The organism is Microbacterium aquilitoris, from assembly GCF_031932285.1.
Lineage (GTDB): Bacteria > Actinomycetota > Actinomycetes > Actinomycetales > Microbacteriaceae > Microbacterium > Microbacterium aquilitoris.
In genome coordinates this window covers 1,070,052-1,125,388 of the sequence record NZ_JAUZVT010000002.1, presented here as the reverse complement: position 1 = coordinate 1,125,388, position 55,337 = coordinate 1,070,052, and the positions used below count along the sequence as shown (strand labels likewise).

Sequence of the window (55,337 nt, the reverse complement as noted above, 5' to 3'; positions counted from 1 at the left end):
GGGACGATCTTCTCGATCGTTGCGATGTCCTCCGCGGTGGCTGATCCGGTCCTCCCCTCGGTGGGATCGGGCGCCGGCATCGCATCGAACAGGGCGAGCGGCACCGGCGTTCGTGTCAGGGTGAACGTCGTGCCGTCGTACGAGCCCCAGACTGCGTAGGCTCCCCACGTCGACCCGCCCGTCGATGTCGCATCCAGCTTGCCGTCCCAGGACCATCCGGTGACGGGGATGCCGCTGCACTGCGGCGGTGCGGATTCCGCAACCGCCCCGAGACACAGCTCGACCGCCGAGCCGTCGTCGAGGATCGTTCCCTGGCCCCACACCTCGCCGGTGGGGTTCTCCGGTGTGAGCGCGGCGAGCGCCGATCCCGGGGGTGCTGCCGAGCCACCCGCATCGGCCGCGGCGGCGCAGGAGGTGAGCAGGAGGGCGGCGCCGGCGACGAGGACGGCGAGGGAGCGACGGTGCATCATGCCCGGAGAGTGTCAGGTCCGCGGCATCCGTCTCAGAATGTCGAGCGGCGCGAGCGGGGTGTAACGTGTCGGTATGCGCTTCTGCGGCCTCCTTCTTCGTCGCCGCGACGAGTCCTCGATCTAGGACCAACTCGTCGCGGAGGTTGTCGTGGGTCCGCACCAGTGACGAGAGAAGAAGCCCCATCATGCGAAACCACCAGAAGCCCTCGGGCGCCCCGATCCACAAGTACCGCCCGTACCACGAGCAGATCCGTGTAGACCTGCCCGACCGCACGTGGCCGGGCAACCGCATCGAGGTCGCGCCCCGCTGGTGCGCCGTCGACCTGCGCGACGGCAACCAGGCCCTCATCGACCCGATGAGCCCCGAGCGCAAGCGCGTCATGTTCGAACTGCTCGTGAAGATGGGCTACAAGGAGATCGAGGTCGGCTTCCCCTCCGCGAGCCAGACGGACTTCGACTTCGTCCGCCAGCTCATCGAGGACGACGTCATCCCCGAGGACGTCACGATCCAGGTGCTGACGCAGGCCCGCGAGCACCTCATCAAGCGCACGTACGAGTCGATCGCCGGCGCGAAGCAGGCCATCGTGCACCTCTACAACTCCACGAGCGTTCTGCAGCGCGAGGTCGTGTTCCGCACCGACCAGCAGGGCATCATCGACATCGCTCTCGAGGGTGCGCGCCTGTGCCGCCAGTACGAGAAGACGATCCCCGAGACGGCCGTCTACTACGAGTACTCGCCCGAGAGCTACACGGGCACCGAGCTCGAGTTCGCCGTCGACGTCTGCAACCAGGTGATCGAGGTGTTCGAGCCCACCCCCGACCGCAAGGTCATCATCAACCTGCCGGCGACGGTCGAGATGGCGACGCCGAACGTGTACGCCGACTCGATCGAGTGGATGAGCCGTCACCTGGCGCACCGCGAGAACGTCATCCTGTCGCTGCACCCGCACAACGACCGCGGCACCGCGATCGCCGCGGCGGAGCTCGGCTACATGGCCGGCGCGGACCGCATCGAGGGCTGCCTGTTCGGCAACGGCGAGCGCACCGGCAACGTCGACCTGGTCGCCCTGGGGATCAACCTGCTGACGCAGGGGATCGACCCTCAGATCGACTTCAGCGACATCGACCACGTCAAGCGGACCGCGGAGTACTGCAACCAGCTGCCCGTCCCCGAGCGCAGCCCCTGGGCCGGCGATCTGGTCTTCACCGCCTTCAGCGGGTCGCACCAGGACGCCATCAAGAAGGGCTTCGAGGCGATGGAGGCCCGTGCGAAGGCCGCGGGCGTTTCGGTCGACGAGATCGAGTGGGCGGTCCCGTACCTGCCCATCGACCCGAAGGACCTGGGACGGTCCTACGAGGCCGTCATCCGCGTCAACTCGCAGTCCGGCAAGGGCGGCGTCGCCTACCTGCTGAAGACGGACCACTCCCTCGACCTGCCGCGCAAGCTCCAGATCGAGTTCTCCGGCGTCGTCCAGGCGAAGACGGATGCCGAGGGCGGCGAGGTCTCCAGCGGTCAGATCTGGTCGATCTTCTCGGACGAGTACCTGCCCGCCCGCGCGGCCGACGACAAGTGGGGCCGCTTCGAGCTCCTGTCCACGCGCACCCAGAGCGACATGTCCGGTGATGTCACGCTCGACGTCACCCTCCGCGACGGCGACGAGCATGTCGCGGCGGCCGGGGCGGGGAACGGTCCGATCGCGGCGTTCCTGAAGGTCCTCGGCGAGCGCGGTTTCGAGATCTCGCTCTACGACTACGTCGAGCACACGCTCGGTGCCGGCGGCGACGCCCACGCGGCCGCGTACGTCGAGCTGCAGGTGGAGGATCAGCGCCTGTGGGGCGTCGGCATCGACGGCGACATCTCGACCGCGAGCCTGAAGGCGATCGTGTCGGCCGTGAACCGGGCGATCCGCAGCCGCACCCACGAGGGCGAACTGGCGGGCGTCTGACTCTTGCAGGAGGTCGCCGCCGAGGGGCGCCCGGTCACGGCTTGATGATCGGGATCGTCGAGGTCTCGACGGCGACCTTCCTGCGGTAGAGGGCCCGTTGCTCGGGCAGCGAGATGTCGAAGACCACGGCGAGCACGCGGATGACGGCGGTCACGGCGATGCACGTGATCGCGGCGGGCACCGCCGAGACCCCGAGGGTGTCGAGGACGGCGAGGACGGCGCATCCGACCGCGGCGGCGACGGCGTAGAGCGACCCGACGTGCATCATGGCGACGGGGAGTCCCATGAACACGTCGCGGAGGAGTCCTCCGCCGACGGCGGCACAGGCGCCCACGAAGATCGACGGGATCGGAGGGAGGCCGAGGGCGAGCGCCTTCGTCGTCCCCAGGGCGCCGAACATCCCGATCGCGACGGCGTCGAGGCCCACGATGACGGCGTTGAGGCGCTGGAACACGTTGGCGAGCAGCATCCCGATCAGCGCCGCCGCGGTGACGGTGATCAGGTAGCCGTCGCTCTGGAGGGCGACGGGTGTCGTGCTGAGCAGCAGGTCGCGGATCATGCCGCCGCCCAGCCCCATGACGACGCCGATGATGGCGACTCCGAGCAGATCGAGACGACGCTGCCCCTGGAACCCCGAGGCGAACAGGGCTCCCTGCACGCCGCCGAGGCCGACGGCGGTGAGGTCTGCCCAGAGGGGGATGAGGAACTGCGGCTCGGTCACGCCTTCATTGTGCCTGGTCACGGGATAATCGATGGGTGCCCACCTACCGTGACGAGGTCGTGATCCTGCGCACCCACAAGCTGGGTGAGGCCGACCGCATCCTGACGATGCTCAGCCGTCGTCATGGCAAGGTCCGCGCGGTGGCGAAGGGCGTCCGCCGCACGTCGTCGAAGTTCGGCGCGCGGCTCGAGCCGTTCATGGTGGCCGACGTCCAGATGTACAAGGGCCGCTCGCTCGACATCGTGCAGCAGGCGGAGTCCCTGGGCGCGTACGGCGCCGACATCGCGACCGACTACGACCGGTACACGGCGGCGTCGGCGATGTCCGAGACGGCCGACCGGCTGAACGAGGCCGAGACGACGCCGCAGCAGTACCTGCTCCTCGTCGGGGGGCTCCGCGCGCTGGCGCGAGGCGATCACGCACCGAGATCGGTCCTCGATTCCTACCTCCTCCGCGTCATGTCCCTCTCCGGCTGGGCGCCGTCGCTGCAGGAATGCGCGCGGTGCGGTGCGCCCGGACCGCACGACTGGTTCGTCGCGCAGCTGGGCGGCATCGTCTGCTCCGCGTGCGCGCCGGCGGGGTCGCCTCGGGTGAGCGCCGAGACCTCCGACCTCCTGCGTGCGCTCCTGGCGGGGGAGTGGGATGTGGTGGATGCCGCATCGGGCGGCGCCACCGCGGCATCCTCCGGTCTCATCGCGGCGTATGCGCAGTGGCACACTGAACGAGGCATCCGTTCCCTGTCCCACCTGGAGGCGCCTCGGTGAGTCCCAAGCCGTACACGCATCGCGACGCGGTGCCCTACCGCCCGCTCGACTGGACCGGCGTGTACCCGCCGGAGTTCCCGAAGGGCTCGGTCCCGGCTCACGTCGCGATCGTCATGGACGGCAACGGCCGCTGGGCCAACCGCCGCGGTCTCACGCGGATCGAGGGGCACCGCGCGGGGGAGGAGGTCCTCCTCGACGTCGTGGCCGGTGCGGTCCAGGCCGGGGTGAAGCACCTGAGTGTGTACGCCTTCTCGACCGAGAACTGGGCGCGCTCACCCGAGGAGGTGCGCTTCCTCATGGGGTACAACCGCGATGTGCTGCACCGTCGTCGCGACCAGCTCAACGAGTGGAACGTCCGCATCCGCTGGGCGGGCCGAAAGCCCCGGCTGTGGGGGTCGGTCATCAAGGAGCTCCAGTACGCCGAACAGCTCACGTCCGGCAACACGGGACTGACCCTCACGATGTGCGTGAACTACGGCGGACGTCACGAGATCGTCGATGCGATGCGCGCCATGGGGGAGGAGATCGCCCGGGGGAAGCTAAAGCCGTCGGCGATCACCGAGAAGACGCTCCGCCGGCACCTGTACGTCCCCGACATGCCTGACGTCGACCTGTTCGTACGCTCCAGTGGGGAGCAGCGGACCTCGAACTTCCTGCTGTGGGAGGCGGCCTACGCCGAGATGGTGTTCCTCGACACGCTGTGGCCGGATTTCTCCCGCACGGACCTGTGGGGAGCGATCGAGCTGTATCTCTCCCGCGACCGCCGGTTCGGCGGGGCGAAGGACGCGCCGACCGCGTCCTGACGCTCAGCGGACGTCGGCAGCGGGCCCCGCGAGCCAACGATCCACGTCGCGGGGGTGCGTGAGACGCACGACGGGCAGGTCGTACTCGGCGGCGACCACCGGCATCCGCGTCTGCCATGTGCGGTGGGTGCGCATCTCCCACCGGAGGATGTGACCGGGGTCGCGGAAGACCGTCCACAGCGGCGGCTCGACGTTGCCGTTCCAGAGTCGCTCGCGACGGATGCGGCGGCGCAGGGTGCGGCGGAGCAGCCGCGTGCGGGCGACCCGACGCGGCAGGTCGAGCCATACGGCGAGGTCGGCGCGCTCACCGAGGATCTGGCCGCCGCCGGAACCGAAGTAGTTCCATTCGGACACCCAGCGATCGCCGTCGGCGACGCGGCGGACGTCACTCAGGAACTCGGGTCGCGTCGTCCACCTCGGTCCGTGGAAGAGCGAGTCCAGCTCGGTGTACTCGAGGCCCCACAGCTCGGCCAGCTGCCGTGCCAGAGTCGACTTCCCGACGCCGGTGGTGCCGGCGATCACGACGCGCTGCGGGCGGAACGGGAGCGGGGTGTCGGCCGACAGCATCCCGCCAGCCTAGGAGCGGCGGAGGGAATACCGCGAGGGCCAGGTGGCGTTGCACGGGATGTGACGGAACCCATCAGGATCGACGTGTGGAGCGATATCGCCTGCCCGTGGTGCTACATCGGTAAGCGGAACCTCGAGACCGGGCTGGCGGAGACGGCGACGGACGCCGACGCCCCCCGCGTAGAGGTGACCTTCCACTCGTACGAGCTGTCCCCGGACACCCCCGTCGATTTCGACGGAACCGAGATCGACTTCCTCTCGGAGTACAAGGGGATGCCGGCCGATCAGGTGCAGCAGATGCTCGACCGCGTGACCGGTGTCGCCGCCGACGCCGGACTCGGCTATCGGTTCGACATCCTCAAGCACACCAACACCGTGAAGGCCCACGAGCTGCTGCACTTCGCGAAGGAGCAGGGCCTCCAGAAGGAGGCGACCGAGCGTCTCATGTCGGCCTACTTCACCGAGGGCCGTCACGTCGGCAACATCGACGACCTCGTCGCGCTCGCCGGTGACGTGGGCCTCGACACCGACCAGACGCGCGACGCGCTGGAGTCGGGGCGGTATCTCGAGGCGGTGCGCGCCGACCAGGCTCAGGCCCAGGCCTACGGCATCCAGGGCGTTCCGTTCTTCGTCATCGACGGCAAGTACGGCGTGAGCGGCGCCCAGCCCGCCGCAGCGTTCGCACAGATCGCCCGCCAGGTGTGGGCCGAGCGCGCCGAGGAGCCTGCCGCGAGCTGAGCTCTTCTCCCACGATGAAGGCCGCACCCCGGATCGGGGCTGCGGCCTTCATGGTTCGTGCGAGGTCTCAGGCGAGGGCCTTCTCGATCGCCGAGATCACCTCGGGCTCGTTGGGCTTGGTCTGCGGGCGGAAGCGGTGCAGCTCACCGTCGCGTGTCACGAGGAACTTCTCGAAGTTCCACATGACTGGTCCCTTGGCGCGCTCGGCGTTCGGGGACTTCTTCAGCGCCTTGTAGAGCGGGGCGGCGTGCGATCCGTTGACGCGCACCTTGTCCATGATGGGGAACGTGATGCCCCAGTTGACGGCGCAGTAGTCGAGGATCTCGTCCATCGACCCGGGCTCCTGGCCCATGAACTGGTTGCAGGGGAAGCCGATGACCTGCAGGCCCTGGTCGCCGTACTGCTTCTGCAGCTCCTCGAGCTGCTCGTACTGGGGAGCCAGTCCGCACTTGGATGCGACGTTCACGATGAGGAACGCCTTGTCGCCGAAGTCGCCGAGTGTCGCCTCCTTCCCGTCTGCGGTGGTGAACGGGATCTCTCGCAGCGAGGAGGTTTCGGTCATGTCTCCACGATAGGACTCGCGCAGATGCCCGATGCGCTCGCCGTCTGGGAGAATGTGAAGGATATGTCCACGACCCTCGCTCCGCCCGCGCCACTGCGCATCGGGCCCATCACCCTCGACGCGCCCGTCGTGCTGGCGCCCATGGCGGGCATCACCAACACCGCCTTCCGACGTCTGTGCCGCGAGTACGGTGCCGGCCTCTACGTGAGCGAGATGATCACCACTCGCGCGCTCGTCGAGCGGAACGCCACGACCATGCGCCTGATCCGCCACCACGAGTCCGAGACCCCGCGGTCGATTCAGCTCTACGGCGTCGACCCGGCCACCGTCGAAGCGGCCGTCCGGATCATCGTCGAAGAGGATCACGCCGATCACGTCGACCTGAACTTCGGGTGCCCGGTCCCGAAGGTCACCCGCAAGGGCGGGGGCGCGGCCCTGCCCTGGAAGACGGAGCTGTTCCGCGAGATCGTCGAGCGCGCCGCCAAGGCCGCGGGTTCGGTCCCGCTGACGGTGAAGATGCGCAAGGGCATCGACTCCGACCACCTCACCTACCTCGAGGCCGGCCGGATCGCCGAGGGCGCCGGTGTCGCCGCCGTCGCGTTGCACGCACGGACGGCGTCCGAGTTCTACTCGGGGCACGCCGACTGGTCCGCGATCACGAAGCTGAAGGAGACGGTGACGAGTGTCCCCGTCCTCGGGAACGGCGACATCTGGTCGGCGGAGGACGCCCGCCGCATGATGGCCGAGACCGGCTGCGACGGCGTCGTCGTCGGACGTGGATGCCTCGGCCGCCCCTGGCTCTTCGGTGACCTGGCCCGCGAACTCGGCACCGGCCACGCCGCCGATCCGGTCGACGCGACCCTCGGGTTCGTCGCGGCCGCGTTCCGACGCCACGCGGAACTCCTGGTGGAGTTCTTCGAGAGCGAGGACCGCGGCTGCCGCGACATCCGCAAGCACGTCGCCTGGTACTTCAAGGGGTACCCGGTGGGCGGTGACCTCCGCGCCAAGCTCGCGACGGTCTCGAGCCTCGAGGAGATCGACGAACTGCTCGCGACCCTCGACCTCGAGGCGCCGTACCCCGGCGCGGCCGCCGAGGGGCAGCGCGGGCGTGCGGGAACGCCCAAGCGGCCCGCTCTGCCCGACGGCTGGCTGGACTCGCGCGAGATCGGCCACGCGGCATCCACCGCCCTCGCCGATGCGGAGCTCGACACCAGTGGCGGCTGAGGCGGTGACCGGCGCGAGCGTGGGCATCGCCGCCGGACGTCCCACGGGCTACGACGACCACGACGCCGAGCGGTTCCATCCCGAGAAGCACCGTTCCCTCCGCGACGGGTTCGCGCGCGACCGGGCGCGGGTGCTGCACTCCGCGGGGTTCCGTCGCCTGGCAGCCAAGACCCAGGTGCTGAGCCCCGCGAGTCCCGACGACTTCGCCCGCAACAGGCTGACGCACTCCCTGGAGGTGGCGCAGGTCGGTCGAGAGCTCGCGATCGCGCTCGAGCTCTCGCCCGACGTGGTCGACACGGCCTGCTTGAGCCACGACCTCGGGCATCCGCCCTTCGGGCACAACGGCGAGCGTGCGCTCAACGAGTGGGCCGAGGACATCGGCGGTTTCGAGGGCAACGCGCAGTCGCTGCGCATCCTCGCCCGGCTCGAGCCGAAGGTCGTCGACGACGACGGTGAGAGCTTCGGGCTCAACCTGACCCGGGCGAGCCTCGACGCGACGTGCAAATACCCGTGGACGGCGGATCACGCGATCCCCGACCCGGGTGGGCGGCAGAAGTTCGGCGTGTACGCCGAGGACGAGGCGATCTTCCACTGGATGCGGCAGGGTGCGCCCGGCCGGGTGCGGTGCATCGAGGCCGAGGTCATGGACCTCTCCGACGACATCGCCTACTCGGTCCACGATTTCGAGGACGCGGTGCTCAACGGTTACCTCGACCCCCGGCGCCTCGCGGACAGTCGCGAGCGCGAATCGCTCCTCACGGCGATCCAATCGTGGGTGGGCCTCGGCTTCAGCCGGGACGAGCTGGCGGACGCGATGTACCGGCTGGTGCGGCTGCCCGAGTGGATGACGGAGTTCGACGGGACGCGCGCCTCGGTGGCGCGGCTGAAGAACCTGACGTCGGACTTCATCGGACGCTTCGCGCGCGCGGCGACCGCGGCGACGCGCGAGCACTACGACACCCCGGCGTTGACGCGATACCGGGGACGCATGATCGTGCCGCGCGTCATCGAGGCCGAGATGGCGGTCCTCAAGGGGACGATCGGCGCCTTCGTCGTGTCGATCGACGGCCGGAAGGGTCTCTACAAGGAGCAGCGTCGCGTGCTGAAGCGGCTCGCGTCGGCGCTACTCGAGCGCCCCGAGCACCTCGATCGCGTGCACGCGGTCGATTTCGCCGCAGCGCAGACGGATGCCGAGCGCAAGCGCGTCGTGGTCGACCAGGTCGCGACCTTGACGGACCGCTTCGCGATCGAATGGCATTCCGCCCTCGTGGGGCCCGTCGACCTCCGGGAACTCGGACTGTGGCCGGCGGGATCGCGGGCGGTCGCGAACCCCGGCTTCGCGCTCCCCGAACCGATCGAGGGTCTCTGATGGCCCGCATCCGTCAAGCCGACGTCGACGAGGTGAAGGCCCGCACCAACATCGTCGACATCGTCGGCGAGCGGGTCGCCCTGAAGTCCGCCGGCGTCGGGTCGATGAAGGGGCTCTGTCCGTTCCACGACGAGCGGAGCCCGAGCTTCAACGTCCGTCCGCAGGCGGGGTACTACCACTGCTTCGGATGCGGCGAGTCGGGCGATGTGTACTCGTTCCTGCGGGCGATGGACCACCTGTCGTTCACCGAGGCGGTCGAACGCCTCGCGGGGCGGATCGGCTACCAGCTGCACTACGAGGACGGCGGCGCCGCCCCCGAGACGAGCGGTCGCACGCGGCTCTACCAAGCGAACACCGCCGCCGCGGAGTACTTCCGTGGACAGTTGGCGACGGCCGAAGCGGATGCCGGGCGTCGATTCCTCGGCGAGCGCGGCTTCGACGCCGGTGCTGCGGCGCACTTCGGGGTCGGGTACGCGCCGAAGGGCTGGAACAACATGCGCGACGCACTGCGCGCACAGGGGTTCACGGATGAAGAGCTCGCCACGGCGGGCCTCGTCTCGCAGGGGCAGCGCGGTGTCTACGACCGCTTCCGCGGACGCGTGGTCTGGCCCATCCGTGACCTCACCGGCCAGACGATCGGCTTCGGCGCGCGCAAGCTCTACGACGACGACCAGGGACCGAAGTACCTGAACACCCCCGAGACGCCGATCTACAAGAAGGCGCAGGTCCTGTACGGCCTCGATCTCGCGAAGAAGGACGTGTCGCGGTCTCACCGCGTCGTCGTCGTCGAGGGATACACGGACGTCATGGCATGCCATCTCGCTGGCATCACGACCGCGATCGCCACCTGCGGAACGGCGTTCGGATCCGACCACATCACCGTCCTCCGTCGCGTGATGGGCGACGACAGCGCGGCGGGCGAGGTGATCTTCACCTTCGACCCCGATGCGGCAGGTCAGAAGGCCGCCCTGCGCGCGTTCGCCGATGAGAAGAGGTTCTCCGCCCAGACGTACGTGGCCGTCGCGCCCGATGGTCTCGATCCCTGCGACCTGCGGCTGAATCGCGGCGATGGCGCCGTGCGTGCGCTCATGGACGCCAAGGCCCCCATGTTCGAATTCGTCATCGATCAGAAGTTGGCGGGCTTCGACCTGCGGAGTGTCGAGGGTCGTGTGGGTGCTCTGCGTGCGGCGGCACCGATCGTTGCCGAGATCCGCGACTCGTCGCTGAGGCCGGGGTACACCCGGGTCCTCGCCCGCAAGCTGGGGATGGATCTGGGCGAGGTGACGCCGGCGGTCGAGCGGGCCGCGCGGGGCAATCACGCACCGCGCGAGCGCGGCCCAGCGGCTGCCCAGTCACCGGAGGAGGGTTCCGCGCCGGTGCGGGTGACGATGGCGACGTTGCCGCGGACCGCGAGCGTGACTCTCGAGCGAGACGCGCTCATGGGGGTGCTGCAGTACGGGCACGTCCTGGATGCCGCCGAGGTGGATGCCGCGCTTCAGATCCCGATGGAGCACCCCGCTCTCGAAGCGGTGCGCCAGGCGGTCACCGCTCAGCCGGATCGGTCGCGCGTCGGCTGGTCGACGGCGGCGGTCGACGCGACACGGGAGCCGTACCGCGGGCTCGCTGCTGAGCTCCTGACGTCGTCGTTTCCCGCGCTCACGGAGATCGAGGCGAAGGCGTCCGCACGAGCCATGTGCCAGCGGTTGCGGCTGCGCGCGATGGATCGCGAGAAGGCCGAACTCCTCGGGGCGGTTCAGCGGGTGTCGGCCGAGTCCGAGGAAGGTCGCGCGGTCCGCGTCGCGCTGCGGGACCTCGATCAGCGACGACGGACCCTGGCCGACTCGATCTGATCGGCGCCGATGATCAGCGCATCGACCTCGACGACTGGCATCCCCGGCTCGGAGAGGTGAGGATGGATCGCATGCCTCGAGTGAACGATCCGGATGCCGCGATCTTCTGTTCGGACCTGTCGATCGCTCGCGCGTCAGCCGACACACGCGTCGTCGACGGCGTGTCGATCCGGTTGATGCCAGGTGAGACCCTCGCTGTCATGGGAGCGACGGGCTCCGGGAAGTCGAGTCTGGCGTCCTGCCTGGCGGGGGCCGATCAGCGCGATCTGCGCATCGTGGGGGGCACCGGCGAGGTCGCCGGGATCTCGCTGCGTGCGCGGGGTCGTGCCCGCCGCATCCGCGGGTACCGCACCGGCCATCTCGTGCAGGGCGTCAACGCGTCGCTTCCCTCCCGCCTCACCATCTCCGAGATCGTCGCCGAGCCGATCACGGGGCGCGATCGGAAGGTCAACGAGCGCGCGCTCGCGCTCCGCGTCGCCGCGCTGCTGGACGAGTTGCAGCTGCCCATCGGCGCATCGGAGAAGTACCCGTACGAGCTCAGCTCGGGTATGCGTCAGCGGGTGGCGATCGCGCGGAGCCTCGTCCTCGATCCGCAGGTCCTCATCGCCGACGAGCCCTATGCCAACCTCGACGTGGATGTCCGTCCCGCGGTGCGCGACGCACTCCTACGCAGGATCGAGGACGGCATGGCGCTGCTCGTGGTCACCAACGAGCGCGAGCTCGTGACCGACCTCGCAGCGCAGGTGCTCGTCCTGCGAGCAGGTCACCCGGTCGGTGTCGGCCGGCACCTCGACGACGTGCTGTGGACCCCCGACGAGGCGACACGCATCGGCGGCTGATGTCACGAACACCCCTCGGGCTTTGCTACGATTGTGTGGTTGCCCGGTTCCGGGTGACTGATCCTCGGTAGCTCAATTGGCAGAGCAATCGGCTGTTAACCGATAGGTTCTTGGTTCGAGTCCAAGCCGGGGAGCCACTCTGACCGAAACCCCCGGATACCCGGGGGTTTCGTCATTCCCGAACTTTGCGAGCAACGGATTTCTCTTGCCGCGGCGCCCTCGCGGCCCCATGCTGATCGCATGGACACGGGGAACGCAGGCTGGTCGGCCTGGACCTGGGGTGAGCGTGTGGGAGCGCTGGTCGGCTTCGCCGCGGTCGTCCTGCTGTTCTGGGCGGCGGTCCAGTACGGCGCGGGCAACGACGTCGCCTTCTTCGGGCTCGCACTCGCCCTCGCGCTCGGAGTTTCGGGCCTCGGCATCCACGTCGCGGCGCGCGAGGCGCGCTACCGCCGCCAGGCTCGCGACGAAGGATCGGCTGCCACGCCGCCTCGGTGAGCATCGGGGGTGCTCGGACGCACGGCACGAGCGCGGACCCGATAGTGTGCAGAGCGGATTTCAGAACACGTGGGGGGATCACGATGACGGATCGTACGAGCGCGCCTGCCGGATGGTACCCGGCGCCGCATGCGGGCAACGAGCTGCGCTACTGGGACGGCACGGAGTGGACGGCGCCGCCGCCGGCTGTTGCGGCGTGGCCGGCGCCCGGGGGGGCCGCCCCGGGGCAACCGGCCGGCTACCCGGTGTCCGCACCGCCGGTCATCCGCCCTCTCCGCGGCATCGCCGGAGCCACCCGCATCCTCCTCATCGTCGGGGCGGTCGTCTCGTTCCTCACCGTCCTCGTCGAGGCCTGGGGACTCGTCGCCGTCGACGGCTTCACCCGAGGAGCCGCGCCGCTGTCGGACCTGGAGCTCTACGACACGCTGTCCGCGCCGATCTCCTTGGCGTCGGCGGGGCTGATGCTGGCGACGGGAATCTGCTGGGTCGTCTGGCAGTACCGCGCCGCGGTGCGCGTCCGCGCGATCACCCCGACCGCCACTCGTCGCACACCGGTGTGGCACGTCGTGTCCTGGCTCATCCCCGTGATCGCGTGGTGGTTCCCGTTCCAGAACGTGAAGGACCTCGTGGTGGCTTCGCGTGCGAGCCTGACTCGAGCGATCCTGGGCACCTGGTGGGGCCTCTGGATCGCTTCGACGGCGTTCGTGTCACTCTCCGGCAGGCTGTCGTGGAACGCCGAGACCCTCGCGGACTACCCTGCCGTGATGTCCACGTCGCTGTTGGGGGAGCTCCTCTCCATTGCCGCCGTTCCGCTTGCCATCGTGATCCTCACCCGCGCGACCGACGCCATGGACCCGGCAGGGCGCTGACGCTCACGCGGTGAGCTGAGCCTCCACGTCCGTGTCGTCGGAGCCGCTCGAGGCGACGATCCGGCCTTTGTCGAGCCGGAGGAACCGGAACTCCGCCGCGTTGACGTGGCGACGGGTGGCAGGGATGCCGCGCCACGGTCCGGTATGCGTCCCGCTGCCGCGGAGGTGAGCAGCGATGCGGTCGTCCTCGGCGACGAGTTGGATCGTCTTCCAGCGCCAGTCCGGGAAGCCGTGGAACAGGTCGGCGAGATCGTCGATCCAGGCGTCTGCTCCTGCCGGCAGGTGTGCGCGGCGGACCGCGGGGTCGAGGAACCCGCGGACCTCCGTCAGATCATGTCGGTTGCACGCGTCGAGATACTCCTCGAACCACCCGTGCAGCTCCCACGGTTCCACGCGAAGTGCCTCAGGCGTCGAGGTCGTCGACGCCCGGCATCCAGCTCTGGCCCGGCTTTCCCCAGCCGCGCTTGCGCGCGATCTTCTGCGTCGTCTTCCAATCGGAATCGGACAGCCGGTCGATGTAGAGGATGCCGTTGAGGTGGTCGAACTCGTGCTGCATGATGCGGGCGCGCCAGCCGTCGACACGGATGCGGACGTGGCCGCCGTCGAGGTCGGTGCCGGTGACGAGCACCTCGTCGCCGCGGCGGAGCGGGAAGCGCTCACCGGGGAACGACAGGCATCCCTCCGACTCGTCATCGGGGTCGGGGGAGCCCGGCTCCGGCGGCGACATCCAGAGTTCGGGGTTGATGATCACGCCGCGCCACGGGGCGCCGTCGTCATCCTGATAGGAGTAGGTGTAGATGCGCAGGCCGACGCCCACCTGGGGGGCTGCGAGTCCCACACCGGGAGCGGTGTCCATCGTCTCGAACATGTCCGCGACGAGGGTGCGGATCTCATCCGTCACCTCGGCGACGGGAGCGGCGACGGAGTGAAGGACGGGATCGCCCATGATGCGAATCGGAAGTACGGCCACGTCAGAAGCCTAACGAGGCCTGAGCCCGGTATCGTCGAGGCGTGATTCATGCCGGAACACCGATCAACGACCTCACCGATGAACTGGTGGGCGTGTTCGGGAACCCGGCGATCCTGATCGGCATCCCGCTCGCCGTCGTCGGCGCGGTCTTCATGTCCTTCGGCGCGCAGTACCAGCACCGCGGTGTGCAGAAGGTCGAGCGGCTGACGGCTCAGGCGGGTGTCTCCGGTCTGACCGGCAGTCAGCTGCTCCGTCTGCTGACGCGTCCGTCCTGGGTTCTCGGGACGGTGATGCTCGGCCTCGCGATCGTGTGCCAGCTGGCGGCGCTGTCGTTCGCGCCGCTGATCCTCGTCCAGCCGATCGGCGCGATCTCGCTGGTCATCACGACGCTCCTGAACGCCCGGATCAGCGGCCACAAGCCGACGAGGCGCTCGATCACCTCCATCGCGCTGTGCGTCGGCGGCATCTTCATCTTCGTCACGGTGGCCGCGCTGTACGCGACCGAGCGCCCCATCAGCGACGGGCAGCTCCTGACCGTCCTCGGCATCCTGCTGGGCGTCGTGGTGGTCCTCGGCGTCCTCTGGGGGACGCTGCGCAAGCGGATGCGTGCCCTGTTCTACATCGTGGCGGCCGGCGTGGTCTACGGCTTCGTCGCGACCCTCGCCAAGGTGGTCATCAACCGCATCGCCAACGGCGACTTCGAATGGCTCACCGTCCTGTGCGTCGTCGCCCTGCTCGCGGGCACCGCGATGGGCGCCTACTTCGTCCAGACGGCCTACTCATCGGGTCCGCCGGACCTCGTCATCGCCGGTCTCACGGTCATCGACCCGATCGTCGCCATCGTGATCGGTCTCGCGGTCCTCAACGAGGCTCAGGGCGCACCGCTCGGCGCGTACATCGGCTTCGCGGTCGCGGGCGTCCTGGCCGTCACCGGGGTGTTCCAGCTGGCCCGCTACCACCCGCAGGTGGTGAGCGAGAGCCAGGAGATCCCGATCACGCGGGGGAGTGCGGATGCCGTCGAAGGCAGACGTCCCTCGACGGGGTCGATCCGTCTCACCGAGGCCGTCTCGAAGGTGTGGCCGGAGCCGCCCGTGAAAGACGAAGACCGGCCCGGGCGATAAGCTCGACTCCACAGGGGGCGGTGGCCAAGCTGGTCAAGGCAGCGGGCTCATAACCCGACGATCGTGGGTTCAAGTCCCACCCGCCCTACTTCAGCCTCTGAACTTGTCAGGCGTCGCACGAGGAAGCCCCCGCTCCTTTGCAGAATGCGAGGGCTTCGTCGTATCGCGTAGGTTCAGTCGTCCTGCGCGTCGGACTCCCGTTCGTCGGTGTCTTGCTCGGCGGCCGTGATGTCATCGTCGCGGATGTCGCCTTCGGCCTGGCTCGGCTTGTCGGGGATGGAATCGCTCATCATGTCTCCTTTCGACACGCACATCGAACGCCCTCGCCGCGTTCGACCCGCAGGGGCTTGACAGAGCAACCTCGCTATCGGTTCCGTTGGAGCGCGTGGCCGGGTAGGCAGAGCGAGGCAGATGCGTCAGCGACCGTCGTGGTCCTCGGCGGCGACCCCGCCGCCGGCGCGGGCTGCGTCCTCCTTCACCTCGTCGCTGACGGCGTCGGTCGGGAGTGCGTCATCGGCGTGAGCGTCATCGGCGTCGCGCGTGTGGGGGGTGTTGTCGCTCATGATGGTCCTTTCGTCGAGCGGTCAGCTTGCGCCCATCGTGTCCCGCGGGCCATGGGGTTGACGAACGTCCGACGAACCTCGTGTTACACGGTTGTGATTCGCCGAGGATATGGGCGATAATGGCGGCACAACCGGATATCCGGCCAGCACTCTCCATCAGGTCGTAGGGGAAGACGTACCTGAACGAAACGGAGAGATCGATGGCCACACCTCACGCGCGCGGAGTGATCTTCATCCATTCCGCGCCACGCGCGCTGTGCCCCCACCTCGAGTGGGCTGCTGGTCGTACCCTCGGGCATGCCGTCAGCTTCGACTGGGCGGACCAGCCCGTCCAACCGGGCAGCCGCCGCGCGGAGTTCTACTGGGAGGGACCCGCCGGAAGCGGGGCCGCTCTTGCCTCCGCCATGCGCGGCTGGGAGCACCTGCGGTACGAGGTGACGGAGGATCCGACGCCCCGCACCGACGGCGGTCGCTGGCTCCACACGCCGAGCCTCGGCATCCACTACGCGCAGACGGATGCCTCGGGCAACGTCGTCGTCGGAGAGGACCGCATCCGCTACGCCATGGAGATCGCCGCCGGCGACATGAGCGAGCTGCAGCGGGAGCTCGACGTGGCGCTCGGCGCCTCGTGGGACGAGGAGCTCGAACCCTTCCGCCACGCAAGCGACGACGCTCCGGTCGTGTGGCTGCACAAGGTCGGCTGAGACGACTCCGCTGGAGCGGACACTCCATGGACGGACGGGTTTTCAGGCGGGGTGAGTGGGCCTCGACCGGCTTCGGACGGCTTCCCGGAGACCGGGGCGGCTACCGCCCCGCCTGAACTGAACGACGAACGCCCCCGGTGGCTTCCCGGGGGCGTTCGTCGTGTTCGGGGTCAAACCGAGCGGAACGCCACGACGGCGTTGTGACCGCCGAAGCCGAACGAGTTGCTGATGGCCAACTGGTCGCCGTCGCCGAGCGGGACGGTGTCGCCGGACAGACGGAAGGGAACGGCCGGGTCGGGCTCGGTGATGTTGATGGTCGGGGGAGCGATGCGGTCGCGGAGCGCCAGCACCGTGAACATCGCCTCCAGCGCTCCCGTGCCGCCGAGGAGGTGACCGGTGGACGCCTTCGTGGCCGACACCGGCATCTCGTCGACCCGGTCGCCGAAGACGGACTTCAGGGCGACGTACTCGTTCGGGTCGCCGACGGGGGTCGACGTCGCATGCGCGTTGACGTGGGTGACGTCGTCGGGCGAGGCATCCGCCATCTCGAGCGCGAGGCGGACGGCTCGCGCCGCACCGGTGCCCTCGGGGTCGTTGGCGGTGATGTGGTACGAGTCGGCGGTGACGCCGCCGCCCACGAGCTCGGCGTAGATCTTCGCGCCGCGGGCCTTCGCGTGCTCCTCGGTCTCGAGGATGAGGACCGCGGCGCCCTCTCCCATGACGAATCCGTCACGGTCGATGCTGCCCGGACGGGATGCCGTCTCGGGGGAGTCGTTGCGACGCGACAGCGCCTGCATCGAGGCGAACGACGCGATCGTGATGGGGTGGATCGCCGACTCGGTGCCGCCCGCGATGACGATGTCGGCGAGGCCGGCCCGCATGTGCTCGATCGCGTTGACGATCGACTCGGTGCTCGATGCGCACGCGCTCGCGAACGTGCGAGCGTAGGCGCGAGCGCCGAAGTGCAGCGAGAGGTTGCCCGCTGCAGCGTTGGGCATGAGCATCGGCACGGTCATGGGCATGACGCGCCGCGGGCCCTTCTCGCGCAGGGTGTCCCATGCGTCGAGGAGCGTCCATACCCCGCCGATGCCGGTGGCGAACTCGACGCCGAGGCGCTCGGGGTCGACCTCGGGCGCGCCGGCATCCTCCCAGGCCTCCTTCGCCGCCACCATCGCGAGCTGCGAGGACGGGTCGAGGCGCTTGGCGACGGGACGGTCGAGGACCGTCTCGGGTCGCACCTTCGCCTCGGCGGCGAACGTGACGGGCAGCTGGTACTGCTCCACCCAGTCGTGCTCGAGCGTGCGGGTACCGGACGCTCCGGCGAGGAGCGCCTCCCAGCTCTCGCTGGCGGTGCCGCCGATGGGGGAGGTCGCACCGATGCCGGTGACGAAGATTCGCGTGTTGCTCATGATTCCCTCGTGCTGCTCCGGTGGGGGCGGACCCCCACCGGACGCGCGGATCAGGCCTGGTTGGACGTGATGTAGGTGACGGCGTCGCCGACGGTCTTGAGGTTCTTGACCTCGTCGTCGGGGATGGTGACGCCGAACTTCTCCTCGGCGTTGACGACGATCGTCATCATCGAGATCGAGTCGATGTCGAGGTCGTCCGTGAACGACTTCTCGAGGGCGACCTCGTCGGACGAGATACCGGTCTCGTCGGTGATGAGCTCAGCCAGGCCGGCGAGGACCTCGTCGTTGGTGAATGCCATGGGATTTCTCCTTCTGTGGGGGTCGGCCCAGCCGGGCCGGTAGTCAGTTTAGGTGGGGGACGGCCGTCGTCACGGGAGGACGACGACCTGTGCGCCGAACACGAGCCCGGCGCCGAAACCGATCTGCAGGGCGAGGCCGCCGCTGAGCTCGGGGTGCTCGTCGAGAAGACGGTGGGTGGCCAGCGGGATGGATGCCGCCGAGGTGTTGCCCGTCGTCTCGATATCGCGACCGATCACGACGGTGTCGGGCAGCTTCAGCTGCTTGGCGAACTCGTCGATGATGCGCATGTTGGCCTGGTGGGGCACGAAGGCCGCGAGGTCGTCGGGCGTGATCCCCGCGGCCTCGATCGCCTGCCGGGCGACCTTGACCATCTCCCAGACGGCCCAGCGGAACACGGTGGGCCCTTCCTGACGGAGCGTCGGCCAGGGGGCGACACCGTCGCGGAACTCGGTCAGCGTGTGGTTCATGCCCACGGCATCCGCTTTCGAGCCGTCCGATCCCCAAATGGTCGGGCCGATGCCGGGCTTGTCGCTGGGGCCGATGACGACCGCGCCGGCACCGTCCCCGAGCAGGAACGAAATCGAGCGGTCGGTCGGGTCGACGACGTCGCTGAGCTTCTCGGTCCCGATGACGACCGCGTAGTGCGCGGCACCCGCACGGATGAGGGCGTCCGCCTGCGCGACGCCGTAGGCGAATCCGGCGCACGCGGCGTTCAGGTCGTAGGCGGCGGCCGGATTCGCGCCGACGCGGTCGGCCACGATCGCCGACACGGACGGGGTCTGCTTGGGGTTCGAGATCGTCGCCACGATGACGGCGTCGATCTTGTCGGCCGGGACGCCGGAGCGCTCGATGGCTTCGGCCGCGGCGTCCGACGCGAGGTCGATCGCCGTGGTACCGGCATCCGCTCGTACCCGCGTGATGATGCCGGTGCGCTGACGGATCCATTCGTCGCTCGAGTTGATCGGCTCGATCAGGTCCTCATTGGGGACCGCGTTCTCACCGCGGGCGGCGCCGTACGCGTAGATGCGGGTGTGCGCCGCGCCGGTGGGCTGGATCAGCTGGGGGGTCATGCGTTCTCTCCGGTCAGGAGGGCGTTCGCGGCGGCGAGGTCCTCGGGCGTCTTCACCGCAACAGACGGTACGCCGCGCAACCCGCGCTTGGCGAGTCCGACGAGGGTGCCGGCGGGAGCGAGCTCGATGATGCCGGCGACCTCGTTGTCGGCGAACGAGGCCATGCAGAGGTCCCATCGGACGGGGTTCGCAACCTGCGCCACGAGGAGGTCGAGTGCGGCGCGGCCGTCCGAGACGGTCCCACCGTCGCGGTTGCTCCACAGCGTCAGAGTGGGATCGGATGCCTCCACTGAGGCCGCAGCCGTGCGGAGGGTGTCGACGGCCGGCGCCATGTACCGCGTGTGGAATGCGCCTGCGACCTGCAGCGGGATGACGCGGCTGCCGCGCGGCGCGTCGGAGCCGAGCTCGGCGAGAGCCGGGAGCGCCCCTGCGGCTACGATCTGTCCGCCGCCGTTGTAGTTGGCCGGCGTCAGGTCGAGTTCTTCCAGGCGGGCGAGGACGGTGGCCTCGTCGCCGCCCACGACGGCGCTCATGCCGGTCTGCTCGAGAGCGGCGGCCTCGGCCATGGCGCGGCCGCGGATGCCGACCAGGCGCATGCCGTTTTCTTCCGAGAGGACGCCGGCGGCGACCAGCGCGGCGATCTCGCCGACGGAGTGTCCGGCGACTCCGTGGGGGCGATGACCGGCGTCGACCAGCGCGCGCCACGACAGCAGGCTGGCGGCGACGATGAGCGGCTGGGCGACCTTGGTGTCGCGGATGCGGTCGGCATCCCACTCGGTGCCCGCCGCGACCAGGTCGACCTCGGCGTAGGCGGAGTACTGCTCGAGGAGCTCACGGGTGCCCTCGGTCTCCAGCCACGGAGTGAGGAACCCGGGGGTCTGAGAGCCCTGACCCGGGAAGACGGCGATGATCACGGTTTCCATCCTTGCAAGTTCGAGTCGTCGTTGCTGTCGGTGAGCGCACAAGAAAGTGCGATCCGTTTGTTCGAGTCGTACAGAGATCAGGTTCGGCGCACGGGGCGACGGCGGGTCACGTCGCCGCCGATCGAGCCGAGGATGAGCGCCGTCTGCAGGATCAGAGCCTCACGGGGACCTGTGGCATCCCATCCGATGACGTCGGAGACCCGCTTGAGTCGGTAGCGGACCGTGTTGGGATGTACGAACAGTTCGCGGGCCGTCGCCTCGAGCGAGCGACCGTTGTCGAGGTAGCTCCAGAGCGTCGTGACGAGATCCGTCGAGTGCGCCTGCAGCGGGCGGTAGATCCGTTCGATGAGCGTGGCCTTCGCGAGCGGATCGCCCGCGAGAGCGCGCTCGGGAAGCAGGTCGTCGGCGTCCACGGGGCGCGGGGCGTTCCGCCACGACTTGGCGACCGCGAATCCGGCCAGGGCCGCCCGGGCGCTCAGCCCTGCGTCGAGCAGAGCGGATGCCGTGGGCCCCAGCACGAGGTGACCGCTTCCGAACCCCGGCTCGAGGCGCGTCGCGATCTCGGCGAAGGGCAGCTCTTCGGCATCCTCGCGGCCGCTCTGGTCGGCCCGACCGATGACGAGAACGAGGCGGGATCCCTGTACTCCGATGAGGACGTCGACGCCGAGCTTTCGCGCCGTGCGGCGCACCTGGTCGACGTCGAGCTGCGGGGGAGTCGTGCCCACGAGGACCGCGACCTCGCCGTGGCCGTGCCAGCCGAGGGCGGCGATGCGGCTCGGGAGCTCCTCATCGGCCTCACCCGTGAGGATCGAGTCGACGACGAGCGCTTCGAGGCGGGCATCCCACAAGCCGCGTGCTTCCGCAGCCCGGGCGTAGACGTCCGCCGCGGCGAAGGCGACCTCGCGCGAGTAGAGCAGGATGCTCTCGCGCAGTCCGTTGCCCCGTCCGGCGACGCGTTCCTCGGTGGTCTCGACCGTCACCTTGATGAGCTGGAGCGTCTGGGTGAGGCTGATGCTCCGCAGCAGCTCGCGCGGCGCCGACGCGAAGACGTCGGCCGCGATCCACGGCGTCGAGTTCGGGTCGTCGTACCAGTCGACGAAGGACGAGATGCCCGACTGGGCGACGAGACCGACGGCCGACCGGCGCCCCGGAGGCATCTCGGCGTACCAGGGCAGGTACTCTTCGAGCCTCCGGAGCGTGGTGGTTGCGAGATCTCCCGAGATCCGGCGGAGCCACGCGAGTGTCTCCGCCTTCTCCTGGGCGGTCGGCCGTTCGGTCATCGCGCGGGTCAGGCTTCGCCGCCCGCGTTGCCGGAGGTGCCGGCGTTGACGTCGTGCAGGCGGTACTTCTCGATCGCCTGTGCCGACAGTCCGCGGTCGACGACGCCGTCCTCGGCCAGGGCCTGCAGGGTCCGCACGACGATCGACGGACCGTCGATCTTGAACTGACGACGAGCCGCGGCACGTGTGTCCGAGAAGCCGAAGCCGTCGGCACCGAGCGTCGCGTAACGGCGCGGGACCCACTGGCGGATCTGGTCCTGGACGGCGTGCATGAAGTCGCTGACGGCGACGACGGGGCCCTCCGAGTCGCGGAGCTTCTCGGTGATGTAGGCCGTCTTGGGCTCGTCGGTCGGGTGCAGGAAGTTGTGCTCGTCTGCGGCGAGGCCGTCGCGGCGGAGCTCGGTCCAGCTGGTCACCGACCAGACGTCGGCCACGACGCCCCAGTCGTCCTTGAGGAGCTTCTGCGCCTCGTGGGCCCACGCCAGGCCGACGCCCGACGCGAGGATCTGGGCGCGGTGCCCCTCGCCCTCACCGGTCGAGACGCGGTGGATGCCGCGGACGATGCCGTCGACGTCGACATCCTCCGGCTCCTTGGGCTGGACGATCGGCTCGTTGTAGACCGTGATGTAGTACATGACGTTCGGGTCCTCGTGCTCCCCGCCGTACATGCGCTCGAGACCGGACTGCACGATGTGCGCGATCTCGTAGCCGTAGGCCGGGTCGTACGAGACGGTCGCCGGGTTGGTCGAGGCGAGCAGGTGCGAGTGGCCGTCGGCGTGCTGCAGGCCCTCACCCGTGAGGGTGGTGCGGCCGGCCGTGGCGCCGATGATGAACCCGCGCGCCATCTGGTCGCCGGCGGCCCACTGAGCGTCGCCCGTGCGCTGGAAGCCGAACATCGAGTAGAAGACGTAGACCGGGATGAGCGGCTCGCCGTGGGTCGCGTAGGACGTGCCGACACCGGTGAAGGCGGCGAGGGCGCCGGCCTCGTTGATGCCCACGTGCATGATCTGACCCTGCGGGCTCTCCTTGTAGGCCAGGAGCAGCTCGCGGTCGACGGACGTGTAGTTCTGCCCGTTGGGGTTGTAGATCTTCGCCGTCGGGAAGTACGCGTCCATACCGAACGTGCGTGCCTCGTCGGGGATGATCGGCACGATGCGGTGGCCGAAGTCCTTCGAGCGCAGCAGATCCTTGAGCAGCCGCACGAACGCCATCGTGGTGGCGACCTCCTGCGTGCCCGATCCCTTCTTCGGCAGCGCGTACACGCTGTCGTCGGGGAGGCTCAGCGAGGTGTGCGTGCTGCGACGCTGCGGAAGCGTGCCGCCCAGTGCGCGACGCCGCTCGACCATGTACTTGATGGTCTCGTCCTCGGCGCCCGGGTGGTAGTACGGCGGCTCGTAGGGGTTCTCTTCGAGCTGGGCGTCCGTCAGCGGGATGTGCATCTGGTCGCGGAACAGCTTGAGGTCGTCGAGCGTCATCTTCTTCATCTGGTGCGTCGCGTTGCGCCCCTCGAAGTGCGGGCCGAGCCCGTAGCCCTTGACGGTCTTCGCCAGGATGACGGTCGGCTGGCCCTTGTGCTCCATGGCCGCCTTGTACGCCGCGAAGACCTTGCGGTAGTCGTGGCCACCGCGCTTGAGGTTCCAGATCTGCTCGTCGGAGTAGTCCTTGACGAGGGCTGCGGCGCGCTCGTCGCGGCCGAAGAAGTGCTCACGGACGTACGCGCCGTTCTCGGCCTTATACGTCTGGAAGTCGCCGTCGGGGGTGCTGTTCATGAGGTTGAGCAGCGCGCCGTCCTGGTCGCGGGAGAGCAGGTCGTCCCACTCGCGACCCCAGACGACCTTGATGACGTTCCAGCCGGCACCGCGGAAGAAGCTCTCGAGCTCCTGGACGATCTTGCCGTTGCCGCGGACAGGGCCGTCGAGGCGCTGCAGGTTGCAGTTGACGACGAAGGTGAGGTTGTCGAGGCCTTCGTTGGCGGCGACCTGCAGCTGGCCGCGGCTCTCGACCTCGTCCATCTCGCCGTCCCCGAGGAAAGCCCACACGTGGGCGTCGGAGAGATCCTTGACGCCGCGGTTGGTGAGGTACTTGTTCGTCATCGCCTGGTAGATGGCGTTGATGGGACCGAGGCCCATCGAGACGGTCGGGAACTGCCAGTAGTCCGGCATGAGGCGCGGGTGCGGGTACGACGGCAGGCCGTGAGGGGCAGCGGATGCCTCCTGGCGGAACCCGTCGAGCTGCTGCGTCGTCAGGCCGCCCTCGAGGAACGAGCGGGCGTACATGCCGGGGGAGGCGTGCCCCTGGAAGAAGACCTGGTCGCCACCGCTCTCGTGGTCCGGACCGCGGAAGAAGTGGTTGAAGCCGACCTCGTACAGTGCCGCCGACGACGCGTACGTGGAGATGTGGCCGCCGACACCGATGCCGGGGCGCTGCGCACGGTGCACCGTGAGGGCGGCGTTCCAGCGGATCCAGCTGCGGTAGCGGCGCTCCACCTCTTCGTCGCCCGGGAACTCCGGCTCGCTGTCGACGGGGATCGTGTTGATGTAGTCCGTCGTGGGGACCTGCGGGACGTTGAGGTGCAGTTCACGCGAGCTCTGCAGCAGGCTCAGCATGATCTCGCGGCCGCGGCTCGCTCCGCGGGCGTCGACGAGTTGGCGCAGGGAATCCTGCCACTCCGACGTCTCTTCCGGGTCGCTGTCCTGCGGGCCCTGCGAGTACGGATCCTGATCGTTGACAGTCACAAGAGGCCTTTCGTCGCCTGGCAGATCGTGCCAGGAAGGAGGGATCGAGCGAGGGCGCGCTTGTTCGCCGCGCACAACTCGCTTGTCCTCAGCCTACCCATACGGCCCGGTGCTGGACGCCGCGCGGGCGCCCTAGACTCGGTACGTCAGGGCCTTTAGCTCAGCTGGTAGAGCGCCACGTTTACACCGTGGATGTCGTCGGTTCGATCCCGGCAGGGCCCACCACCGGCATCCCGCCGCTCCCCTCAGTCCCGACCGGCGACCTTCGGTGTCGCGGGGTCGATGTACAGGTCGCCGCCCTTGCCGAGACGCGAGTGCCGACGTGAGTACGCGAAGTAGATCACGAAGCCGATGGCGAGCCAGATGAGGAAGCGCAGCCACGTCTCGACGGTCAGGTTGAGCATCAGATAGACGCAGACGATCACCGACAGCGCCGGCAGCCACGGATTCAGCGGGACGCGGAAGCCGCGCTCCAGATCCGGACGCCGACGGCGGAGGACGATGACGCCGACCGAGACGAGCACGAACGCCGACAGCGTGCCGATGTTGACCATCTCCTCGAGCACGCCGACCGGCGTGAGGCCGGCGACGAGGGCGACGATGACCGTCACGATCGCCGAGATGACCCACGGGGTGCGGAACCGGGGGTGTACCTTCGCGAGCCCGCGCGGCAGGAGGGCGTCGCGCGACATCGCGAAGATGATGCGCGTCGCACCGATCATGAGGGTCAGCACGACCGTCGTGAGGCCGGCCACGGCGCCCGCCGAGATGACGGTCGCCATCCAGGTCTGGCCGTGGAACGCGAACGCGTTGGCGAGCGCGGCGGCGGGGTCGAGCTTGTCGTAGGGCACCATGCCGGTGACGACGAGAGCGACGGCGCCGTAGAGCACCGTGCAGATGATGAGCGAGGCGATGATGCCGATCGGCAGGTCGCGCTGCGGGCGCTTGGTCTCCTCCGCCGTCGTCGCGACGACGTCGAACCCGATGTACGCGAAGAACACGAGGGCGGCGCCCGCGAAGATGCCGCCGACGCCGAACGCGGTCGGCTCGATGCCCGAGAAGAACTGCAGGAGCGGCTGGGTGAGTCCCGAGGCGGTCTCGCGGGGAGCTGCGTCCGGCACGAAGGGGGAGTAGTTCGCGGGGTTGACGAACATCAGTCCCGCGACGATCACGAACAGGACGATGAACAGCTTCACGGCGACGAGCACGAGGTTCACCCGAAGGGACTCCCGGATGCCGACGGTGATCAGCACGCCGAGGACCACCACCAGGAGGACGGCCATCAGGTCGATAGACCCGCCGTATCCGATCGCGGCGGGGATCGGGGCGCCGAGCTGCTCCATGAGCGATCCGAGGTAGGCGCTCCACCCCTGCGCGACGACGCTCGCCCCCAGGAACATCTCGAGGATCAGATCCCATCCGATGATCCAGGCGAAGAGCTCGCCGAGCGATGCGTAGGAGAAGGTGTAGGCCGAACCCGACACGGGAACCGTGGACGCGAACTCGGCGTAACACATGGCTGCGAGCCCGCACGCGATGGCGGCCACGACGAAGCTGATGACGATCGCGGGGCCGGCGACCTCATGGGCGGCGCGTCCGGTCAGGGTGAAGATCCCGGCGCCGATGACGACGCCGACGCCGAAGACCGTGAGGTCGAGGGCCGAGAGCGATTTCTTGAGTTTGAACTCGGGCTCTTCGGTGTCGGCGATCGACTGTTCGACCGTCTTGGTGCGCAGCACGCTCATGCTGTTCTCCTCCCGCGCGATTCCGGCACGCAATGTTAGTGCGTCGCGGCATCCTGTCTGAAGCCGTCGCCCCGACGGCCGGTCGCCCGCGGGGTAGGTTGGAGGACGTGAAAGCCAGCTTTACCGACCAGCGCCGCCTCCTCGATCTCGCCGACGCCGACATCGCCGTGCGCCGTGCGGATCACGCGCAACAGAACCCCGCGCAGGCCGCACGCGTGAAGGAGCTGCTGGCGGAGCGCGCGACCCACTCGGCCGAGCTGACGCGTCGGCTCGGTGAGCGCGACGATGCGAAGGCCGAACTCGCCCGCATCCAGTCCGACGTCGCTGTCGTCGACGCCCGGACCGCGCGCGACAACGACCTGCTCGCCGCGACGTCGAGCGTCAAGGACGCCCAGGGGCTGGAGCACGAGATCGCTTCGCTCGCCCGGCGCAAGAGCGACCTGGAGGACGCCGAGCTCGAGGTCATGGAGCGTCTCGAGGCCGCCGAAGCCGCTGTGGCGGAGCAGGAGGCCCTCATCGCGTCGGTCAATGAAGAGGGGGCGCGACTGAGCGCCGAGGCCAAGGCGACCGTCGCCGAGGCGACCACGCGTCTCGAGGCTGCGACCCGCGACCGTGCCGCGATCGCCGCGTCGCTTCCCGCCGACCTCGTCGGCATGTACGACAGCCTCGCCGCTCGCGGGAACGGTGCCGGTCACCTGCAGCGTCGCACGTGCGGTGGCTGCCACATGGTCCTGTCGGGCACCGACCTCAACGTCGTGCGTGCCGCGGCGGAGGAGGACGTCGTCACGTGCCCGGAGTGCGGCTGCATCCTCGTTCGCGACGAGGACTCCGGGCTCTGACCGATCCGGAAGCTCCCTCGGACGGTCCCGTCCCGTGGATCGTCGTGGGCGCCTCCGAGGGGCGGATCGCCCTCGTCTCGCTCGATGTCGCCGGGCGGGCGGTCGACCGTGTGCTCGTCGATGCGTCGTCCCTCCGCGAGCACGTCCGTCGGGCGGGTGATACGACGCGGTGGGTGTGGAGCGACACCTCGCACTGGTATCCGTCGCTGATCGCAGCGGGAGTCCGCGTCACCCGCTGCCACGACCTCCGCCTCGCCCACGCGATCCTGCGTGACAGTGCCCTCGCATTCGACACCGACGCGCTCCGACGGGCGACGGAGTGGGATGCCGCGGCATCCGTCTCGGACGACGGTCCGAGCGCCCTCTTCGATCTCGACCCCGGCTCCCGCGAGGCGCCGCACGACATCGATGCCGCGGTCGCCGAGTTCGAGCGGCAACGGCGGGTGATCGGCGCCGGTGCTCCCAGCTTGCGGCTGCTCGTCGCGGCGGAGTCCGTCGGTGCCCTCGTCGCGGCCGAGATGCACGCGGCGGGCGTGCCGTGGGACGGGCGGGTCCACGACGAGATCCTGACCGCGATGCTCGGCGAGCGGGACTCCGGCGGCCGGCCACCTGCGCGCATCGTCGCCCTGGCGGGCGAGATCCGCGGTCTTCTCGGGGATCCCGGCGCCAGTCTCGATTCGCAGCCGAAGCTCCTGCGGGCGCTCCATCGCGTCGGCGTCGCCGCGACGTCGACGAGCAAGTGGGAGCTGAAGGAGTACGACCACCCGGTCGTCGCACCGCTCCTGGAGTACAAGCGGCTCATGCGGATGTACACGGCGAACGGGTGGGCGTGGCGCGACGAGTGGGCGCCGGAGGGTCGGTTCCGTCCCGTGTACGTCCCCGGCGGCGTCGTAACCGGCCGGTGGGCGTCGTCGGGCGGCGGGGCGCTGCAGCTGCCGCGGCAGCTCCGACCCGCCGTCCGCGCTGACCCGGGATGGACGCTGGTGGTCGCCGACGTCGCGCAGCTCGAGCCTCGGGTGCTGGCGGCGATGTCGCGGGATGCCGCCCTCGCCGACAGCGCGCGCGATACCGACCTTTACGAGGGCATCGTCTCGCGAGGCGTGGTCAGTACCCGCTCCGAGGCGAAGTTCGCCCTGCTGGGCGCGATGTACGGAGCGACGACGGGGGACAGCGGCCGCCTCGTCCCGGCGCTCCGACGGGCGTATCCGCGAGCGATGGGTCTCGTGGACGACGCAGCCCGTGTGGGGGAGGAGGGCGGCGTCGTCTCGACCTGGCTCGGGCGGTCCAGTCCACCTCCGTCGCCCGGATGGCGCGCGGTGCAGAGTCGAGCGGGCGATCCCGACGCGACCGAGACGGACCGCACCCAGGCCCGGCGCATCGCGCGCGACCGGGGCCGGTTCACGCGGAACTTCGTCGTGCAGGGAACCGCGGCCGAATGGGCCCTCGCGTGGCTCGGCGATCTGCGGGCGAGGCTCGCGCTGCTACCGTTCGTCGGTGACGAGGATGCCGCACCTCTGTCGGGCGCGCTCCACGCGCGGCAGGCGCATCTCGCGTTCTTCCTCCACGACGAGGTCATCGTCCACGCACCCGCCGCCCATGCGGAGAAGGCGGCGGAGGCGGTGCGCCAGGCCGCGGACGCGGCGACCCGACTCCTCTTCGGCGACATCCCCCTCGACTTCCGCCTCGACCTGCAGGTACGGGTCGACGCGGCGAAGGACTGACCGCCCGGACGACTAGACTCGACCCCGCGAATGGGTCGGCTGGACGGTCGCGTGGCGCGAGAGCGCACCGAGGAACGTCCGGGCTCCACAGGGCAGGGCGGTGGGTAACACCCACCCGGAGTGATCCGCGAGACAGTGCCACAGAGAGCAGACCGCCCCGGTTCCGACCGGGGTAAGGGTGAAAGGGTGGTGTAAGAGACCACCGGGGTCGTGGTGACACGACCCGCACGGTAAACCTCGCCCGGAGCAAGGTCAGACAGGGGATGCCGACGCGGCCCGCCGAGTCCCCGGGTAGACCGCTGGAGCGGCACGGCAACGTGTCGCCGAGAGAGATGACCGTCCACGGGGTTTCGACCCCCGGACAGAACCCGGCGTACAGGCCGGCCCATTCGCCCTCTTCGGAACGACCGTGCGTCAGCGCGAGGTCGTGCCCGCCAAGTCTTCGCCCTCGTCGACCGACGCGCCGGAGTCGTCGCCGGCGAGCGCCAGTGCGGCGGCCCCAATGATGCCTGCGTTGTTGCGGTGCACGGCAGGGACGATCTCGGTCTTCAGATCGAGCAGGGGCAGGAACTTGTCGGCGTGCTTGGAGACGCCGCCGCCGACGACGAACAGGTCGGGGGTGAAGAGGAACTCGAGGTGGCTGTAGTACTGCTGCAGGCGCTCGGCCCAGGCATCCCATTCGAGCTCTTCGCGCTCCATTGCCGAGTACGCGGCGAAGTGCTCGAAGTCCTTCTTGTGGCCCGGGCGGTGCAGGTGGCCGAGTTCCGTGTTCGGGACGAGGACGCCCTTGTAGATCATCGCGGTGCCGATGCCGGTCCCGAGGGTCGTGAGCAGCACGACCCCGTCGCGGTCCTTCGCAGCGCCGTACCGCATCTCGGCGACGCCGGCGACGTCGGCGTCGTTGGCGAAGTGGATCTGGCGGCCGAGACCCTTCTCGAAGAACGCTTCGGCCTCGAAGTCGATCCAGGTGTGTGCGACGTTCGCGGCCGACAGTGTGCGGCCGTTCTTCACGATCGCGGGGAACGCCACACCGAGGGGGATATCGTCGTCCGTCACCTCGAGCTTCTCCAGAACCTCGGTCACGGCCTTCAGGACATCATCGGGCTCGGCGCCCTTCGGTGTCGGGACCTTGATGCGGTCGGTGAGGAGCTTTCCCTGCGAGAGGTCGACGAGGGCACCCTTGATGCCCGTCCCTCCGATGTCGATGCCGACGGCGGTGGTGGCGGTCCCAGTCATGCATTCGAGCCTAGTCCGACCGCGGCAGCCCGGACGTAGGCCTCTGGCGGACCCGTCCGTAGGATGAACCGCACAAGGCCGAGGAGGACCCCATGAGCGACGCCGACAAGTACTGGTACAACCTGAAGACGGGTGAGGTCCAGCAGGGCTTCGAGTCTCCGGCGGTCGATCGCGCCGGTCCGTTCGACACCGCCGAGGAAGCGGCTCGTGCCCCGGAGATCATGCGGGATCGTTCGCGCAGGTGGGCGGCAGAGGATGCCGCCGAAGACGAGTGAGCAGGCGCCGCGTCGCGTGACGGCGTCGCGGCTTCGGACCGCTAGTCTGGCAGTCGGCTCGGCACCGGGAAGGATGCGATGGACAAGCAGCGTGACTTCGTTCTGAGGACGATCGAGGAGCGGGGGGTCAAGTTCATCCGGCTGTGGTTCACGGATGTGACGGGGACCCTCAAGTCGGTCGCCATCGCCCCCGCCGAGGTGGAGGGCGCGTTCGCCGAGGGCCTCGGGTTCGACGGTTCCGCGATCGAGGGGCTGACGCGTTCCTACGAGTCCGACCTGCTGGCTCATCCGGACCCCGCCACGTTCCAGACCCTGCCGTGGCGCGGCGAGATCGATCCCACGGCGCGCATGTTCTGCGACATCACGACGCCCGACGGGCAGCCGGCAGTTGCCGACCCGCGCAACGTGCTCAAGCGCGCACTGGCCAAGGCCGGGGACGCGGGCTTCACGTTCTACACGCACCCCGAGATCGAGTTCTACCTGCTCAAGTCGTCGTCGTTCGGTCCTGAGGGTCCCGAGCCGGTTGACTCGGCAGGCTACTTCGACAACGTCCCCGGCGGCACCGCGCATGACTTCCGTCGTCGGTCGGTGCGGATGCTCGAGGACCTCGGCATCTCGGTCGAGTTCAGCCACCACGAGGGTGGGCCCGGTCAGAACGAGATCGACCTCCGCTACGCGGACGCTCTGGCGACTGCGGACAACATCATGACCTTCCGCACCGTCGTGAAGGAGGTCGCGATCGAGCAGGGCGTCTACGCCACGTTCATGCCGAAGCCCCTCAGCGGCAAGCCCGGCAGCGGGATGCACACGCACATGTCCCTCTTCGAAGGTGACATGAACGCCTTCTACGAAGAGGGTGCGCAGTACCAGCTCTCCAAGACCGGTCGACAGTTCATCGCGGGCCTTCTTCGTCACGCGAACGAGATCTCGGCCGTCACGAACCAGTTCGTGAACTCGTACAAGCGCCTCTGGGGCGGCGACGAGGCCCCGAGCTTCGTCTGCTGGGGCCACAACAATCGCTCCGCGCTCGTGCGCGTGCCGATGTACAAGCCGAACAAGGGACAGTCCACGCGGGTCGAGTACCGCGCGCTGGACTCGGCGGCGAACCCCTACCTCGCGTACGCGCTGATGCTCGCGGCCGGCCTCAAGGGCATCGAGGAGGAGTACGAGCTTCCCCCCGAGGCCGAGGACAACGTCTGGTCGTTGACGGATGCCGAGCGCCGGGCACTCGGCTACGGTCCGCTGCCGTCGAGCCTGGACCACGCCCTCGAGTACATGGAGGAGTCCGAGCTCGTGGCGGAGACCCTCGGCGAGCAGGTCTTCAACTACGTGCTGCTGAACAAGCGTCGCGAGTGGCAGGAGTACCGGTCGCAGGTCACGCCCTTCGAACTGCAGAAGAACCTCGAGATGCTCTGAGGCCATGGCCTCGATCGAGCGACGGGCTGCGCTCACCGATCTTGCCCGTGCGGGGTTCTCGGACCTCGCGTCGTCCTCCGACGCGTTGGACGAGCTGAGCGAGCTGAGCGGCATCGCCCGTACCGATCTCGTCGTGGCTGCGCAGCGGGCGGCGGACCCCGACGGTGCGGTGCAGGCCTGCGTGCGGATCGGTCGGCGTAACCCCGGCGCCCTGACGCAGGTGCTGACCGAAGCGGGCGACGTCGCGTGGTCCCTCCTCGGTGCTTCCTCGGGCTACGCCGACTTCTTCCTGCGTCATCCCGAGGAGCTCGTGCACCTGATCGGTGCGGGACGGATGCTGCCCTCGGGGCGCACCATGCGGGAGAGCCTGCTCGAGTCCGTCGGGGCGGACGCCGACGGGTTCGCCGCGGCATCCGATGAATCCGCGTGGATCGCTTTGCGCGTCCGGTATCGCCGGCTCGTAGCCCTCGTCGCCGCCTACGACCTCGCTTCCGACGATGCCGCCGATGTGCTGCCGGAGGTCGCGGCGGCGCTGGCGGATGCCGCGGGCGCGGCCCTCGACGCCTCGCTGTGCGCCGCTCGCGCTCGCGCGGCGACGATGTTCCCGCGTGACGAGGTCGCAGTGACGCGCCTCGCGGTCATCGGTATGGGGAAGACCGGCGCGCGCGAACTGAACTACGTCAGCGACGTCGACGTCATCTTCGTCGCCGGTATGGCCGAAGGAGCGGAACTCGCAGAGGGCCGCGCGGTCGACATCGCGACCCGTCTCGCGGCGCTGACGATGCGCGGCATCTCGGATGTCGAGATTGAACCGCCCCTGTGGGAGGTCGACCCCAACCTCCGGCCCGAAGGCAAGCAGGGAGCCCTCGTCCGCACCCTCGACTCGCACCTGTCGTACTACGCGCGGTGGGCGAAGAGTTGGGAGTTCCAGGCGCTTCTGAAGGCGCGTGCCCTCGCCGGGGATCTGGAACTGGGGGAGCGGTACTGCGCCGCGGTGCAACCGCTCGTCTGGACGAGCAGCGCCCGGGAGAACTTCGTCGACAGCGTCCAGCGGATGCGCGAGCGCGTGACGGATCACATCCCCTCAGACGAGGTCGCTCGGCAGCTGAAGCTCGGGCCCGGCGGCATCCGCGACATCGAGTTCACCGTCCAGCTGCTGCAGCTGGTCCACGGCCTGTCGGACGAGGGCATCCGTCAGCAGAGCACCCTGGGTGCCCTGGTCGCCCTCGTCGGGGAGGGATACATCGGGAGAACGGATGCCGCGGCCTTCGGCCAGCACTACCGCACCCTCCGCGTCATGGAGCACCGCCTGCAGCTGCGGCGACTGCAGCGTACCCACCTCATGCCGACCACCGACGACGAGCTGCGCGTCCTGGCCCGAGCGACCGGGCTGGCGACGGATGCCGCTGGGATCGGAGCCGTGTGGGAGCGCATCAAGCTCCAGGTGCGAGAGATCCACATCCGGCTGTTCTACCGCCCGCTCCTGTCGGCGGTGGCGGCGCTGCCCGCGGACGAACAAGGCGCCCTGTCGTCAGCTCAAGCGCATGACCGGCTCGCGGCGATCGGATTCCGAGACCCGGCGGGGACGCTTCGCCACATCGGAGCGCTCACGAGCGGACTGAGCCGGAAGGCCACCATCCAGCGCCACCTCATGCCTGTCATGATCCGCTGGTTCGCCGACGGGGTCGATCCGGACTACGGCATGGTCTCGTTCCGGCGGATCAGTGAACGCCTGGGCGACACCCCCTGGTTCCTGCGGATGCTCCGCGACTCCTCTGGTGCGGCGGAGCGTCTGACCCACGTGCTGTCGGGCTCACGGTATGCCGCCGATCTCATGGAGTGGATCCCTGAGGCGGCTGCCTGGCTCGACTCCTCGGAGCAGCTGCGACCGAGGTCCGGGTTCGCCCTGCAGCAGGAGGCGCGCGCGATCCAGGCGCGCCACGAATCGATAGGCGACGCGATGCGCTCGGTGCGCGCGCTGCGTCGCCGCGAGCTTCTTCGCCTCGCCCTCGGGGGACTGCTGGGCGAGCTGACGATCGCCGAGCTCTCGCAGGGTTTGACGTCGATCAGCGAGGTGACGATCCAGGCGACCCTCCGCGCGGTGTGGCGCGAGGTTGTCCCGCCCGAGGACGACGCGCTGGACTTCGCGGTGATCGCGATGGGGCGCTTCGGGGGAGCCGAGCTCGGCTTCGGCTCTGATGCCGACGTCATCTACGTCTACGACGCCAACGGCGTGCCGGCGCAGCGGGCGCAGGAGCTCGCGCTCAAGATCGTCCAGGGGCTGCGCACCCATTCGGAGGATCAGCGCGCGCCGTTCGATCTCGACGCGGGTCTTCGCCCGGAGGGGCGGAACGGCCCGATGGTGCGATCGCTCGACTCCTACGCGGAGTACTACCGCCGGTGGTCGCTGTCCTGGGAAGCGCAGGCGCTGTTGCGTGCCCGAGGCGTCGCCGGAAGCGTCACGCTGATCGGCCGCTTCATGGCGCTGGCGGACGACCTCCGGTATCCGCTCCATCCCGATCCGCAGGGTCTGCGCGAGATCAAACGGATCAAGGCGCGGGTCGAGAACGAGCGACTGCCGCAGGGGGTCGATCGGTCGCGGCACCTGAAGCTCGGGCCGGGCGGACTCAGCGACGTGGAATGGCTCGTGCAGCTCCTCCAGCTGCAGCATGCCGCCGACGTCGAAGGTCTCCGGACCACGTCGACCACCGCCGCGCTCGAAGCCGCCCGCGGCGCCGGTTTGGTTCCGGATGACGCGGCCGAACGTCTTGCCGAGGCATGGTGGCTCGCCAGCCGGCTCCGCTCGGCCAACACGCTCCTGTCCGGCCAGACCAGCGATGTGCTGCCGAGCGATCGTGGCAAACTCGACGGCATCGGCAGACTCCTGGAGTATGAGCCGCGCTCCGCCACGCAGGTGGAGGAGGATTGGCTGCGTACCGCGCGTCGGGCACGTCGCGCCTTCGAGAATCTCTTCTACGGCTGAGTGCCGATCACACCGAAAGGCACCCCCATGTCCGTTGGACTGCTGGCCGTCGTCGACGACATCCTGAGCGCCGCCCTGAAGGCCTCTTCCAAAACAGCCGGTGTCGTCATCGACGATGCTGCCGTGACGCCCCAGTACGTCCAGGGGGTCACGCCGGCTCGGGAGCTCCCGATCGTGGCGAAGATCGCGTTCGGCTCGCTCGTCAACAAGTTCCTCATCATCATCCCGATCGCGCTCGTCCTGACGGCGTTCGCCCCCCAGGTGCTCCCCTTCCTGCTCATCCTGGGAGGCGCGTTCCTCTGCTTCGAAGGCGCTGAGAAGGTGCTCGAGTGGTTCGGGTTCCACATGCACGCCGAAGAGGAGGCGGAGCGCGACGAGAAGAAGCTGGTCCTCGGCGCCGTCCGCACCGACCTCATCCTGTCGAGCGAGATCATGCTCATTGCGCTTGACAGCCTCGAGGAGGACCTCGGGGTATGGCAGACCCTCGCCATCCTGGCGGTCATCGCCCTCATGATGACCCTCCTCGTCTACGGCGCCGTCGCACTGCTGGTGAAGATCGACGACATCGGATTGAAGATGGCGAAGAGCTCGATCAAGCGCGTCCGCCACAACGGCGCCCGGATCGTACGCTCCATGCCTGCGGTGTTCCGTGCCATCAGCATCCTCGGCACCGTCGCCATGCTGTGGGTCGGTGGACACCTCGTGCTCGAGAACGTGGGCAAGGTCGGTTGGCACTGGACGACGGACCTGCTGCACGGTGTGGAGCATCTGCTCGAGGCCGCCGGGCCCGTCATCGTGTGGATCGGCGAGACACTCGTGTCCGCAGTCGCCGGTCTGCTCCTCGGGCTCGTCATCGTCGGAGCCATCCTGCTGATCGGACGCCTGCGCGGCAAGGACCGGGGACACACGAAGACCGAGACGCCGGCAGCCCACTGAGGCTGTCAAGGGGGCGTGGTCCCGGTGTGGGGGAGCGTAGCGTCCGAGGATGACGAACCACCACGATTCCCCCTCCGGGGAACCCACACCCGCGACGGATTCACCCCAGTCCCAGGTCGATGGGGTCGACCGGGACACCGCCTACAGCCCCGGCAGCGAGACCGAGACACAGCAGAAGCAGGGCGAACATGTCTCCGACGACGTCGACGGCGACATCGACGCGTCGCAGGTCCAGGTCGCACCGGGCACGGGTGGCCCCGACGACGTCGGCGACATCGAGGTGGATCCGAAAGACATCAACCTGCCGGGCTTCTGACGTCGTTATCCGATCGTTCGGTGACGGAGCATCATTCACCTATACGTTCGAGGAATGACACCTCAGAGAGCGGTTAGGACGCGGATCGGAAGACGTGCCGCAGTGGCATCGATTGCACTCCTCTGGGCGCTGGGAGCCAGTGGATGCGCCGCGGGAGGGTCGAGCACCGCGACACCCGCACCGAACGAGTCGGCCGTGCCGTCGTCGTCAGCCGCTGCGTCGCCGGCTGCACCCGCTCCGTCGCCCTCGCCGTCCGCATCCGCCGGCGATGAGCCGGTGGTCCTCGATTCGACCGAGTGGGGCGCGCTGGTCGCGGAATGCGTCAGCGCGAGCATGCCGGATCAGCCGCTCACCGTGGTCGAGGACAGCGCGCTCGTCGTGCGGCGCCCCGTGACGCCGGAATGGTTCGTCTACGTGCCCGCCGAGACCGAGGAGACGGAGGGCGGTTACCTCTGCACATTGTCGGGAGCGAAGGATGCCCCGGTGGTCGAGTCATGGGGAACCTCCCTGCGGCCCTCCGGTGATGAGCTGCAGCGATGGCTGACGACCAACGACAACGAGGGTCTCTGACGTACGTCGTCACCTCTCGGGTGACGCAGAAGAGCCCGCCGGCGTCATGCCGGCGGGCTCTTCTCGGTCATGGGATCAGACCCCGAAGTACAGCTCGTACTCTTCCCGGGGTGGCGGGAGGTCGCGTTGGTAGCTGACTGCCCTGTGAATCCGGGGGAGTAGGTGGTGGGCCTTGTTGGCTGCTGGTGGGGGTCTGCGGACTTTTTGCGGACTCGATGCGGACTTCGCGCACCACGCCTCCAGCGCCGGCGCCCTTCGCGCGAGAATGCACTCGTGACGATGCTGGAGGAGAGCGACGAGGGTTCGCAGTGGTTGTACTGGGACCCGAAGCCGAGAAGGTGGCACCGAGTAGAACTACTCACGGTCCCGAGTCCGAACGCAAAACGTGTGCGCGTGCAGCACATCGACCGTGACATGGGCGGGAGCGCGGAGTGGGTTCCGGCGGCACGGTGTAAGGCGCGCTGGTCGGACCGTGACGAGTACCTGTCTCGAGCTGAACGATGGCGGCTTATCGAAAAGTTAGCTCCGCCGACCCACGTCTCCGACATCGCGCAGGCCGTAATCGATATGTATGTCGACGATTCGGTAGCTGAGATTCGCGGTGCGGGGGTCATGGTCGTGCGTGACTTGAACCGACTAGAAGACTCGTGCGGGATCTCGCCCGAGATAATGGTCTCCGGTGGCACAGCATTCGAGGAGAAAGGTGCCTGGATGATCCCCTGGGCATCTGCCGAGCAAGTCGTAGTGGGCATGTGTAGCCGCGACCCCGCGCCAGCATTGCGGCTCCTCGACGATGAGGTTCGTCGGCATCACTCCTTCGATCGTCTGGTCGACGAGGATGGGCCGCGGTGGTGGCAACGAATTGACGAGCTCAGCGAGGAAGACAAGCGCTTCGCTCATCGGACGCGAATCGGGCACGAAGGTCGCCTTGCGGCAACGCAGCAGCTCCGCGACTGGCTAGATCCCGCCGAGGCGCCCGGACTAGCCCAGGCATATATAGAGCTGCGCGGGATGTACTCCGACGTGATCGCGGCGGCCAACGAAGCACGGCCTCGCCTCCTGATGGACCGCACCTTTATCTCCAAGCGCATCGCCGACCGGTTGAAGGAGCTGACATCTCGGCCGACGCCCGTTGTCGACATCAGAGGGCTGCGATCCGGAGATGAGTGGTGATACTTCTGCATGAACTGGCTGTCGCCAGGACAACTTGCGTCGTTCCGTGCGGCTCGTTTGATAGGGCGACGCCGTGTTTGACGGGGAAGCGTAAGGGAAGAAGAGCCTTCCTACTGTAAGTCTCGGCGCACCAAATAAATTTCGTAGAAACCTCTGCATCCTATGCCGTCGCAGTGGTACGCTTTGCGTAGCGAAGAACTATGACAGGCCCCGAGACCACTGGTCGGGGGCCTTCGTCATAGCCGCTAGGTGAACCTGGTGTGCAACCGTTCGCTACCCCGCCGCCGCCACGATCAACACCAACCCCATGCGGCAGGTCGTCTGCGCAGAGCGGCGGGGCCACACTCGTACCCCACAACGGGGTCCATTCGTCCATGGCGTAGTGGTAGCGCGACGGTCTCCAAAACCGTAGGTCGACGTTCGACTCGTCGTGGACGGGCAATGCGAGGCCAAGGGGATGACCCCGCGGATGCTGCAGCCCTCGCAGAAGTCCTGAGGTGAGCCGGGTCGAGAGGCCCCCGACATCGGGTTGGGGGTCACACGGGTAGCTGCGGTAGCTCAGCCGGTAGAGCCATTGGTGCGCGGGTTCGAACCCCGCCGGCAGCACAGCAGGGGACTCGCTCAGGGAGTGCCCCAAGCCTTTCTCTTCGACGCCTAGCCGCGGCCGAGCTATATGGCGGGAGGTTCCGAACCGAGGGAGTCCAGCTCATCAACGAAACGCAAAAATCTCTGACCTTTGTCTGATGTACGAGGCGCCATGATGCCGTTCAGAGCCATCGAACCCGTCAGCGGAATCTGACCGAGTCCGGCTCGTTGAATGTCGTTGGCAGCCTGTTCGACATCTGAGCGCCACACCGCCTGCGGCGCGCCCAGCGCTGTCGTCAAGGGGCCGAGGATCCCGCCCAGCATGACATTGGTGTGCTGGTCATAAAGCGCTCGCGCTTCCAACCAACCTCTCGGGTCGGTGAAGTAGTGAAGCAGCCAAACGTGAAGCTCGCTGAACTCCTCCGCAAGCCGCGTGAATTGCTCACGTTCAGTCTCAGCGAATGGGGCCCAGGATCCGCCGTTTGCAGCTGACGCAGCCAGTCGCCTGCGTTTCTTAGCGCTCGCGGTTTCAGATGCTGCGCGCTGGGCGCGGGTCACTGCAGCCACAAACTCATCCGAATCGACTACCGCCTCGACGGTCAGCGTCTCGTCGAGGCGCGAAACAACTTGATCAAGGGCTCGGGCGAGTTCCACATGGAACTCGTGTTGCCGCTGAGCCTGCCGAGTGCTCAACGCGTAAGCCAATGTTTCTGCAGCGAGGCCTCCAAGGCCTGGGATCAATGAGAGAGCTGCTTTCCCTGCGTACGCGAGGGTGTCCTCGGACGGCTCATGAGGCGGAACGCGGTCTTCTAATTCGCCCATGGGGTCATCATGCCCGACTCAATCGCTCGGGGGTACAAGATGCGATGGCGTATCAGCTCATACTGTGATCGCGAATGGAACAACCAAGCCAGCGCCGACACCTGCTGCACCGAGGGTGCCTGGGACGACGCGAATGACTCTGACCCGCGGGGGTGGCTCTGATGAGTGTTCAGACGGTCGATTACCAGCGAATCGCTCGAACGATAGAGCCGCTACTCAATGCCCAGATCGCGCGCCTCGCTGTCATCGAGGAGTTCCTCAAGGAAAAGGGTTCCGATTTCGGCGACCGTCTCGGTCAGCAAGACGGACTGTTGGATCAACAGCCCGATCGTGACGGATTCGGGCGTGAGCGGAGCAGGCGCCAGCGAAGGATTCACCTTCTGGTAAAGGTCCCGATACTGGGTTTGCAGCTCCTGCGACGTGCAGGCCAGCTTCTTCAGCGCGTCCATGACGCGCCTCGCCTTCTCGGCTTCAAACATGGCGCCCCCTGACAGTTCAGAGGTTGATGCCGGCGATCTGAGCGCCCTCCCACGACTTCTGGCGCGCCTGCGCGGCGTCTGCTTTTTCCTTCGCGGCCTCGGTGGTGTCGAGGTGCTCTGCGATGTAACGGATCGCAGCCCACAAAGCGACCGAGTCCTCAACTTCCTCCTTTGAGTGCTCGTGAAGCTTGGTTACCTGGTCGAGGTGCTTACCCATAATCTCTCCTCCGATCAACGACACAGCGGCGGCCACCGCTGATGTCGATGCCCTGATCGTAGGAGCCGCGACTGGCGCGAACTTCTCCGACGCGCCGGGTGTCCCGCCTCGAAACGCGAACACCGCGCGTTACCTCCTACGGGACAGCCAACCTTCAGATGCAGACGGCCAGGGGGCACCATGACCAACTCAGACCCCGGCCCTCGCAATCACCCCGCCCCGGTCAAGTCGTGATCATGGCGACCAACCCCAGGTACGCCAACGGACACAGACGCCGCGAACTCCGCAAACGCCTCCTCACCACCGGAGCCCACTGCGCCTGGCCCGCCTGCCCCTGGCCCACCGACTGGCTCAACACCCAAACCGCCAACGAACGCCACCAACACGACGACCAATTCCCCGAAGTCGACGAAATCATCCCCATCAAGTTCGGCGGTGATCCACTCGCAGCAGACAACCTTCGTCTACTGCACCGATTACGCAGATGCAACCAACAACGAGGCGCAGGACGACCAGCGCCCACAGGGAAGCCCCGCATCAACGCGTCACCCGGATGGGGACCAACAACCTGATCAAGGTCGAGCACCCGCTCCCAACCGACCAGGGGGTACCACCCTCCCACCCCTAAGGGGCGGCGACCCCAGGGGATAGCGCCGTTCTATCTACCGCATTTTTTCTTGCCGAGCGGAGGTGGCATCGATGGGTTCGAAGCCTGCTCTGCGTGCTGTGTCCGCTGATGAGAAGCCCGCTCCTCGGATCTTGACCCTCGATGAGGCGATCGCTTCGGGTAGCTACCTCGAGATCCTGCGAGCTCAGCGGCGTGAGGTTGTCGCTGCGCTGCCTGGCGAGAAGGGCCCCGCGTTGGCTGCGCTGCACCGGCAGTTGTCGTTGCTGTCGAAAGAGATCGCGGCGCTCGAGCTGAAGGACGCGGAGGACACCGGTGGCGGCGCAGATGTTGACGACGAGGAGTTCGACGCCGCGGCTATCTGAGGCCGCACGTCACCTGGTCATCCCATCTGGTCTGAAGACGACGTCGTGGCCGTCTGTGAAGGCTGAGTGCCGCCGGCTGGGGATCGAGTTCGATCCGTGGCAGGACGGTGCGGGTCAGGTCATCTTTGGCCGACGTGCGGACGGTTTCTACGCCTGCTCGATCGGCGGGGTGGTCATTTCGATCCCTCGTCAGGTGGGCAAGACGTTCTTCATCGGCTCGTTGGCGTTCGCGCTGTGCATGCTGCAGCCGGGGATGCTGGTCATCTGGACGGCGCATCAGCTCGCGACGGCGGGTGAGACTCACCGTGCGATGGCGGCGATGGCGAAGAAGGGGAAGATCGCCCCGTTCATCAAGCAGGTCCGGATGGGCTCTGGCGACGAGTCGGTCGAGTTCACGAACGGCTCTCGCATCCTGTTCGGAGCGCGCGAGCGTGGTTTCGGTCTGGGGTTCACGAAGGTGGGCATGCTGATCCTCGATGAGGGGCAGCGTCTCACGGAGAAGACCCTCGACGACTTGGTGCCGACGATGAACCAGGCTGCGGACCCGCTGATGTTCATTGTGGGGACGCCGCCGCGGCCGACCGATCGCGGCGAGGAGTTCAAGCGTCGCCGGCGTGAGGCGCTTTCGGGTGACTCGGACGACATGGTGTACATCGAGTGCTCCGCTGACGCCGACACGCGCGTTCGCGACTGGTCGATGGGCAAGGTGGATTGGGCAGCGATCGAGCGTGCGAACCCGTCCTATCCGACCCGGACTCCGAAGAGCGCTGTACTTCGAATGCGGAAGCAGCTGACGCCTGAGTCTTTCCAGCGTGAGGGCCTCGGCGTCTGGGATGAAGATCAGGCCGGTTCGCGTCTCATCCCGGAAGCTGTCTGGAACGACCGTGCGGTCGACGTTGCCCCTGACGGTGTCATCTCGTACGGTGTCGCGTTCTCCCAGGACGGTTCGCGGGTTTCGCTGTCTGGTGCGCGGAAGCACTCGGATGGTGTCCACGCTGAGCTCATCGACGCTCTCACCGGCCCGACCGACCAGGGCATCGATGCTCTTGCGGACTGGCTGGCGGGCTGCTGGCGGGACACGGCGCAGATTGCCATCTCCGGTGGCGATGCGAAGACGCTCGAGGCGAAGCTGCGGGACCGTGGTGTTTCCGAGAAGGTCATCTGGACTCTCACGACGACGCAGTACCTCACGGCGTGCTCCATGACGTGGGAAGCGGTCAAGGACGGCTCGTTCACGAAGAAGCGGGACGGGCAGGAAGTTCTCGACGCGTCTGTCGGTGTGTGTGACAAGAAGCTCCGCAACGCCGCAGGCGCGTGGGGGTGGGTCGCTACGACCCCGGATGGCGACGAAACGCCCATCGAATCGATCAGCCTCGCGGTGTACGCCGCGCGGACAAGTAAACGGCGCCCGGGGCGCAAGCAGAGGGCGGTGGTTCATCGATGAAGCTGCCGATCCAGGGAATGCGTCCCGACACGGCCGAGCACGTGACACGCCTGCTCGGGCAGTTGGCTTCCGTGCGGCTGATCAACAAGACGCGGAAGAACTACTACGAGGCCGCTCAGAAGACGAGGCACTTCGGGATTGCGGTTCCGCCCCACATGGTCGAGTTTGAGACGACTCTGTCGTGGGCGGAGAAGGCGTGCACGCACCTGAACGCGCGCATCAACCTCGACGGGTTCGCGCTCCCGGGTGGTGAGCTGCCCGATGATGTGCGCCGAATGATCCGGCAGAACCGGTTGCTCAGCGAAGCGCCGATGACGCACCTCGAGGCCGAGAAGTACGGTCCCGGTTTCGCGATCGCGCTCGGTGGAGGCCCTGGGGAACCGGAGATCGTCCTTCGTGGGCTGTCCGCCCGGACGACGACGGGGGAGTGGAACCCGAACGCCCGCCGGCTGACGAAGATCCTGACCGTCACCGCGACGAAGTGGGGTCGGGCGACAGAGTTCATCTACGCCGACGACGAAGCGGTGTACACAGTCGCTGAAGGCGTCCGTGGGCTCGAGGTTGTTCACGTCGATGGTGTGGCCATGTGCCCAGCGTCGCTCCTGGCCTTCCAGCCCGACCTGGACAACCCGTTCGGTCGGTCGCGAATTTCCCACCCGGTGATGCGCGCGATCGACCGTGCACAGCGGACCCTGCTCCGGTCGGAAATCACCGCAGAGTTCTTCTCCGCCCCGCAGCGGTATCTGCTCGGAGCTGAAGAGGACATCTTCGTTGACGAGGACGGCAAGCAGATCTCGTCCTGGGATGCGCTCATCGGCCGGATCAACGCGATCAGCCGCGATGAGGAGGGCGACATCCCGCAGGTGTCGTACGCGCCTCAGGTGTCGATGCAACCGCACACGGACATGATTCGGTCGGATGCTGCGGTGTACTCGTCGATCGTCGACCTGCCCGTCTCGGTCCTCGGTGTTGTGCAGGACAACCCGGACTCCGCGGAGGCGATGGAGGTCCGGTGGGATGCGCTGAACAAGATCGCTGAGCAGGCGCACACCACTTTTGGATCCGGCTGGGTTGACCTGCTGCAGAAGGGTGTGATGCTCCGCGACGGGCTCGATGAGCTCCCCGAGGAATTGGACGAGCTCGAAGCCGTGTGGCGCCCCGCATCACAGCCGACCAGGCAGGCCGCAGCGGACGCGATGGTCAAGGAGATCAGCGCGATGCCGTGGGTAGCGGAGACGGAAGAAGCGCTCCGCGGTTTCGGTCACACGCAGAAGCAGATCGACCGGATGCTTGCCGAGAAGCGGCGCGCGCAGGGCGGGGTGACGATGGCCTCACTGATCCAGGCGGCGACCAGCGGGAAGAGTGACGCCGAGGTCGCCTAATGACCACGGCATCACAAGCGCAGACGCTCCGAGAGATCCAAGCCGGGGTCGCTTCGTTGATCCGCGGGGAGCTTGACGGGTTCTTCGGTTCCCTGAACCTCGAGAAGCCCGACAAGGTCCGGGACGCCCTTCTGCAGTTCGTCCCGCTCCTGGTGCGCCGATACGGGCAGGGCGCAGCATCCGTGGCCGCGGACTGGTATGACGAGGTCCGTGCAGGCGCGAACGTGCGCTCACGGTTTCGCGCCCAGGTAGCTGACCCCGTAGCTGCGGACCGCGTAGAACGCGCGGTCCGATTCGCGGCGGGGCACCTGTTCACCGCGACACCCGCGCTCGCCCTGCCAGCGATCCTCGCCCCCGCCGCCCGATACACAGCTGAACCCGCACGGCTCACCATCACGCAGTCCGTCGAGGCGGATCCCGACGCCTACGGATGGTCCCGCAGGGTGCGCGCCGGCGCATGCCGGTTCTGTCGAGCTCTCGAACAACGGGGGCGCACCTACCGGCGCAGCACCGCTGACTTCGCCGCGCACAACGACTGCGGATGCGTCGCCGTACCGAACTGGAACAGCAAGGCCCCCGAAGTGCCTGCGGCCGCGTACCTGGCGTCAGCTCGAACGGGCGGCATGTCCGCTCGGGCGAAAGCGGCGCACAACGCGAAGGTCCGCGACTGGCTCGACAGCGAGTCCCCGTCCGACGAGCACGACCACTGACTACCGCCGCACGGCGGTCACCCTGCTGAGCGCCGCACGGCGCGAGGCCATTCCGCATGGAAGGAAACACCATGAGCAAGGACACCGAGCGGTCGTTCGGAATCCTCCCCGCACCGAGCTGGCACCGCCCGTTCCTGCGATACATCACCGATCCCGGTGATGGCGTCCAGGACCCGGGAGATCAGCCAGAGCCGGGGGCTGATGACCCCGAGGAGCCGCAGGGCACCGAGGAGACCACGGACTGGAAGGCGCAGGCACGCAAGTGGGAGCGCCAGGCCAAGGAGAACAAGACCGCCGCGGATGAGCTCGCTGCTCTGAAGCAGTCGCAGATGACCGAGGACGAGAAGCGTGCCGAACGCCTCGCGTCCCTCGAGTCGGAGAACGCGGCGCTGAAGGCGGAGAAGCAGATCGCCGCATGGAAGTCCGAGATCGCCAGCGACGCCGGAATCCCGGCCGCCGCGTTGCGGGGATCCACCCGCGACGAGCTCGAGGCGCACGCCAAAGAGCTGCAGACGCTCATCCCCAAGAAGCCGGCCCCCACCTCGCCCGCGTTCGCTCGGGTGAATCAAGGAGACGGCGTGCAGGAATCCACATCCCCCGGCCTGGGCACGCTCCGTGCGGCCTACGCCGACTCAGACAAGTAAGGAGCCATCGTGGCTGTCACTCTCGCCCAGGCTGCTCTCCTCTCGGAGAACCAGCTTCAGCGCGGTGTCGTCGAGACGTTCGTTCAGGAGTCCTCGGTCCTCGACCGTATCCCCCTGATGGACATCGAGGGCAACGCATACGCCTACAACAAGGAAGCGACCCTCCCGGGCGTCGCATTCCGATCGGTCAACGAGGCCTACACCGAATCGACCGGCACCGTGGTCCAGGCCACCGAGTCGCTCGTCATCCTCGGTGGAGACGCCGACGTCGACCGGTTCATCGTCCAGACCCGCGGCAATCTGAACGACCAGCGCGCCGTCCAGACCCGCCTGAAGGTGAAGTCCGCGGCCTACAAGTACCAGGACGCGTTCTTCAACGGTGACGTCGCCGTCGACCCCAAGGGCTTCGACGGGCTCAAGAAGCGCCTCACCGGTGGACAGGTCCTCGACGCCGCGACCAATGGCCTCGGCCCGGTCGCAGCAGGACACGACTTCCTCGACGCGCTCGACGCTCTCGTGGCATCCGTGCCCGGCCTGAACGGCACCAACGGCGCGATCTACGCGAACCGTCTCGTGCGGGCCAAGATCCTCTCGAGCCTGCGCCGCCTCGGCGGTGCTGACTTCGTCAACGAGGAGCTCACCCGCAAGCGCGTCCTCACCTACAACGGCATCCCCGTCCTCGACCCCGGCCAGAACCTCGCCGGCGCTGAGGTGCTGCCGCTGACGGAGACGCAGGGTTCCTCGAGCGCCGCATCCTCGGTCTACGCCGTTCGTTTCGGCGAGGACGAGACCGACGGTGGCGTCACCGGACTCACCAACGGTGGAGTCCAGGTCGACGACCTGGGCCAGCTGCAGGAGAAGCCCGCCTATCGCACCCGCATCGAGTTCTACTGCGGTCTCGCGACGTTCGGCGGCAAGGCCGCTGCGCGTCTCCGCGGTGTGCTCGCCAGCTGACCAAGAAGGAGAAGCACATGGCTGCTCGCAAGAAGGAAGACGCACCCGAGACGACGACGCTCGACTCGGATGTCACCAAGCCGTCTGTCACCGCACCCGGCGACGGACCGGCGGACACCACCGAGCCCACCGAGGTCGCCGTGTCCGTCCCGCCCCAGCCCGGTGACGAGGCAATCGAGGTCGGAACGGTCAACGCCGTGAAGCCCGTCGGGAAGCCCGCAGTCGCGGAGATGGACGAGTCCGAGCACCGCATCGAGAAGTACGACGCAGTGAAGCCGGACGGCAGCGTCGTGACCGTCACGCACAACATCGACACCGGCGCGACGTCGGTCAAGTGATCTGAGAGGAGGCCCGGCATGGCTGATACCGACCCGATCGAAGGCGCCTACGCGACCATCGCGGATCTCAAGGCCATCTGGCCGGGCCTCCCCTCGGGGCGTGAGACGGAGGCGCGGGAACTGCTCATCGACGCAGCTGTCCGCATCGACGCTTACGCCCCACCCAGCGACCCAGTAACGGACCCACAGAAACGGACGCGCAAGACGATCTCGCGCGAGATGGTCAAGTGGGTGATGAGCAGCGACCAGGGTGCCGTCGCTGGCGGTGCTGACGTGACCCAGAAATCCCGATCCATGGGGCCGTTCTCCGAGTCGTGGACGTTCGATCGCCCCGGACGCACTCTCCTGCTGACGGAGGAGCACAAGCGGATGCTTCGAGGTCGCCGCCAACGGCCGTTCAGCATCGACCTCACGCCCCGGTACGAGGAGTTGCCGTGAGCATTCCTCTACCCGAATATTTCACGCCGCACGTGGCACTCGTCCGCGACTACACGGCTGGCGGGGGTATGGGCGGCGGATACGGTGACGCGCGCGAGGTCCGCGGGTTCAGCGAGGACGACCAGAAAGCCGTCGCTGGCAACGACGGCGCAGAGGTCACATCGTCAGCGCAACACCACATCAACTTCGACGAGGTCGTGCCCCTTGGGTCCCTCGTCACCATCTGGCCGGGCCTCACCGGGGAGCGCGAAGCGCGGGTCGTTGCGATCAAGCGCGGACAGCACCCTGACCTGCCCGCGTTCCAGACCCTGTACCTCGAGTAGGAGGCGCTATGTTCCTGCCGATCCTTTCCGACATCGAGAAGGCCGTGCAGGCGGGCCTTGACGAGCACGCGAAAGCGGTCCTCGAGCGGTCGAACGAGCTCGCACCGAAAGACACCGGAGACATGATCGGCTCCGGGTTCGTCAGCACCTCAGACCTCATCGCCCAGGTCGGGTACCGCGACTTCGTCGCCCGATACCAACACGAACGCCTCGACTACGCCCACGACGACGGTCAAGCGAAATTCCTCGAGACCGCCGCCGACGAACTCACCGACCAACTAGCCCCGACCATCGGACGGCACATCCGGGGGGCGCTCGGTGGATGACGAAACCCTCACCATTCGCCTCTGTGAACTGCTCGGGACCGTACCGGGCTGGAAGTGGCGCCCCAAAGGCCCCGCCTACACCGCGTCGGAGGTCGGCATCTTCTACGGAGCCATATCCAGTGCACCCGACCGCGCGATCGGAGTGCGGGTGTACGCGGCCACCGACGACCCGCAGACGGGTGAATCGCAGCGGCGCGTCCAGTTCTGGTTCCGCGGCTCACGCAACGCCCCAAACGGGGCAGACAAGCTCGCATCGCCCACCTTCGCGATGCTGCAAAGCCTTCCCCGGACGGGAGGGATAAGCGGGATCTCCCGCGTGTCCATGGTGCCCCAGGGTGCCGATGGTAACGGCCGCACCGAGCGGTCAGACAACTACCTCATCACCCTCGACAATTTGGAGGCGCTCACATGAGCAATGCAGTTCCCCTCCCCGCAGGCACGGTCCTCGGGAAGTCCTACGAGCACGGCATCGACATCAACCTGGGCACGTACGCGTCCCCGTCCTGGCAGCCGGTCCGCCGCATGTCCGGCTGGGCACCCACGTTCCCCAAGGTCACCACGGACGTCACCACCTACGACGACCGCGGCGCGACCAACGAGGAAGTCACCGGTCGCGGATTCGCCGCCGACTTCACCGTCCAGGGCAACCGGTCCACCACCACCGGCCTGTACCTCCCCGAGCTCGAGGCGATCGTCGCAGCGGCGCGCGCGAAGGGCGAAGGGGCTGTCCTCGACATCCGCTTCTACCACAAGCCCGAGACCGGCACCCCGTCGCCCAACGACGCGGGCCGCGCACAGGTGACCGTCGAGAGCTCCCGCCAGAACACTGGCAACGCGGAGACCGAGACGTTCGCCATCTCCCTCGCCGGCAAGGGCGAGTACGAGCCGATCGAGAACCCCTTCCAGGGGTGGGGTGCGACCGTACCGGTCGTCTCCTACGTCAGCCCTCCGAACGCCGGCGACGGTGACCTCATCACGATCAGCGGGTCCGGTTTCCTCGGTGCCACGTCGGTCACGATCGACGGTGACGAGGTCGAGTTCACCGCGGTGAACGGTGCGTCCGTCATCGCGGTCGTGCCCGTGGGAGAGGCGGGAGCTGTCCCGGTGGTCGTCACGACCTCCGCCGGCGCATCGACCGCGTTCACGTTCACGCGCGGCGCGTAACCCGTGGCTGCTGTCGACTTTGGAGCGTGGGCAGCACCGAACCTCGAAATCAAGCTGGGCGACCGTACCTACGAGGTGCGGCCGCCCAGCGTCGAGGACGCGAAGCTGATCCTCGCTCTCGCGGTCCGCGGTGAGGTGAAGCTGGGGATGGTCAAAGCCAAGGTACCCACGGAAGTGGAAGCGCTGATCAAGACGATCCCGAAGGATGCTCACCCCGCGCTGGGTGACGCGTTCGAGCGGATGCGTCGTGATGGCCACCCCGCCGCCACCATCGACAGGGTCGCCTACTACGCGATCTTCTTCTGGGCGCGGGGGAAGGCGTACGCGGACTCGTTGGCGGCCATCCTTTGGACCCCTCGCGCAACTGAGGCGGCTGATGCCAGCCCAAAAGGCTAGTCACGGCCGAGGACTGGGCGCCATACGGAGTCGGTGAGCCGGACGCGGACGGATGGTTCCCGGATTACCGGACCCCGCCTGCCGAGATGCTCCCCGAACCGGTCGCGCAGAAACAACAGACCCCGGACGTGTCCATCCTCGACCTCGTCACCCACTGGCGGCTCGTCGTCGCCGACCTCGCGGAACGAGGCGTCGACCTATACGCCGAAGACGTACTCGCCCGGCCCTGGCCAGGGATCCGCACGCTCATCTTCAGCCTCCTCGACAGCCGCACCCGGCTCAGCGTGGCACTGAACCAGTAGAGGAGTACCCATGCGCGTCGCGGAACTCGAAGTCCTCTTCACCGCCGACGACAAGCCCCTCGAGGCAGCGGGCAAGAGGGCTGACGCAACCGTCAAGCGCCTCAACTCACAGAAGATCCAGCTGGACGCCGACGACTCCGCGGCAATCGCAGGTATGGAGCGGGTCGAGACGCGCGCTAAGCAGCTCGTGTCCAAAGACACCGCTCTCCGCGTCAACGCGAACATCGACGAGGCGCAGAAGTCGGTCGACACGATCGAGAAGGAGCTCGACTACCTCCGGTCACTGTCCACCAGCGTCCAGGTTGATGCTGACGTTCAGCGAGCCGAGAACAAGCTCCGCGGCGCACGCCGCGCACTTAACGCGCTGGAAGGTGCACGCGCCGAAATGGTCGTGGACGTCGATGACAACCCGGCCAAGCAGAAGCTTTCGTCGGTTGAAGACTTCGCGGGTGAAGCAGGAGACGACGCGGGCGCCGAGCTCGGCAACAACCTGATCTCCGCCCTAGTGGCCATCCCAATCGCTGGCGCGGTCATCGGCGTCGGAGCGGCCGTCGGCAAGGCCCTCATCGATGGTGCGCGCAAGGCGATCGGGCAGGAAGCTGGCAGGGACCGTCTCGCGGCACTCACCGGGCTCGACGAAGCCGACGCGGGACGCCTCGCGCGCGCCGCCGGCGAAGCGTACGCGAACGTGTTCGGCGAATCCGTCGAATCGAACATGGACACCGCGCGACTTGCGCTGCAGTTCGGGATCCTCGACGCGGACGCATCCAACCGTGACGCTCAGAAGGTCATCGAAGGCCTCGCGGGCATCGCCGACGTGCTCGGCGAAGATGTGAAGCCTGTCGCCACGGCTGTGAGCACTCTCCTCAGCACTGGGGTTGCCAAATCCGCCGAGGAAGCTTTCGACCTCATCGCAGCGGGTGAGCGGAACGGTGCGAACCGGGCTGACGACCTGCTCGACACGCTCACCGAGTACCCCGCGTTGTTCTCCCGTCTCGGGCTCGAGGGTGATGAGGCGCTCGGCCTGATCAACCAGGCCCTCGAGGGCGGCGCGCGCAACAGTGACCTCGCGGCGGACGCCCTGAAAGAGTTCCAGATTCGCGCGACGGACGGGTCCAAGACCTCGGCCGCGGCCTTCGGGGAACTGGGTCTCAACGCTGACGAGATGACAGCGAAGATCGCGAAGGGCGGCGAATCCGCCCGTGACGGTCTAGCTCTTGTGCTCGACAAGCTCCGCGAGACCGAAGACCCCGTACTCCGGAATGCGGCCGCCGTGGGGCTGTTCGGCACACAGGCCGAAGACCTCGGTGACGCGCTGTTCAAAATGGACCTGTCCAACGCTGTCGAACAACTCGACGGCGTGACCGGGTCCGCTCAGCGGATGTTCGACACTCTCTCCGACAACGACGCGACCAAGCTCGAGCAAGCGCAACGCAACATCGAAGTCGCCATGAATGGTATCCAGGGAGCCCTAGCGGCAGCATTCTCGGAGCCGCTGGGTGATGTCGCAGAGTTCGTGTCGCAGAATCGTGGCCCGGTCTTGGAGTTCCTGCTTCAGATGGCGAACGGTGCCCTCGACTTCGGTGAGTCCATGGTGATCGCCGTAGCCGACGGGACGGAAGCGTTCGGTGGCTTCGTCGCCGGGCCCCTCGCGGACACGGTCGAGGGAATCGCCGGAATCATCGACGTGATGAACGGCTTCGGTGAGCGGCCGAAGGAACTCGACGACCTCGCCGAAAGCATGCGCGGCTTCGACTCCACGACTGCTGACGCCGCAGACCAGATCCGCGACAACCTGTTGCCCGGTATCGACGACGCCCGAGGGCGCTTGAACAATTTCGGTGACAGCGCTGTGGCGATGGGCTACCTGAACGACGCTTCTCTGCGTCTCGCTGATGCGATCGCGGACGTCGGGGACGAATCCGGAGACCTCGAGACTCAGACGAAAAAGGCCGTTGCGGCCCTGAACGACGAGATCACCGCGGCGGAGGATGCCGGCGATAGTCAGGAAGCGTTGTCCGACCGGTTCCGTGTAGGAACGGACGCGATCCGCGACCAGATGGTCCAGTCCGGGCTGACGAAGAACGAAGCTCAGAAGCTCATCGACACGATCCTCGCCACCCCATCTTCGAAGGGGACCACGTTCTCATCGAACGCATCCGACGAGGAGCAGAAAGTCGCGGATCTCGCTTCGCGAGTCGAGAGACTCCCGAACGGTGACGTGATCATCCGTGCCTCTACTGGTGACGCGCAACGCTCGATCGACAACCTGATCATCCGCAATAGCGGGCGGCAGATCGTCATCGGCTCCCGCGTCGCGACTACCCAGGCCATGGGTGGTGTCGTCGATTTCTACGCCAGCGGCGGGTTCCACAACCTGACGCCGATGCAGCCAGTCGCGCAGATGGTCCCAGCGAGCACATGGCGCGTGGTCGGTGACCGCAGCGACGTACCCGAGGCATTCATCCCGCTCGACGGGTCAGCCCGCTCCATGGGCATCCTCGCCGAGACGATGCGACGCATGGGTGTCCCCGCGGCTGGTAGCGCGTCCGTCGGAGGCGGTACTGGCCCGTCGGTGCAGGTCATCGATCACGGCACCTACTACGCGTACGACCCCCACAAGGTCGCCGCGGAGAAGGAAGAGAAGCTGCGCCGCGCGCTGGACGCTGCGGGGCTGTCGTAAGCGTCCCTAGGAGGCCATAGATGCCGCTCGTACTCGCAGCGACACCCTCAGAACCCGAGGTCGCCCCTGACGCTTTCGCGCCCTGGCCGATGACGTGGACGGGGTTCGACGGAACCTTCTGGGTTCTGTCGGGCCCCGACGCGTCGAACCCTCGGATGGGCCGAGGTGTGAAGGGCCTGCACCTGCCGCCCGTGGACGTGTTCACATCGCAGACGCCTCTCGTTCCTGGCGTGGATGTCGTCGGGTACTCGTTGCCCGAGCGGTCCGCGTACTGGCCGCTGCTGTTCCGTGCTTCCAGTTCGGAGCAGTGGCGTGTCGAGCACGCCGCGTTCTTCGACTCTTTCCACCCGGTGCGGACCGGGACGTGGACGGTCGGGACCGGGGATTCAGCGCGCAGCATCGATCTGCGTGGTGCGTTCACTGGTGGGCACAGCTTCGACCGCGACCCTTTCGTCACCGGGCTCGCATGGATCGGGATCGACCTGTACGCGCCACGACCGCTATGGCGAGGGCAACCGATCCGGCAGACGTTCCTCGGCGCGGAAGCCGGCGTCGACTTCATCCCGGACGCACCAGGTGACGTCTACTACCTGTCCTCGGACTCCTCGTTCGCTCTCGCGAACATCGACAACCCGGGCAACGAACCCGCATACCTGACATGGACAGTTCACGGTCCCGCGTCGAGCATCGAGCTCGGCGTCGACGGAGCAATCATCGAGGTCCCGATCCCAGTCCCCGACGGTTCGACCCTCGTCATCGACACCGACCCGGCGCGGCAGTTCGCAACGCTGGATGGTGAAGACGTCACGCCCGAGCTGGGGTTCCAGGTGTTCGGCCCGGTTCCGGCCCGCGGAACGTCCCCCCTCGTCATCCAGGCGGAGGGCACCGGTTCAGTGGTCGCGGAGCTCACACCCTTGTATTGGCGGGCGTACTGATGCAGCGCGACCACATTCTCGTCGAGATCCAGGATGCGACCTCAGCGTTCGTGAAGCAGCTGCTCCCCGCAGAGACAACGTGCGTTCTCCGCTTCAACAAGGCATCCACCGCGCGGCTCACTGTTCGCGACTCGCACCCTGCTGTCACGCATCTGATAGCGGCGGGCGCACGCGCCGTCGTGTGGATGATCAGCCTGGATGGCAGCGTGTTGACGAAGCGCCGTCTCGTCGAGGGCAGGATCGGCCCCCTTGAGGGAGCTGGCCCTTACGGCAACGTGACTGTCACTGTCACTGACGACTTCTCCTGGTTCACGAGCATCCTCGGATGGCAGAACCCAGCAGCAGCAGTCACAGCACAAACCAGCGAGTTCGCGACCTACAGTGGCCCCGCGGAGACCCGCGCGTTGGCGGTAATAGCCGCCGCTGCGGCGCGGCTCAACCTCCCCTGGAACGTCCCGACGTCCACCGGGAGAGGGCCGGTCGGAGTGAGCCGGTTTCGCATGGACCAGCTGTCAACTGTCATCGACATGCTCACTACGGCGCGGCTACAGCTGACCCTTGAGCGGGATGCCACGACCGGGCGATGGGACGTCAGCATCCGCGAAGGGTCAAGCTACGCGCGACCGCTCACCCCACAATCGGGAGTCTTGTCTTCCTGGAACTGGTCGATGCAACCCGCTACCGCAACCCGCGTAGTCGTCGGCGGTGCCGGAAGCGGCACCGACAAGGAGTACCGGGTCGTCGTCGACGCCGCGCGAGAAGCGGCCCTCGGGCGCGTGCTCGAAACCTACGTCGACGCGTCGGATGCTGAGCCGGGCGCTGACCTCACCCCCTACGGCGTTGAAGCCCTCGCTGACAGCGCCGCGAAGGCCAGCGTCACCGCGAACTTGCGGGAGACGTCCTGGTTCCGGTTCCCGAACGCATACGAGCTCGGCACCCGCCTCCCCGTGCAAGTCGGCCCGGTTTCCATGCACGACCTCGTCAGCGAGATCACCGTGACACATGCCAACGGGTCGGGTTTCACGGTGACACCCCGGTTCGGGTTCGCCGACACCGAACCGCAGATCCGTTTCACGAAGTACGTCGCGGGGATCGCGAAGTCCGTACGCAGCTTGGAGAGAAGGTAACCATGGCGATCGTTTCCAAGGGGTACGAGCGAGCCCTGACCTACGCGGAGCACGGGCAGCTCCTGACCTACGCCGGCGCAACCTACTCGGTCTTCGGCGCTTCCTCGTTCGAGGTCGTCCCGAACCCTGCCGACCGTACCCTCAACGTGCAGCCCGGGACAGCGTCGGGTCGCGGAGTACTCGACGTGTCCTATGACGTCGAGGCTGTCGGTGCCGTCGCGGTGCCGTCTGGCAGCCGGTGGGACACCGTTGTACTGCGGCGCGACTGGGCAGCGAAGACGAGCACTGTCGTCGTGCTGAAGGGCACCTCGACGAAGGCCCTCGCCACGACCCGCCAGAACGTGCCCGGTGTGATCGATGATCACCCGCTCGCTCTTGTCCGTTTCACCGCCGGGCAGCCCTCTGCGCAGGAAGTCGTCGACCTCCGCGTGTGGAACGGAGACGGTGGCGCCTCAGCCAATGACGCATTCGTCCGCACCTTCCTCGAGCGGATCGGCACCCGTGTCACCGTGGGGTCGGCGGTGTGGGTGCGGCAGATCGTTGCCGGCGTCCCTACCTGGGTTGACGCTCGAACGGAGATCACCGAGGCGACCACCACCGGCACGGATGGCGGCGGCGGGAAGCTGGCGAAATTCACCCCGGAGGGGCGTCTCGCTGTCGCGGACCCGGAGACGAACGCGCACGTCGCGAACAAGCGGTACGTCGATGCGGCCCTGAAGCCGACAGCGGATGCTGTCACGAAGTCCACGGCGGTCGGTACGGGCACGGGCGGCGGGAAGCTCGTCCAGTGGAGCCCCACCGGCAACCTGCTGATGGCCGACCCCACTCAGCTGGGACACGGTGCGACCAAGCGTTACGTTGACAACCTGACCGACTCGACGACGTCGGGTGCGAGCGGTGGGGGAGGGAAGCTCGCCCGGTACACCCCTGAGGGTCGACTGGGCATGTCCGAACCCACAGCGCTCGAGCACGGTGCAACGAAGCGGTACGTCGACAACGCGACCGACTCGTCCACCTCGGGTCTCACGGGGCCGGGGAAGCTCGCCCGGTTCACGGGCGGTGGGCGCCTCATCGTCGCCGACCCGACCGACCAGGACAGCGCCGCGAACAAGCGCACCGTGGACACAGCCGCCGCCGCAGCGAAGGCATACACGGACGTTGCTGCGGCCGTCGCGAAGGCGTACACGGACACCTCCACCGAGGCGTCCGTGTCGGGCCCGTCGGGTGGGAACAAGCTCGTCCGGTGGTCCGCGAGCGGACGCATCGAGATGGCCGACCCCGCAACGCCCGAGAACGGTGCGAACAAGCGCTACGTCGATAACGCCACGGCCGGTTCCACGTCGGGACCATCCGGAGGCGGACAGCTCGCACGGTGGAGTTCAGGCGGTCGCCTGGACATGGCGGACCCTGCTACCCCGGAGAACGGGGCCAATAAGCGGTACGTCGACCAGAAGACCTCCGACCTGCCCGCTGTCCGCAGCGGTGGGTTCAACGCGGACGTGTGGAACCGGAACCTCACCGGCACCCGCCGCGCCGCGTACATCACCAACGAAGGGTCCGAGCCGACCTACCTGGG

57 protein-coding genes, 5 tRNA genes and 1 other RNA gene (2 of these 63 cut by a window edge) are annotated in these 55,337 nt (G+C 67.8%); 45 read left to right on the top strand and 18 right to left on the bottom strand.

From position 1 onward, the window contains the following. A protein-coding gene (locus Q9S78_RS12345; protein ID WP_311870468.1) for a hypothetical protein crosses the window boundary here: on the bottom strand, window positions 1-470 show its 5' portion. It extends 157 nt beyond the left edge of the window; the window shows 470 of its 627 coding nt (coding positions 1-470); the start codon lies at window positions 468-470; its stop codon lies beyond the left edge, outside the window. 185 nt (window positions 471-655) lie between these two features. Here Q9S78_RS12345 and leuA point away from each other — a divergent pair, with 185 nt between their 5' ends. Further along, the gene (gene leuA / locus Q9S78_RS12340; RefSeq protein WP_018186630.1) at window positions 656-2,416 is read left to right on the top strand and encodes a 2-isopropylmalate synthase; all 1,761 of its coding nucleotides are present in this window, start codon (window positions 656-658) and stop codon (window positions 2,414-2,416) included. Window positions 2,417-2,450: 34 nt separating this feature from the next. Here leuA and Q9S78_RS12335 read toward each other — a convergent pair whose 3' ends face one another. Then, window positions 2,451-3,137 (bottom strand): trimeric intracellular cation channel family protein, encoded by a 687-nt coding sequence (locus Q9S78_RS12335; protein WP_018186631.1) that lies wholly within the window; start codon window positions 3,135-3,137, stop codon window positions 2,451-2,453. A gap of 35 nt (window positions 3,138-3,172) precedes the next feature. On the opposite strand from Q9S78_RS12335, the gene recO reads away from it, so the two are divergent. Together recO and Q9S78_RS12325 are read left to right on the top strand one after the other, a co-directional pair. After that, on the top strand, window positions 3,173-3,901 hold the full coding sequence (recO, locus tag Q9S78_RS12330; protein WP_018186632.1) for a DNA repair protein RecO: 729 nt from the start codon (window positions 3,173-3,175) through the stop codon (window positions 3,899-3,901). Next, window positions 3,898-4,704: an isoprenyl transferase gene (locus Q9S78_RS12325; protein WP_018186633.1), complete on the top strand. Its 807-nt coding sequence runs from the start codon at window positions 3,898-3,900 to the stop codon at window positions 4,702-4,704. The genes recO and Q9S78_RS12325 overlap by 4 nt, the downstream gene beginning before the upstream one ends. 3 nt (window positions 4,705-4,707) lie before the next feature. On the opposite strand, the gene Q9S78_RS12320 is transcribed toward Q9S78_RS12325, so the two are convergent. After that, window positions 4,708-5,271: a P-loop NTPase family protein gene (locus tag Q9S78_RS12320; protein ID WP_116229179.1), complete on the bottom strand. Its 564-nt coding sequence runs from the start codon at window positions 5,269-5,271 to the stop codon at window positions 4,708-4,710. 60 nt (window positions 5,272-5,331) lie between these two features. Here Q9S78_RS12320 and Q9S78_RS12315 point away from each other — a divergent pair, with 60 nt between their 5' ends. Next, window positions 5,332-6,009 carry a DsbA family oxidoreductase gene (locus Q9S78_RS12315; RefSeq protein ID WP_311870465.1) on the top strand — a complete coding sequence of 226 codons (678 nt, stop codon included), beginning with the start codon at window positions 5,332-5,334 and terminating at the stop codon, window positions 6,007-6,009. 67 nt (window positions 6,010-6,076) lie between these two features. Here the strand turns inward: Q9S78_RS12315 and Q9S78_RS12310 are convergent, their stop codons facing one another. Then, window positions 6,077-6,571: a glutathione peroxidase gene (locus Q9S78_RS12310; protein ID WP_018186636.1), complete on the bottom strand. Its 495-nt coding sequence runs from the start codon at window positions 6,569-6,571 to the stop codon at window positions 6,077-6,079. Window positions 6,572-6,634: 63 nt separating this feature from the next. On the opposite strand from Q9S78_RS12310, the gene dusB reads away from it, so the two are divergent. The 7 genes from dusB (at window position 6,635) to Q9S78_RS12275 (ending at window position 13,217) form a co-directional block, all read left to right on the top strand. Next, on the top strand, window positions 6,635-7,795 hold the full coding sequence (gene dusB / locus Q9S78_RS12305; RefSeq protein ID WP_026302844.1) for a tRNA dihydrouridine synthase DusB: 1,161 nt from the start codon (window positions 6,635-6,637) through the stop codon (window positions 7,793-7,795). Further along, window positions 7,767-9,164, top strand: coding sequence for a deoxyguanosinetriphosphate triphosphohydrolase (locus Q9S78_RS12300; protein WP_231370896.1), 1,398 nt, complete (start codon window positions 7,767-7,769; stop codon window positions 9,162-9,164). The genes dusB and Q9S78_RS12300 overlap by 29 nt, the downstream gene beginning before the upstream one ends. Next, window positions 9,164-11,014 carry a DNA primase gene (gene dnaG, locus Q9S78_RS12295; RefSeq protein ID WP_020097426.1) on the top strand — a complete coding sequence of 617 codons (1,851 nt, stop codon included), beginning with the start codon at window positions 9,164-9,166 and terminating at the stop codon, window positions 11,012-11,014. Before Q9S78_RS12300 ends, dnaG begins: the two co-directional genes overlap by 1 nt. A 71-nt stretch (window positions 11,015-11,085) precedes the next feature. Then, the gene (locus Q9S78_RS12290) at window positions 11,086-11,853 is read left to right on the top strand and encodes an ATP-binding cassette domain-containing protein (RefSeq protein WP_028497404.1); all 768 of its coding nucleotides are present in this window, start codon (window positions 11,086-11,088) and stop codon (window positions 11,851-11,853) included. A 61-nt stretch (window positions 11,854-11,914) separates the two neighbouring features. Further along, window positions 11,915-11,990: transfer RNA gene (locus tag Q9S78_RS12285), tRNA-Asn, on the top strand. A gap of 103 nt (window positions 11,991-12,093) precedes the next feature. After that, window positions 12,094-12,348 (top strand): hypothetical protein, encoded by a 255-nt coding sequence (locus Q9S78_RS12280; protein WP_020097424.1) that lies wholly within the window; start codon window positions 12,094-12,096, stop codon window positions 12,346-12,348. Between the two features lie 83 nt (window positions 12,349-12,431). Then, entirely contained in the window at window positions 12,432-13,217 is a 786-nt protein-coding gene (locus Q9S78_RS12275; protein WP_020097423.1) for a DUF4328 domain-containing protein, read from the top strand. A 3-nt stretch (window positions 13,218-13,220) separates the two neighbouring features. On the opposite strand, the gene Q9S78_RS12270 is transcribed toward Q9S78_RS12275, so the two are convergent. Together Q9S78_RS12270 and def are read right to left on the bottom strand one after the other, a co-directional pair. After that, window positions 13,221-13,610 (bottom strand): ester cyclase, encoded by a 390-nt coding sequence (locus tag Q9S78_RS12270; protein WP_018186643.1) that lies wholly within the window; start codon window positions 13,608-13,610, stop codon window positions 13,221-13,223. Window positions 13,611-13,620: 10 nt separating this feature from the next. Continuing rightward, window positions 13,621-14,187, bottom strand: a complete 567-nt coding sequence (def, locus tag Q9S78_RS12265) for a peptide deformylase (protein WP_018186644.1) — start codon at window positions 14,185-14,187, stop codon at window positions 13,621-13,623. Between the two features lie 41 nt (window positions 14,188-14,228). Between def and Q9S78_RS12260 the strand changes: the two genes are divergently transcribed. Both Q9S78_RS12260 and Q9S78_RS12255 read left to right on the top strand, forming a co-directional pair. After that, a complete protein-coding gene (locus Q9S78_RS12260; RefSeq protein WP_020097421.1) occupies window positions 14,229-15,308 on the top strand; it encodes a DMT family transporter in 1,080 nt (359 codons plus the stop codon). A 14-nt stretch (window positions 15,309-15,322) separates the two neighbouring features. Then, window positions 15,323-15,396, top strand: a tRNA-Ile gene (locus Q9S78_RS12255). A gap of 328 nt (window positions 15,397-15,724) precedes the next feature. Here Q9S78_RS12255 and Q9S78_RS12250 read toward each other — a convergent pair. Beyond that, window positions 15,725-15,871 (bottom strand): hypothetical protein, encoded by a 147-nt coding sequence (locus Q9S78_RS12250; protein WP_311870456.1) that lies wholly within the window; start codon window positions 15,869-15,871, stop codon window positions 15,725-15,727. 200 nt (window positions 15,872-16,071) lie between these two features. Here Q9S78_RS12250 and Q9S78_RS12245 point away from each other — a divergent pair, with 200 nt between their 5' ends. Then, entirely contained in the window at window positions 16,072-16,575 is a 504-nt protein-coding gene (locus Q9S78_RS12245; RefSeq protein WP_311870454.1) for a DUF3145 domain-containing protein, read from the top strand. A 170-nt stretch (window positions 16,576-16,745) separates the two neighbouring features. Here the strand turns inward: Q9S78_RS12245 and Q9S78_RS12240 are convergent, their stop codons facing one another. The 6 genes from Q9S78_RS12240 to aceE form a co-directional block, all read right to left on the bottom strand. Beyond that, window positions 16,746-17,984: a beta-ketoacyl-[acyl-carrier-protein] synthase family protein gene (locus Q9S78_RS12240; RefSeq protein WP_020097418.1), complete on the bottom strand. Its 1,239-nt coding sequence runs from the start codon at window positions 17,982-17,984 to the stop codon at window positions 16,746-16,748. Between the two features lie 50 nt (window positions 17,985-18,034). Further along, the gene (locus tag Q9S78_RS12235; RefSeq protein WP_018186650.1) at window positions 18,035-18,283 is read right to left on the bottom strand and encodes an acyl carrier protein; all 249 of its coding nucleotides are present in this window, start codon (window positions 18,281-18,283) and stop codon (window positions 18,035-18,037) included. A gap of 69 nt (window positions 18,284-18,352) precedes the next feature. Further along, window positions 18,353-19,354 carry a beta-ketoacyl-ACP synthase III gene (locus Q9S78_RS12230; RefSeq protein WP_311870450.1) on the bottom strand — a complete coding sequence of 334 codons (1,002 nt, stop codon included), beginning with the start codon at window positions 19,352-19,354 and terminating at the stop codon, window positions 18,353-18,355. Beyond that, the gene (locus Q9S78_RS12225) at window positions 19,351-20,268 is read right to left on the bottom strand and encodes an ACP S-malonyltransferase (RefSeq protein ID WP_311870449.1); all 918 of its coding nucleotides are present in this window, start codon (window positions 20,266-20,268) and stop codon (window positions 19,351-19,353) included. Before Q9S78_RS12225 ends, Q9S78_RS12230 begins: the two co-directional genes overlap by 4 nt. An 86-nt stretch (window positions 20,269-20,354) precedes the next feature. After that, entirely contained in the window at window positions 20,355-21,557 is a 1,203-nt protein-coding gene (locus Q9S78_RS12220) for a PucR family transcriptional regulator (protein WP_018186653.1), read from the bottom strand. 8 nt (window positions 21,558-21,565) lie between these two features. Next, on the bottom strand, window positions 21,566-24,292 hold the full coding sequence (aceE, locus tag Q9S78_RS12215) for a pyruvate dehydrogenase (acetyl-transferring), homodimeric type (protein ID WP_018186654.1): 2,727 nt from the start codon (window positions 24,290-24,292) through the stop codon (window positions 21,566-21,568). A 149-nt stretch (window positions 24,293-24,441) separates the two neighbouring features. Between aceE and Q9S78_RS12210 the strand changes: the two genes are divergently transcribed. Then, a tRNA-Val gene (locus tag Q9S78_RS12210) sits at window positions 24,442-24,517 on the top strand. Between the two features lie 20 nt (window positions 24,518-24,537). Here the strand turns inward: Q9S78_RS12210 and Q9S78_RS12205 are convergent. Next, entirely contained in the window at window positions 24,538-26,037 is a 1,500-nt protein-coding gene (locus Q9S78_RS12205) for an amino acid permease (protein ID WP_018186655.1), read from the bottom strand. Window positions 26,038-26,144: 107 nt separating this feature from the next. Between Q9S78_RS12205 and Q9S78_RS12200 the strand changes: the two genes are divergently transcribed. The 3 genes from Q9S78_RS12200 (at window position 26,145) to rnpB (ending at window position 28,989) form a co-directional block, all read left to right on the top strand. Next, window positions 26,145-26,876: a zinc ribbon domain-containing protein gene (locus Q9S78_RS12200; RefSeq protein ID WP_311870444.1), complete on the top strand. Its 732-nt coding sequence runs from the start codon at window positions 26,145-26,147 to the stop codon at window positions 26,874-26,876. Continuing rightward, entirely contained in the window at window positions 26,834-28,597 is a 1,764-nt protein-coding gene (locus tag Q9S78_RS12195) for a bifunctional 3'-5' exonuclease/DNA polymerase (RefSeq protein ID WP_311870711.1), read from the top strand. The genes Q9S78_RS12200 and Q9S78_RS12195 overlap by 43 nt, the downstream gene beginning before the upstream one ends. Window positions 28,598-28,628: 31 nt before the next feature. Beyond that, window positions 28,629-28,989: RNase P RNA component class A (rnpB, locus tag Q9S78_RS12190), an RNA gene on the top strand. Window positions 28,990-29,011: 22 nt separating this feature from the next. Here the strand turns inward: rnpB and ppgK are convergent. Further along, window positions 29,012-29,833, bottom strand: coding sequence for a polyphosphate--glucose phosphotransferase (gene ppgK / locus Q9S78_RS12185; RefSeq protein ID WP_018186659.1), 822 nt, complete (start codon window positions 29,831-29,833; stop codon window positions 29,012-29,014). A 92-nt stretch (window positions 29,834-29,925) separates the two neighbouring features. Here ppgK and Q9S78_RS12180 point away from each other — a divergent pair, with 92 nt between their 5' ends. The 9 genes from Q9S78_RS12180 to Q9S78_RS12140 all read left to right on the top strand — a co-directional run bounded on the left by Q9S78_RS12180 (window position 29,926) and on the right by Q9S78_RS12140 (window position 38,108). Then, on the top strand, window positions 29,926-30,108 hold the full coding sequence (locus Q9S78_RS12180; RefSeq protein WP_311870442.1) for an SPOR domain-containing protein: 183 nt from the start codon (window positions 29,926-29,928) through the stop codon (window positions 30,106-30,108). A gap of 78 nt (window positions 30,109-30,186) precedes the next feature. After that, on the top strand, window positions 30,187-31,524 hold the full coding sequence (glnA, locus tag Q9S78_RS12175; protein ID WP_018186661.1) for a type I glutamate--ammonia ligase: 1,338 nt from the start codon (window positions 30,187-30,189) through the stop codon (window positions 31,522-31,524). A 4-nt stretch (window positions 31,525-31,528) separates the two neighbouring features. Beyond that, the gene (locus Q9S78_RS12170; RefSeq protein WP_311870440.1) at window positions 31,529-34,507 is read left to right on the top strand and encodes a bifunctional [glutamine synthetase] adenylyltransferase/[glutamine synthetase]-adenylyl-L-tyrosine phosphorylase; all 2,979 of its coding nucleotides are present in this window, start codon (window positions 31,529-31,531) and stop codon (window positions 34,505-34,507) included. Between the two features lie 27 nt (window positions 34,508-34,534). Further along, a complete protein-coding gene (locus tag Q9S78_RS12165) occupies window positions 34,535-35,443 on the top strand; it encodes a DUF808 domain-containing protein (RefSeq protein WP_311870438.1) in 909 nt (302 codons plus the stop codon). Window positions 35,444-35,492: 49 nt separating this feature from the next. Continuing rightward, the gene (locus Q9S78_RS12160) at window positions 35,493-35,759 is read left to right on the top strand and encodes a hypothetical protein (protein ID WP_018186664.1); all 267 of its coding nucleotides are present in this window, start codon (window positions 35,493-35,495) and stop codon (window positions 35,757-35,759) included. A 102-nt stretch (window positions 35,760-35,861) separates the two neighbouring features. Continuing rightward, window positions 35,862-36,329: a hypothetical protein gene (locus Q9S78_RS12155; protein WP_311870436.1), complete on the top strand. Its 468-nt coding sequence runs from the start codon at window positions 35,862-35,864 to the stop codon at window positions 36,327-36,329. A 273-nt stretch (window positions 36,330-36,602) separates the two neighbouring features. After that, window positions 36,603-37,502 carry a hypothetical protein gene (locus Q9S78_RS12150; protein WP_311870435.1) on the top strand — a complete coding sequence of 300 codons (900 nt, stop codon included), beginning with the start codon at window positions 36,603-36,605 and terminating at the stop codon, window positions 37,500-37,502. A gap of 368 nt (window positions 37,503-37,870) precedes the next feature. Continuing rightward, a tRNA-Trp gene (locus tag Q9S78_RS12145) sits at window positions 37,871-37,941 on the top strand. A gap of 108 nt (window positions 37,942-38,049) precedes the next feature. Continuing rightward, window positions 38,050-38,108, top strand: a tRNA-Ser gene (locus Q9S78_RS12140). Between the two features lie 63 nt (window positions 38,109-38,171). Here Q9S78_RS12140 and Q9S78_RS12135 read toward each other — a convergent pair. The 3 genes from Q9S78_RS12135 to Q9S78_RS12125 all read right to left on the bottom strand — a co-directional run bounded on the left by Q9S78_RS12135 (window position 38,172) and on the right by Q9S78_RS12125 (window position 39,605). Then, window positions 38,172-38,909, bottom strand: a complete 738-nt coding sequence (locus Q9S78_RS12135; protein WP_311870433.1) for a hypothetical protein — start codon at window positions 38,907-38,909, stop codon at window positions 38,172-38,174. Window positions 38,910-39,121: 212 nt separating this feature from the next. Further along, window positions 39,122-39,388, bottom strand: a complete 267-nt coding sequence (locus tag Q9S78_RS12130) for a hypothetical protein (protein WP_311870431.1) — start codon at window positions 39,386-39,388, stop codon at window positions 39,122-39,124. 16 nt (window positions 39,389-39,404) lie between these two features. Continuing rightward, a complete protein-coding gene (locus Q9S78_RS12125) occupies window positions 39,405-39,605 on the bottom strand; it encodes a hypothetical protein (RefSeq protein ID WP_311870429.1) in 201 nt (66 codons plus the stop codon). Window positions 39,606-40,364: 759 nt separating this feature from the next. On the opposite strand from Q9S78_RS12125, the gene Q9S78_RS12120 reads away from it, so the two are divergent. The 18 genes from Q9S78_RS12120 to Q9S78_RS12035 all read left to right on the top strand — a co-directional run. Next, the gene (locus tag Q9S78_RS12120) at window positions 40,365-40,595 is read left to right on the top strand and encodes a hypothetical protein (RefSeq protein WP_311870428.1); all 231 of its coding nucleotides are present in this window, start codon (window positions 40,365-40,367) and stop codon (window positions 40,593-40,595) included. A gap of 169 nt (window positions 40,596-40,764) precedes the next feature. Then, window positions 40,765-42,039, top strand: a complete 1,275-nt coding sequence (locus Q9S78_RS12115) for a terminase large subunit domain-containing protein (RefSeq protein WP_311870426.1) — start codon at window positions 40,765-40,767, stop codon at window positions 42,037-42,039. Beyond that, window positions 42,036-43,421: a phage portal protein gene (locus Q9S78_RS12110; protein WP_311870424.1), complete on the top strand. Its 1,386-nt coding sequence runs from the start codon at window positions 42,036-42,038 to the stop codon at window positions 43,419-43,421. Before Q9S78_RS12115 ends, Q9S78_RS12110 begins: the two co-directional genes overlap by 4 nt. Next, the gene (locus Q9S78_RS12105; RefSeq protein WP_311870422.1) at window positions 43,421-44,131 is read left to right on the top strand and encodes a VG15 protein; all 711 of its coding nucleotides are present in this window, start codon (window positions 43,421-43,423) and stop codon (window positions 44,129-44,131) included. The genes Q9S78_RS12110 and Q9S78_RS12105 overlap by 1 nt, the downstream gene beginning before the upstream one ends. A 71-nt stretch (window positions 44,132-44,202) precedes the next feature. Next, window positions 44,203-44,775, top strand: coding sequence for a hypothetical protein (locus Q9S78_RS12100; protein WP_311870420.1), 573 nt, complete (start codon window positions 44,203-44,205; stop codon window positions 44,773-44,775). 9 nt (window positions 44,776-44,784) lie between these two features. After that, complete coding sequence (locus tag Q9S78_RS12095; protein ID WP_311870418.1) at window positions 44,785-45,729, top strand: major capsid protein; 945 nt, start codon at window positions 44,785-44,787, stop codon at window positions 45,727-45,729. A 17-nt stretch (window positions 45,730-45,746) separates the two neighbouring features. Then, window positions 45,747-46,067: a hypothetical protein gene (locus Q9S78_RS12090; protein WP_311870416.1), complete on the top strand. Its 321-nt coding sequence runs from the start codon at window positions 45,747-45,749 to the stop codon at window positions 46,065-46,067. An 18-nt stretch (window positions 46,068-46,085) separates the two neighbouring features. Continuing rightward, window positions 46,086-46,505: a hypothetical protein gene (locus Q9S78_RS12085; RefSeq protein ID WP_311870414.1), complete on the top strand. Its 420-nt coding sequence runs from the start codon at window positions 46,086-46,088 to the stop codon at window positions 46,503-46,505. Further along, window positions 46,502-46,828 carry a hypothetical protein gene (locus Q9S78_RS12080; protein ID WP_311870412.1) on the top strand — a complete coding sequence of 109 codons (327 nt, stop codon included), beginning with the start codon at window positions 46,502-46,504 and terminating at the stop codon, window positions 46,826-46,828. Before Q9S78_RS12085 ends, Q9S78_RS12080 begins: the two co-directional genes overlap by 4 nt. 8 nt (window positions 46,829-46,836) lie before the next feature. Further along, window positions 46,837-47,154 carry a hypothetical protein gene (locus Q9S78_RS12075; RefSeq protein WP_311870410.1) on the top strand — a complete coding sequence of 106 codons (318 nt, stop codon included), beginning with the start codon at window positions 46,837-46,839 and terminating at the stop codon, window positions 47,152-47,154. Continuing rightward, window positions 47,147-47,566 carry a minor capsid protein gene (locus Q9S78_RS12070; RefSeq protein ID WP_311870408.1) on the top strand — a complete coding sequence of 140 codons (420 nt, stop codon included), beginning with the start codon at window positions 47,147-47,149 and terminating at the stop codon, window positions 47,564-47,566. Before Q9S78_RS12075 ends, Q9S78_RS12070 begins: the two co-directional genes overlap by 8 nt. After that, complete coding sequence (locus Q9S78_RS12065; RefSeq protein WP_311870406.1) at window positions 47,563-48,318, top strand: phage tail tube protein; 756 nt, start codon at window positions 47,563-47,565, stop codon at window positions 48,316-48,318. Before Q9S78_RS12070 ends, Q9S78_RS12065 begins: the two co-directional genes overlap by 4 nt. Window positions 48,319-48,321: 3 nt before the next feature. Then, window positions 48,322-48,714, top strand: a complete 393-nt coding sequence (locus Q9S78_RS12060; protein ID WP_311870404.1) for a DUF7426 family protein — start codon at window positions 48,322-48,324, stop codon at window positions 48,712-48,714. 86 nt (window positions 48,715-48,800) lie between these two features. Then, the gene (locus Q9S78_RS12055; RefSeq protein ID WP_020097383.1) at window positions 48,801-49,016 is read left to right on the top strand and encodes a hypothetical protein; all 216 of its coding nucleotides are present in this window, start codon (window positions 48,801-48,803) and stop codon (window positions 49,014-49,016) included. A gap of 10 nt (window positions 49,017-49,026) precedes the next feature. Next, window positions 49,027-51,699, top strand: a complete 2,673-nt coding sequence (locus Q9S78_RS12050) for a phage tail tape measure protein (protein WP_311870401.1) — start codon at window positions 49,027-49,029, stop codon at window positions 51,697-51,699. A gap of 20 nt (window positions 51,700-51,719) precedes the next feature. Next, window positions 51,720-52,634, top strand: coding sequence for a hypothetical protein (locus Q9S78_RS12045; protein WP_311870400.1), 915 nt, complete (start codon window positions 51,720-51,722; stop codon window positions 52,632-52,634). After that, a complete protein-coding gene (locus tag Q9S78_RS12040) occupies window positions 52,634-53,761 on the top strand; it encodes a Gp37-like protein (protein ID WP_311870399.1) in 1,128 nt (375 codons plus the stop codon). Before Q9S78_RS12045 ends, Q9S78_RS12040 begins: the two co-directional genes overlap by 1 nt. 2 nt (window positions 53,762-53,763) lie before the next feature. After that, window positions 53,764-55,337, top strand: partial view of a tail fiber domain-containing protein gene (locus Q9S78_RS12035; RefSeq protein ID WP_311870397.1) — the 5' portion only. The gene runs 331 nt beyond the window's last position; only the first 1,574 of its 1,905 coding nucleotides appear in the window; it begins with the start codon at window positions 53,764-53,766; its stop codon lies off the right edge, out of view.

Excerpts from the sequence above, each read along its gene's own strand:
- Q9S78_RS12165 (WP_311870438.1), top strand. The coding sequence starts at position 34,535 with ATGTCCGTTGGACTGCTGGCCGTCGTCGACGACATCCTGAGCGCCGCC.
- Q9S78_RS12275 (WP_020097423.1), top strand. The coding sequence starts at position 12,432 with ATGACGGATCGTACGAGCGCGCCTGCCGGATGGTACCCGGCGCCGCAT.
- Q9S78_RS12280 (WP_020097424.1), top strand. The coding sequence starts at position 12,094 with ATGGACACGGGGAACGCAGGCTGGTCGGCCTGGACCTGGGGTGAGCGT.
- Q9S78_RS12105 (WP_311870422.1), top strand. The coding sequence starts at position 43,421 with ATGACCACGGCATCACAAGCGCAGACGCTCCGAGAGATCCAAGCCGGG.
- Q9S78_RS12090 (WP_311870416.1), top strand. The coding sequence starts at position 45,747 with ATGGCTGCTCGCAAGAAGGAAGACGCACCCGAGACGACGACGCTCGAC.
- Q9S78_RS12125 (WP_311870429.1), bottom strand. The coding sequence starts at position 39,605 with ATGGGTAAGCACCTCGACCAGGTAACCAAGCTTCACGAGCACTCAAAG.
- Q9S78_RS12055 (WP_020097383.1), top strand. The coding sequence starts at position 48,801 with ATGCTCCCCGAACCGGTCGCGCAGAAACAACAGACCCCGGACGTGTCC.
- Q9S78_RS12180 (WP_311870442.1), top strand. The coding sequence starts at position 29,926 with ATGAGCGACGCCGACAAGTACTGGTACAACCTGAAGACGGGTGAGGTC.
- Q9S78_RS12160 (WP_018186664.1), top strand. The coding sequence starts at position 35,493 with ATGACGAACCACCACGATTCCCCCTCCGGGGAACCCACACCCGCGACG.
- Q9S78_RS12220 (WP_018186653.1), bottom strand. The coding sequence starts at position 21,557 with ATGACCGAACGGCCGACCGCCCAGGAGAAGGCGGAGACACTCGCGTGG.
- Q9S78_RS12205 (WP_018186655.1), bottom strand. The coding sequence starts at position 26,037 with ATGAGCGTGCTGCGCACCAAGACGGTCGAACAGTCGATCGCCGACACC.
- Q9S78_RS12290 (WP_028497404.1), top strand. The coding sequence starts at position 11,086 with ATGCCTCGAGTGAACGATCCGGATGCCGCGATCTTCTGTTCGGACCTG.
- Q9S78_RS12135 (WP_311870433.1), bottom strand. The coding sequence starts at position 38,909 with ATGGGCGAATTAGAAGACCGCGTTCCGCCTCATGAGCCGTCCGAGGAC.
- leuA (WP_018186630.1), top strand. The coding sequence starts at position 656 with ATGCGAAACCACCAGAAGCCCTCGGGCGCCCCGATCCACAAGTACCGC.
- Q9S78_RS12245 (WP_311870454.1), top strand. The coding sequence starts at position 16,072 with ATGGCCACACCTCACGCGCGCGGAGTGATCTTCATCCATTCCGCGCCA.
- Q9S78_RS12050 (WP_311870401.1), top strand. The coding sequence starts at position 49,027 with ATGCGCGTCGCGGAACTCGAAGTCCTCTTCACCGCCGACGACAAGCCC.
- Q9S78_RS12100 (WP_311870420.1), top strand. The coding sequence starts at position 44,203 with ATGAGCAAGGACACCGAGCGGTCGTTCGGAATCCTCCCCGCACCGAGC.
- Q9S78_RS12250 (WP_311870456.1), bottom strand. The coding sequence starts at position 15,871 with ATGAGCGACAACACCCCCCACACGCGCGACGCCGATGACGCTCACGCC.
- Q9S78_RS12170 (WP_311870440.1), top strand. The coding sequence starts at position 31,529 with ATGGCCTCGATCGAGCGACGGGCTGCGCTCACCGATCTTGCCCGTGCG.
- dnaG (WP_020097426.1), top strand. The coding sequence starts at position 9,164 with ATGGCCCGCATCCGTCAAGCCGACGTCGACGAGGTGAAGGCCCGCACC.
- Q9S78_RS12065 (WP_311870406.1), top strand. The coding sequence starts at position 47,563 with ATGAGCAATGCAGTTCCCCTCCCCGCAGGCACGGTCCTCGGGAAGTCC.
- glnA (WP_018186661.1), top strand. The coding sequence starts at position 30,187 with ATGGACAAGCAGCGTGACTTCGTTCTGAGGACGATCGAGGAGCGGGGG.
- Q9S78_RS12130 (WP_311870431.1), bottom strand. The coding sequence starts at position 39,388 with ATGTTTGAAGCCGAGAAGGCGAGGCGCGTCATGGACGCGCTGAAGAAG.
- Q9S78_RS12110 (WP_311870424.1), top strand. The coding sequence starts at position 42,036 with ATGAAGCTGCCGATCCAGGGAATGCGTCCCGACACGGCCGAGCACGTG.
- Q9S78_RS12230 (WP_311870450.1), bottom strand. The coding sequence starts at position 19,354 with ATGACCCCCCAGCTGATCCAGCCCACCGGCGCGGCGCACACCCGCATC.
- Q9S78_RS12235 (WP_018186650.1), bottom strand. The coding sequence starts at position 18,283 with ATGGCATTCACCAACGACGAGGTCCTCGCCGGCCTGGCTGAGCTCATC.
- Q9S78_RS12085 (WP_311870414.1), top strand. The coding sequence starts at position 46,086 with ATGGCTGATACCGACCCGATCGAAGGCGCCTACGCGACCATCGCGGAT.
- Q9S78_RS12075 (WP_311870410.1), top strand. The coding sequence starts at position 46,837 with ATGTTCCTGCCGATCCTTTCCGACATCGAGAAGGCCGTGCAGGCGGGC.
- Q9S78_RS12045 (WP_311870400.1), top strand. The coding sequence starts at position 51,720 with ATGCCGCTCGTACTCGCAGCGACACCCTCAGAACCCGAGGTCGCCCCT.
- Q9S78_RS12300 (WP_231370896.1), top strand. The coding sequence starts at position 7,767 with ATGCGGAGCTCGACACCAGTGGCGGCTGAGGCGGTGACCGGCGCGAGC.
- Q9S78_RS12310 (WP_018186636.1), bottom strand. The coding sequence starts at position 6,571 with ATGACCGAAACCTCCTCGCTGCGAGAGATCCCGTTCACCACCGCAGAC.
- Q9S78_RS12040 (WP_311870399.1), top strand. The coding sequence starts at position 52,634 with ATGCAGCGCGACCACATTCTCGTCGAGATCCAGGATGCGACCTCAGCG.
- Q9S78_RS12320 (WP_116229179.1), bottom strand. The coding sequence starts at position 5,271 with ATGCTGTCGGCCGACACCCCGCTCCCGTTCCGCCCGCAGCGCGTCGTG.
- ppgK (WP_018186659.1), bottom strand. The coding sequence starts at position 29,833 with ATGACTGGGACCGCCACCACCGCCGTCGGCATCGACATCGGAGGGACG.
- dusB (WP_026302844.1), top strand. The coding sequence starts at position 6,635 with ATGTCCACGACCCTCGCTCCGCCCGCGCCACTGCGCATCGGGCCCATC.
- Q9S78_RS12240 (WP_020097418.1), bottom strand. The coding sequence starts at position 17,984 with ATGAGCAACACGCGAATCTTCGTCACCGGCATCGGTGCGACCTCCCCC.